At 68.7% G+C, this 55,011-nt stretch carries 60 protein-coding genes and 1 pseudogene (1 of these 61 only partly in view); 28 read left to right on the forward strand and 33 right to left on the reverse strand.

The features are described 5' to 3' along the window. Positions 1-253 precede the first annotated feature (253 nt). Complete coding sequence (locus V7D63_RS06665; RefSeq protein ID WP_333591484.1) at positions 254-1,018, forward strand: RNA methyltransferase; 765 nt, start codon at positions 254-256, stop codon at positions 1,016-1,018. On the opposite strand, the gene V7D63_RS06670 is transcribed toward V7D63_RS06665, so the two are convergent. From V7D63_RS06670 to V7D63_RS06680, 3 genes are read right to left on the reverse strand one after another with little or no spacing between them, the layout of a single operon-like run. Next, positions 1,015-2,079 (reverse strand): alpha/beta hydrolase, encoded by a 1,065-nt coding sequence (locus tag V7D63_RS06670; protein WP_333591485.1) that lies wholly within the window; start codon positions 2,077-2,079, stop codon positions 1,015-1,017. The genes V7D63_RS06665 and V7D63_RS06670 overlap by 4 nt on opposite strands. A gap of 11 nt (positions 2,080-2,090) precedes the next feature. Next, complete coding sequence (locus V7D63_RS06675) at positions 2,091-2,300, reverse strand: helix-turn-helix transcriptional regulator (protein ID WP_333591486.1); 210 nt, start codon at positions 2,298-2,300, stop codon at positions 2,091-2,093. Next, entirely contained in the window at positions 2,293-2,730 is a 438-nt protein-coding gene (locus V7D63_RS06680; protein ID WP_333591487.1) for a hypothetical protein, read from the reverse strand. Before V7D63_RS06680 ends, V7D63_RS06675 begins: the two co-directional genes overlap by 8 nt. Positions 2,731-3,041: 311 nt before the next feature. On the opposite strand from V7D63_RS06680, the gene V7D63_RS06685 reads away from it, so the two are divergent. Beyond that, positions 3,042-3,620: a manganese efflux pump MntP gene (locus tag V7D63_RS06685; protein WP_333591488.1), complete on the forward strand. Its 579-nt coding sequence runs from the start codon at positions 3,042-3,044 to the stop codon at positions 3,618-3,620. Here V7D63_RS06685 and V7D63_RS06690 read toward each other — a convergent pair. Further along, the gene (locus tag V7D63_RS06690) at positions 3,617-4,324 is read right to left on the reverse strand and encodes an NAD-dependent deacylase (protein WP_333591489.1); all 708 of its coding nucleotides are present in this window, start codon (positions 4,322-4,324) and stop codon (positions 3,617-3,619) included. The two genes, V7D63_RS06685 and V7D63_RS06690, sit on opposite strands and share 4 nt — an antisense overlap. Positions 4,325-4,349: 25 nt before the next feature. Further along, a complete protein-coding gene (locus V7D63_RS06695; RefSeq protein ID WP_333591490.1) occupies positions 4,350-4,829 on the reverse strand; it encodes an HdeD family acid-resistance protein in 480 nt (159 codons plus the stop codon). 267 nt (positions 4,830-5,096) lie between these two features. Between V7D63_RS06695 and V7D63_RS06700 the strand changes: the two genes are divergently transcribed. The 10 genes from V7D63_RS06700 to V7D63_RS06745 all read left to right on the forward strand — a co-directional run bounded on the left by V7D63_RS06700 (position 5,097) and on the right by V7D63_RS06745 (position 13,747). Beyond that, on the forward strand, positions 5,097-6,203 hold the full coding sequence (locus tag V7D63_RS06700; RefSeq protein WP_333591491.1) for an S-(hydroxymethyl)glutathione dehydrogenase/class III alcohol dehydrogenase: 1,107 nt from the start codon (positions 5,097-5,099) through the stop codon (positions 6,201-6,203). Positions 6,204-6,267: 64 nt separating this feature from the next. Continuing rightward, on the forward strand, positions 6,268-6,648 hold the full coding sequence (locus tag V7D63_RS06705) for a VOC family protein (RefSeq protein ID WP_333591492.1): 381 nt from the start codon (positions 6,268-6,270) through the stop codon (positions 6,646-6,648). Continuing rightward, on the forward strand, positions 6,645-7,430 hold the full coding sequence (locus V7D63_RS06710; RefSeq protein ID WP_333591493.1) for a hypothetical protein: 786 nt from the start codon (positions 6,645-6,647) through the stop codon (positions 7,428-7,430). The genes V7D63_RS06705 and V7D63_RS06710 overlap by 4 nt, the downstream gene beginning before the upstream one ends. 38 nt (positions 7,431-7,468) lie before the next feature. Further along, the gene (fghA, locus tag V7D63_RS06715; protein WP_333591494.1) at positions 7,469-8,311 is read left to right on the forward strand and encodes an S-formylglutathione hydrolase; all 843 of its coding nucleotides are present in this window, start codon (positions 7,469-7,471) and stop codon (positions 8,309-8,311) included. Next, positions 8,308-8,550, forward strand: coding sequence for a hypothetical protein (locus tag V7D63_RS06720; protein WP_333591495.1), 243 nt, complete (start codon positions 8,308-8,310; stop codon positions 8,548-8,550). Before fghA ends, V7D63_RS06720 begins: the two co-directional genes overlap by 4 nt. 248 nt (positions 8,551-8,798) lie before the next feature. Beyond that, on the forward strand, positions 8,799-9,413 hold the full coding sequence (locus V7D63_RS06725; protein ID WP_333591496.1) for a superoxide dismutase: 615 nt from the start codon (positions 8,799-8,801) through the stop codon (positions 9,411-9,413). A gap of 148 nt (positions 9,414-9,561) precedes the next feature. After that, the gene (gene rpsD, locus V7D63_RS06730) at positions 9,562-10,179 is read left to right on the forward strand and encodes a 30S ribosomal protein S4 (RefSeq protein WP_333591497.1); all 618 of its coding nucleotides are present in this window, start codon (positions 9,562-9,564) and stop codon (positions 10,177-10,179) included. Positions 10,180-10,362: 183 nt separating this feature from the next. After that, positions 10,363-12,717, forward strand: a complete 2,355-nt coding sequence (locus tag V7D63_RS06735; RefSeq protein WP_333591498.1) for a bifunctional diguanylate cyclase/phosphodiesterase — start codon at positions 10,363-10,365, stop codon at positions 12,715-12,717. A gap of 73 nt (positions 12,718-12,790) precedes the next feature. Next, complete coding sequence (locus V7D63_RS06740) at positions 12,791-13,165, forward strand: hypothetical protein (RefSeq protein WP_333591499.1); 375 nt, start codon at positions 12,791-12,793, stop codon at positions 13,163-13,165. A gap of 189 nt (positions 13,166-13,354) precedes the next feature. Further along, positions 13,355-13,747 carry a hypothetical protein gene (locus tag V7D63_RS06745; RefSeq protein WP_333591500.1) on the forward strand — a complete coding sequence of 131 codons (393 nt, stop codon included), beginning with the start codon at positions 13,355-13,357 and terminating at the stop codon, positions 13,745-13,747. Positions 13,748-13,801: 54 nt separating this feature from the next. Here the strand turns inward: V7D63_RS06745 and V7D63_RS06750 are convergent, their stop codons facing one another. The 11 genes from V7D63_RS06750 to V7D63_RS06800 form a co-directional block, all read right to left on the reverse strand. Continuing rightward, positions 13,802-14,227 carry an acyl-CoA thioesterase gene (locus V7D63_RS06750; protein WP_333591501.1) on the reverse strand — a complete coding sequence of 142 codons (426 nt, stop codon included), beginning with the start codon at positions 14,225-14,227 and terminating at the stop codon, positions 13,802-13,804. Continuing rightward, the gene (gene grxD / locus V7D63_RS06755) at positions 14,227-14,574 is read right to left on the reverse strand and encodes a Grx4 family monothiol glutaredoxin (RefSeq protein ID WP_333591502.1); all 348 of its coding nucleotides are present in this window, start codon (positions 14,572-14,574) and stop codon (positions 14,227-14,229) included. Before grxD ends, V7D63_RS06750 begins: the two co-directional genes overlap by 1 nt. A 69-nt stretch (positions 14,575-14,643) precedes the next feature. Next, the gene (locus V7D63_RS06760) at positions 14,644-15,558 is read right to left on the reverse strand and encodes an aldo/keto reductase (protein ID WP_333591503.1); all 915 of its coding nucleotides are present in this window, start codon (positions 15,556-15,558) and stop codon (positions 14,644-14,646) included. A gap of 3 nt (positions 15,559-15,561) precedes the next feature. Then, on the reverse strand, positions 15,562-15,801 hold the full coding sequence (locus V7D63_RS06765) for a BolA family protein (RefSeq protein ID WP_333591504.1): 240 nt from the start codon (positions 15,799-15,801) through the stop codon (positions 15,562-15,564). Positions 15,802-15,962: 161 nt separating this feature from the next. After that, a complete protein-coding gene (locus tag V7D63_RS06770) occupies positions 15,963-16,562 on the reverse strand; it encodes a hypothetical protein (protein ID WP_333591505.1) in 600 nt (199 codons plus the stop codon). Between the two features lie 22 nt (positions 16,563-16,584). Further along, positions 16,585-17,583, reverse strand: coding sequence for a N(4)-(beta-N-acetylglucosaminyl)-L-asparaginase (locus tag V7D63_RS06775; RefSeq protein WP_333591506.1), 999 nt, complete (start codon positions 17,581-17,583; stop codon positions 16,585-16,587). After that, positions 17,580-18,311: a RadC family protein gene (gene radC, locus V7D63_RS06780; RefSeq protein ID WP_333591507.1), complete on the reverse strand. Its 732-nt coding sequence runs from the start codon at positions 18,309-18,311 to the stop codon at positions 17,580-17,582. The genes V7D63_RS06775 and radC overlap by 4 nt, the downstream gene beginning before the upstream one ends. Positions 18,312-18,352: 41 nt before the next feature. Next, positions 18,353-19,171: a type I methionyl aminopeptidase gene (gene map, locus V7D63_RS06785; protein ID WP_333591508.1), complete on the reverse strand. Its 819-nt coding sequence runs from the start codon at positions 19,169-19,171 to the stop codon at positions 18,353-18,355. A gap of 88 nt (positions 19,172-19,259) precedes the next feature. After that, positions 19,260-20,714: a DEAD/DEAH box helicase gene (locus tag V7D63_RS06790; protein ID WP_333591540.1), complete on the reverse strand. Its 1,455-nt coding sequence runs from the start codon at positions 20,712-20,714 to the stop codon at positions 19,260-19,262. A 272-nt stretch (positions 20,715-20,986) separates the two neighbouring features. Beyond that, positions 20,987-21,631 (reverse strand): DUF1345 domain-containing protein, encoded by a 645-nt coding sequence (locus V7D63_RS06795; RefSeq protein ID WP_333591509.1) that lies wholly within the window; start codon positions 21,629-21,631, stop codon positions 20,987-20,989. Beyond that, positions 21,628-21,963 carry a DUF1491 family protein gene (locus tag V7D63_RS06800; RefSeq protein WP_333591510.1) on the reverse strand — a complete coding sequence of 112 codons (336 nt, stop codon included), beginning with the start codon at positions 21,961-21,963 and terminating at the stop codon, positions 21,628-21,630. The genes V7D63_RS06795 and V7D63_RS06800 overlap by 4 nt, the downstream gene beginning before the upstream one ends. 56 nt (positions 21,964-22,019) lie before the next feature. Between V7D63_RS06800 and V7D63_RS06805 the strand changes: the two genes are divergently transcribed. Further along, complete coding sequence (locus V7D63_RS06805) at positions 22,020-22,868, forward strand: hypothetical protein (RefSeq protein WP_333591511.1); 849 nt, start codon at positions 22,020-22,022, stop codon at positions 22,866-22,868. On the opposite strand, the gene V7D63_RS06810 is transcribed toward V7D63_RS06805, so the two are convergent. Beyond that, positions 22,865-24,541 (reverse strand): sensor histidine kinase, encoded by a 1,677-nt coding sequence (locus V7D63_RS06810; protein ID WP_333591512.1) that lies wholly within the window; start codon positions 24,539-24,541, stop codon positions 22,865-22,867. The genes V7D63_RS06805 and V7D63_RS06810 overlap by 4 nt on opposite strands. 168 nt (positions 24,542-24,709) lie before the next feature. Between V7D63_RS06810 and V7D63_RS06815 the strand changes: the two genes are divergently transcribed. Continuing rightward, complete coding sequence (locus V7D63_RS06815; protein ID WP_333591513.1) at positions 24,710-25,132, forward strand: SufE family protein; 423 nt, start codon at positions 24,710-24,712, stop codon at positions 25,130-25,132. Between the two features lie 298 nt (positions 25,133-25,430). On the opposite strand, the gene V7D63_RS06820 is transcribed toward V7D63_RS06815, so the two are convergent. Together V7D63_RS06820 and V7D63_RS06825 are read right to left on the reverse strand one after the other, a co-directional pair. After that, complete coding sequence (locus tag V7D63_RS06820) at positions 25,431-26,141, reverse strand: DUF6456 domain-containing protein (RefSeq protein WP_333591514.1); 711 nt, start codon at positions 26,139-26,141, stop codon at positions 25,431-25,433. Then, the gene (locus V7D63_RS06825; RefSeq protein WP_333591515.1) at positions 26,123-26,479 is read right to left on the reverse strand and encodes a chromosomal replication initiator DnaA; all 357 of its coding nucleotides are present in this window, start codon (positions 26,477-26,479) and stop codon (positions 26,123-26,125) included. Before V7D63_RS06825 ends, V7D63_RS06820 begins: the two co-directional genes overlap by 19 nt. A gap of 350 nt (positions 26,480-26,829) precedes the next feature. Here V7D63_RS06825 and ctrA point away from each other — a divergent pair, with 350 nt between their 5' ends. Beyond that, entirely contained in the window at positions 26,830-27,531 is a 702-nt protein-coding gene (ctrA, locus tag V7D63_RS06830) for a response regulator transcription factor CtrA (protein WP_333591516.1), read from the forward strand. Between the two features lie 902 nt (positions 27,532-28,433). Here the strand turns inward: ctrA and V7D63_RS06835 are convergent. The 4 genes from V7D63_RS06835 to V7D63_RS06850 form a co-directional block, all read right to left on the reverse strand. Next, positions 28,434-29,468 (reverse strand): endo-1,4-beta-xylanase, encoded by a 1,035-nt coding sequence (locus V7D63_RS06835; protein WP_333591541.1) that lies wholly within the window; start codon positions 29,466-29,468, stop codon positions 28,434-28,436. Positions 29,469-29,634: 166 nt separating this feature from the next. Then, the gene (locus V7D63_RS06840) at positions 29,635-30,045 is read right to left on the reverse strand and encodes a flagellar export protein FliJ (RefSeq protein ID WP_333591517.1); all 411 of its coding nucleotides are present in this window, start codon (positions 30,043-30,045) and stop codon (positions 29,635-29,637) included. Positions 30,046-30,049: 4 nt separating this feature from the next. Further along, positions 30,050-31,393, reverse strand: coding sequence for a flagellar protein export ATPase FliI (gene fliI / locus V7D63_RS06845; protein ID WP_333591518.1), 1,344 nt, complete (start codon positions 31,391-31,393; stop codon positions 30,050-30,052). A 63-nt stretch (positions 31,394-31,456) separates the two neighbouring features. Next, complete coding sequence (locus V7D63_RS06850) at positions 31,457-32,383, reverse strand: DMT family transporter (protein WP_333591519.1); 927 nt, start codon at positions 32,381-32,383, stop codon at positions 31,457-31,459. Between the two features lie 84 nt (positions 32,384-32,467). Here V7D63_RS06850 and V7D63_RS06855 point away from each other — a divergent pair, with 84 nt between their 5' ends. From V7D63_RS06855 to V7D63_RS06875, 5 genes are all read left to right on the forward strand, one after another. Further along, a complete protein-coding gene (locus V7D63_RS06855; protein ID WP_333591520.1) occupies positions 32,468-32,956 on the forward strand; it encodes an Lrp/AsnC family transcriptional regulator in 489 nt (162 codons plus the stop codon). A gap of 84 nt (positions 32,957-33,040) precedes the next feature. Continuing rightward, positions 33,041-34,021, forward strand: a complete 981-nt coding sequence (gene cysK, locus V7D63_RS06860) for a cysteine synthase A (RefSeq protein ID WP_333591521.1) — start codon at positions 33,041-33,043, stop codon at positions 34,019-34,021. A gap of 76 nt (positions 34,022-34,097) precedes the next feature. Beyond that, positions 34,098-35,042 carry a copper chaperone PCu(A)C gene (locus V7D63_RS06865; protein WP_333591522.1) on the forward strand — a complete coding sequence of 315 codons (945 nt, stop codon included), beginning with the start codon at positions 34,098-34,100 and terminating at the stop codon, positions 35,040-35,042. Between the two features lie 62 nt (positions 35,043-35,104). Continuing rightward, positions 35,105-36,301 carry a DUF2336 domain-containing protein gene (locus V7D63_RS06870; protein ID WP_333591523.1) on the forward strand — a complete coding sequence of 399 codons (1,197 nt, stop codon included), beginning with the start codon at positions 35,105-35,107 and terminating at the stop codon, positions 36,299-36,301. Between the two features lie 162 nt (positions 36,302-36,463). After that, positions 36,464-36,892, forward strand: a complete 429-nt coding sequence (locus tag V7D63_RS06875; RefSeq protein ID WP_333591524.1) for a MucR family transcriptional regulator — start codon at positions 36,464-36,466, stop codon at positions 36,890-36,892. Between the two features lie 100 nt (positions 36,893-36,992). On the opposite strand, the gene V7D63_RS06880 is transcribed toward V7D63_RS06875, so the two are convergent. From V7D63_RS06880 to V7D63_RS06910, 7 genes are all read right to left on the reverse strand, one after another. Beyond that, the gene (locus V7D63_RS06880) at positions 36,993-38,099 is read right to left on the reverse strand and encodes a DUF2336 domain-containing protein (protein ID WP_333591525.1); all 1,107 of its coding nucleotides are present in this window, start codon (positions 38,097-38,099) and stop codon (positions 36,993-36,995) included. Further along, the gene (locus V7D63_RS06885) at positions 38,096-38,875 is read right to left on the reverse strand and encodes a hypothetical protein (RefSeq protein WP_333591526.1); all 780 of its coding nucleotides are present in this window, start codon (positions 38,873-38,875) and stop codon (positions 38,096-38,098) included. The genes V7D63_RS06880 and V7D63_RS06885 overlap by 4 nt, the downstream gene beginning before the upstream one ends. Before the next feature lie 36 nt (positions 38,876-38,911). Continuing rightward, positions 38,912-39,691 (reverse strand): ABC transporter permease, encoded by a 780-nt coding sequence (locus V7D63_RS06890; RefSeq protein ID WP_442882119.1) that lies wholly within the window; start codon positions 39,689-39,691, stop codon positions 38,912-38,914. Then, positions 39,688-40,443 (reverse strand): ABC transporter ATP-binding protein, encoded by a 756-nt coding sequence (locus tag V7D63_RS06895; protein WP_333591527.1) that lies wholly within the window; start codon positions 40,441-40,443, stop codon positions 39,688-39,690. The genes V7D63_RS06890 and V7D63_RS06895 overlap by 4 nt, the downstream gene beginning before the upstream one ends. Continuing rightward, positions 40,436-41,464, reverse strand: a complete 1,029-nt coding sequence (locus V7D63_RS06900) for an ABC transporter substrate-binding protein (RefSeq protein WP_333591528.1) — start codon at positions 41,462-41,464, stop codon at positions 40,436-40,438. The genes V7D63_RS06895 and V7D63_RS06900 overlap by 8 nt, the downstream gene beginning before the upstream one ends. 654 nt (positions 41,465-42,118) lie before the next feature. Beyond that, positions 42,119-44,104 (reverse strand): ABC-F family ATP-binding cassette domain-containing protein, encoded by a 1,986-nt coding sequence (locus tag V7D63_RS06905; protein ID WP_333591529.1) that lies wholly within the window; start codon positions 44,102-44,104, stop codon positions 42,119-42,121. Between the two features lie 183 nt (positions 44,105-44,287). Beyond that, the gene (locus V7D63_RS06910) at positions 44,288-44,602 is read right to left on the reverse strand and encodes an endonuclease domain-containing protein (protein WP_333591530.1); all 315 of its coding nucleotides are present in this window, start codon (positions 44,600-44,602) and stop codon (positions 44,288-44,290) included. A 75-nt stretch (positions 44,603-44,677) separates the two neighbouring features. Here V7D63_RS06910 and V7D63_RS06915 point away from each other — a divergent pair, with 75 nt between their 5' ends. From V7D63_RS06915 to V7D63_RS06955, 8 genes and pseudogenes are all read left to right on the forward strand, one after another. Then, positions 44,678-45,130, forward strand: coding sequence for a YcgN family cysteine cluster protein (locus V7D63_RS06915; RefSeq protein ID WP_333591531.1), 453 nt, complete (start codon positions 44,678-44,680; stop codon positions 45,128-45,130). A gap of 116 nt (positions 45,131-45,246) precedes the next feature. Then, positions 45,247-45,684, forward strand: coding sequence for a hypothetical protein (locus V7D63_RS06920; RefSeq protein WP_333591532.1), 438 nt, complete (start codon positions 45,247-45,249; stop codon positions 45,682-45,684). Beyond that, positions 45,623-46,177 (forward strand): annotated as a pseudogene (locus tag V7D63_RS06925) (terminase large subunit domain-containing protein); the annotation flags it as partial. The gene V7D63_RS06920 and the pseudogene V7D63_RS06925, both read left to right, overlap by 62 nt. A 247-nt stretch (positions 46,178-46,424) precedes the next feature. Then, the gene (locus V7D63_RS06935) at positions 46,425-48,305 is read left to right on the forward strand and encodes a GTA baseplate fiber-binding domain-containing protein (RefSeq protein WP_442882120.1); all 1,881 of its coding nucleotides are present in this window, start codon (positions 46,425-46,427) and stop codon (positions 48,303-48,305) included. Between the two features lie 70 nt (positions 48,306-48,375). After that, on the forward strand, positions 48,376-49,275 hold the full coding sequence (locus V7D63_RS06940) for a J domain-containing protein (protein WP_333591533.1): 900 nt from the start codon (positions 48,376-48,378) through the stop codon (positions 49,273-49,275). Continuing rightward, positions 49,272-50,423 carry a phosphoserine transaminase gene (locus V7D63_RS06945; protein ID WP_333591534.1) on the forward strand — a complete coding sequence of 384 codons (1,152 nt, stop codon included), beginning with the start codon at positions 49,272-49,274 and terminating at the stop codon, positions 50,421-50,423. The genes V7D63_RS06940 and V7D63_RS06945 overlap by 4 nt, the downstream gene beginning before the upstream one ends. Positions 50,424-50,496: 73 nt before the next feature. Next, positions 50,497-51,798 carry an adenylosuccinate synthase gene (locus tag V7D63_RS06950; protein WP_333591535.1) on the forward strand — a complete coding sequence of 434 codons (1,302 nt, stop codon included), beginning with the start codon at positions 50,497-50,499 and terminating at the stop codon, positions 51,796-51,798. A 67-nt stretch (positions 51,799-51,865) separates the two neighbouring features. Beyond that, positions 51,866-52,672, forward strand: coding sequence for a response regulator (locus V7D63_RS06955; RefSeq protein WP_333591536.1), 807 nt, complete (start codon positions 51,866-51,868; stop codon positions 52,670-52,672). A 45-nt stretch (positions 52,673-52,717) separates the two neighbouring features. Here V7D63_RS06955 and rpoH read toward each other — a convergent pair whose 3' ends face one another. The 3 genes from rpoH to fba all read right to left on the reverse strand — a co-directional run. Next, positions 52,718-53,605, reverse strand: coding sequence for an RNA polymerase sigma factor RpoH (gene rpoH, locus V7D63_RS06960; protein ID WP_333591537.1), 888 nt, complete (start codon positions 53,603-53,605; stop codon positions 52,718-52,720). Positions 53,606-53,803: 198 nt separating this feature from the next. Continuing rightward, positions 53,804-54,817, reverse strand: a complete 1,014-nt coding sequence (locus tag V7D63_RS06965) for an RluA family pseudouridine synthase (RefSeq protein WP_442882121.1) — start codon at positions 54,815-54,817, stop codon at positions 53,804-53,806. 42 nt (positions 54,818-54,859) lie between these two features. Further along, a protein-coding gene (gene fba / locus V7D63_RS06970; protein ID WP_333591538.1) for a class II fructose-bisphosphate aldolase crosses the window boundary here: on the reverse strand, positions 54,860-55,011 show its final stretch. It continues 934 nt past the right edge of the window; 152 of the gene's 1,086 nt are visible here — the last part of the coding sequence; its start codon lies off the right edge, out of view — the gene reads right to left on this strand; it ends in the stop codon at positions 54,860-54,862.

Below are 55,011 nucleotides of genomic sequence, written 5' to 3' on the forward strand. Positions count from 1 at the left end.
GGCTGGCCGGCGGTCAAGGTGGCCGAGGTCGAGGCCGGAACCGCCGATCCGTGGATGGCCATGGTCGGCGAGGACTGAGACGGCATGCCTTCTCCCCTCCAGGGGAGAAGGCGGCTCGCGGAGCGAGACGGATGAGGGGGCTGCCAGCCTCATGCCCATCGTCCGCCATCCTGCCCGCTGAACCTCACCCCTCATCCGAGCGGCTATCGCCGCCCACCTTCTCCCTCAAGGGGAGAAGGGTTAGAGAGCGCCTATGACTCCCCCCGCCGTCATCCTCGACCGGTCGCAACTGGCCGACAACATCGGCGCCGTGGCGCGGGTGATGGCCAATTTCGGCCTGGAAGACCTGCGTCTGGTCAGTCCGCGCGACGGCTGGCCCCAGGATCGCGCCTGGGCCACGGCCTCGGGCGCCGACTGGGTGCTGGAGGGCGTGCGGGTGTTCGACAGCGTGGCCGAGGCCGTCGCCGATCTGAACACCGTCTTTTCGACCACCGCCCGCCCGCGCGAGACCCGTCTGCCGGTGCGCACGCCGCGAGAATCGGCGCGCATCCTGTGGGACGACACGGCGTCCGGCCTGAAGACCGGCCTGTTGTTCGGCGGCGAGCGGGCCGGGCTGGAGACGACCGACATCGCCCTGACCCAGGGCATCACCACCATTCCCATCGACCCGCGCCACCATTCGCTGAACCTGGCCCAGGCGGTGGCGATCAACGCCTATGAGTGGCGCACCCTGGTGCTGGACGCCCCGCCGCCGAAATTCCGCGAGGGCGACCCGCCCGCCTCGAACGACCTCTTGGTCGGCATGTACGAGCATCTGGAGCGCGAACTGGACGAGGGCGGCTTCTTCCATCCGCCCGAGAAGAAGCGGTCGATGAGCCAGAACCTGCGCGTCATGCTGGGCCGGGCCGCCTTCACCGAGCAGGAGGTGGCCACCTTCCGCGGCGTGATCCACGCCCTGGCCAAGGGGCGCGGCCGGGTCCTGGCCAAGCTGGCGGCGAAGACCCGGGCCACGGACTAGGGTGCGGCGTCGGCGTCGTTCAGAAACGCGCGGATGGCGGCCTGATAGACGGTCGGCTGGTCCCACCAGATGATGTGGCCGGCGCGCGGGACATAGCGATACCGGGCGTTCGGGAAGGTGGCGGCGTATTCATAGGCGTCGCCATAGGCGATGAAGTCGCACTGCCCCTGAAGCACCAGCACCGGCGCCGTCATGCGCCGCATGGCCGGGCGGCGATCCTTGAAGTCGTCGGGATAGAAGTTGGAGCCGGCGCGCGAATAGGCCCCCGCGCCGCCTTCCTCGGGTTTCACATGGGCCGGGTCGCAGACCATGGTGCGGGTGAAGCCGGACGCCAGGGTGTTGATGGCGGCGTCCATCTCTCGATCCGGGGCGAATTTCACATTGAACAGTTGGGCCAGCAGGAACGAGGCCTGGGCGCGCACCGGCATCCGCTCGGCCCCGGTCGCCTCGACATAGCCGTCCGGCGGAGTGAATTTCAGCTCGGCCGGGATCGGATAGAGCCGCTCGGTCGCGGGCCTGCCGTCGGCGTCATAGCTCGCTGGTTCCAAGGCGCCCGGCGCGCTGAGCACCAGGCGGTCGATATGGTCGGGGTGGTCGGCGGCGTACAGCGCGGCCAGCAGGCCGCCGAAGCTGTGGCCGATCACGGCGATGCGTTCGACGCCGAGCTTGACGCGGATCGCCTCCAGATCGGCCAGGTGGCCGGCGATGGTGGTGTCCTTGGGCCGGGCGCGGCGATCCGACAGGCCCGTGCCGGACTGGTCGTACAGATAGACGTCGCGCCCGTCGGCGGCCAAGGGCGCCAGGGTGCGGATGATGGCCGAATGGACATAGCCGCCCGGCCCGCCGTGCAGGAAGATCACCGGCGGCTTGCGGACCTGGCCCTGGGCCGGAATGCGCGTATAGGCGATGCGATAGCCGCCGGGCATGGTCCAGTACCGCGTGCTGTCTCGCGGCTGGATCGGGTCCACGGTCTGGGGGACCGGCTTCAGCAGCAGAAAGGCGGCCAGCGCCAGGACGCAGAAGATCGTCACGCCGACGGCGCGTGCGAAAATCTTGAACATGGGGAAGGTCCTCAGTCCGTATCGATGAAGAACAGGGCGTCCATCGGCCGACCCAGCACCTGAGCCATCCGCAGCGCCAGCAGGGTGGAGGGGACGAAGATCCCGTTCTCCACGGTGTTGATGGTCTTGCGCGTCACGCCGGTGCGTTCGGCCAGTTCGGCCTGGGTCAGGCCCATGGCCGCGCGCGCTTCTTTCAGTCGATTGCCCAGCCGCTCAGCCATCGCGGATCGCCCTCAGTTCCAGAAGGCCGAAGCGGATCAGGGCCGGCGTGGCCGCGAAGGTGATGATGAACCGACAGGCGTCGCGCGCCGTGATCGGCTCATAGAAGCTGGCCCAATAGGCCAGGAAGGCGGCGATGACGGCGCCCCAGAAGCCCATGCCCAGGGCGCGGTTGCGGTTCTCCACCGTCGTCTCGTCGTTCGCCAGCCGTGCGATCCGGCCGCGGAACAGACCCGCCCCCCACACCAGAAAGACCGCGAAGGCGGCGGCCCAGACGAACCAGGCCAACAGATGGATGACATTGGACGACCCCCAGACGGGATCGCCCAGGCTGAGCGTCTGGGCGATCGGAAAGGCCAGGCCCAGCCCGACGGCCGACCCGGCGCGCAGCCGGGACAGGCGTTCTGCTTTCTCGGCTTCGGTTCGCGCCATCTGCGCCTCGTGTCACCCTAGAGTGACTTTTTGTCACCTTTTCGTTACTCGATGTCAAGCGGCCCGTCAAAAGGCGTTCGGGGCGGCGGCGTCCGTCAGGATTGATCTGGGCCGCGCCAGCCGCTAGACGCGGCCGCGTTGGGGAGTAGCTTCCGGCGCCTGTCATGCCGGGACCGTGTCAACACACTCGCGGCCTCGCGGCCCGTGGTGCGGTCGGCGGTTCATCCGCTTAGCGAGACCAGCGTGCTTCGCGACCCTTCACCGGCGGGGTCGTGGAGGCGCGGTCTCATGTGCCCGGCGGATCGTTTTTCATGACCCCTCTGTCGATCGCCGTCCTGTCGCTCAGCATGTCGACTGACGCCTTCGCCGCCGCCGTGGGGCGCGGCGCGGCCCATCGCCCGGTGTTCGCGACGGCCGTGCGCAACGGCCTGGTGTTCGGCGTCATCGAGGCGATCACGCCCCTGATCGGCTGGGGCCTGGGTCTGATGGCGGCGGGGTTCGTGGAGCAGATCGACCACTGGATCGCCTTCGGCCTGCTGGGCGCGGTCGGCGCCAAGATGCTGTGGGAGGCCTTTCAGCCGGTGGACGCCGAGGATGAGGGCGCGCCTGGCCGTGCGGCGCGCAACGGCGCCCTGGCCCTGGTCGCCACCGCCGTAGGCACCTCGATCGATGCGGCGGCCGTGGGCGTGGGCCTGGCCTTCATCGGCGCCAACATCTGGATCATCGCCCTGTCGATCGGCGTCTCGACCTTCGTGCTGACGACCCTCGGCATGATGATCGGCAAGGCGGTGGGCGTCCGCTTCGGCAAGGTCGCCGAATTCCTGGGCGGCGTCGCCCTGATCCTGATCGGCCTGTCGATCCTGGCCGATCACATGGGCTGGATGGGCTAAAGCGTCGCCAGAAAGGCCGGGACGGTCTGGGTCGCCGGGCCGTATAGGCCCTCGTCGAACTGGGCGGCGCCCAGGCTGGGTTCCAGGTTGATCTCCACCGTGCGCGCGCCCGCCGCCCGCGCCAGGCGCACGAAACCGGCGGCGGGATAGACGGCGCCCGAGGTGCCGACGGACAGGAACAGATCGCACGCGGCCAGCGCCTGCTCGATCCGCTCCATCTCCAGCGGCGTCTCGCCGAACCAGACGATGTGGGGCCGCAGCCGTCCGTCGGGGCTGAAGGGGCTGGGGTGATGCGGATCGAGATCGTCCGGCCAGTCGCACACCCGGCCGGTGGCGGTGCAGGCCGCCTTCAACAACTCGCCGTGCATGTGGATCAGTTCAAAGCCGGGACCGGGCGGCGTCGCGTCATGGGCGCGGTCGTGCAGGTCGTCGACGTTCTGGGTCGCCAGCGTCAATCGGCCGGGCCAGCGTGCGGCCAGCTCGGCGATGGCGCGGTGGGCGGCGTTGGGGTGAACCTGGGGCAACTGGCGGCGGCGCCGGTTGTAGAAGTCCTGGACCAGGGCCGGGTCGCGGGCGAAGGCCTGGGGCGTCGCCACATCCTCGATCCTGTGGCCCAGCCACAGGCCGTCGTCGGCGCGGAAGGTCGGCACGCCGGATTCGGCCGAGACGCCCGCGCCGGTCAGGATGACGAGATTGGAATGCATCCCGACCGACGCGGCGCCCTTACCGCTATCCGAGTGCGCGTCGGCCCATCATGCCGGCGATCAGCAGGCTGAAACCGGCCACCAGGAAGTCGATGCCGACGATGGTGCCCAGCGTCAGCCCGGCCATCTCCATCAGTTTGAACAACACGATGCAGCCCAGCACGAGGCTGAGCAGGCCGCCCAGGCCCAGCCATAGGCGCGCCTGGCCGAAGCTGCTGTCGAAGGCCAGCAGCATGCCGGTCACGCCGCGCGCCACCAGCACGGCGCCCAGCAACATCGTCAGGGACACGGCCCCGACGCCCGGCTTCATGACCATCCAGATCCCCAGCGCCAGCGCCAGGACGGCCCAAAGGGCGTTCACCAGGATCGCCCAGCCCTTGCGCTCGGTGAAGGACGCGAACAGGCCCACCAGACCACCGGCGATCAGGGCGAAGCCGACCACCATGACAGTGGCCAAGGTCGATATCACCGGCGCCGCCAGCGCCGCGATCCCGAACAGGATCATCAGAATTCCGTAAAGCGCACTGACGACCCTAAGGCCGCGACCGAGGTCCGAGATGGGGTTGGATGTCATGACAAGCCTCCCTGCATTGTTGACGCGCGAAAGATACGCCTGTGCGTGGTGATCGCCAATCACCGTTCCGTGGGCGGCGATCGGCGGCACGTTGCGGAATCTCCCCGACTTTCGCACGCGTCGGGGTTGAAAGCCGCCGCCGCCGATGCGACCCCTCGGGCGTCCGCCAGACGAGCAGGAAAGCAGAGGAGCCGATCCATGAAGACCCGCGCCGCCGTCGCCTTCGAGGCCAAACGTCCGCTGGAGATCGTCGAGGTCGATCTGGAGGGGCCGCGCGCCGGAGAGGTGCTGGTCGAGATCAAGGCGACCGGCATCTGCCACACCGACGCCTATACGCTGGACGGGCTGGATTCCGAGGGGATCTTCCCGTCGATCCTGGGTCATGAGGGGGCGGGCGTGGTGGTCGAGGTCGGGCCGGGGGTGACCTCCGTCGCGGTCGGCGACCATGTGATCCCGCTGTACACGCCCGAGTGCCGCCAGTGTAAATCCTGCCTCAGCCGCAAGACCAATCTGTGCACCGCCATCCGCGCCACCCAAGGCAAGGGCGTCATGCCCGACGGGACCAGCCGGTTCAGCTACAAGGGCCAAGCCATCGCCCACTACATGGGCTGTTCGACCTTCTCGAACTACACGGTGCTGCCTGAGATCGCGGTGGCCAAGATCCGCAAGGACGCGCCGTTCGACAAGGCCTGCTATGTCGGTTGCGGCGTGACCACCGGCGTCGGCGCGGTGGTCAATACGGCCAAGGTCGAGCCGGGCGCCAACTGCGTGGTGTTCGGCCTGGGCGGCATCGGTCTGAACGTCATTCAGGGGCTGAAGATGGTCGGGGCCGACATGATCGTCGGCGTTGACATCAATCCGGCGAAAGAGGAATGGGGCCGCCGCTTCGGCATGACCCATTTCGTGAACCCGAAGGCTGTGTCCGACGTGGTGGCGCATCTGGTCGAGCTGACCGGCGGCGGGGCCGACTACACCTTCGACTGCACCGGCAATACGGTAGTGATGCGCCAGGCCCTGGAGGCCTGCCATCGCGGCTGGGGCGAGAGCGTCATCATCGGCGTGGCCGAGGCGGGCAAGGAGATCGCCACTCGCCCGTTCCAACTGGTCACCGGCCGCGTCTGGCGCGGTTCGGCCTTCGGCGGCGCGCGCGGCCGCACCGACACGCCCAAGGTCGTGGACTGGTACATGGACGGCAAGATCGAGATCGACCCGATGATCACCCACACCCTGCCGCTGGAGCGCATCAACGAGGCCTTCGACCTGATGCACGCAGGCGAGAGCATCCGCAGCGTGGTGGTGTTCTAATTGTCCGTTGCATAAAGCAACTGACTTGGGCTAGGCTTCCGTCGAACGGTCGCAGGAGCAAACCATGTTCACCCACGTTGTCCTGGGCGCCAATGACGTCGAGGCGTCGCGCCGGTTCTATGACGCCGCCCTGGGCGCGCTGGGGCTGGGCGCCGCCGCGGGACCGGATCCCAAGGGGCGCTATTGGTGGCGCACCGATCGCGGCGCCTTCGCCATCGGCAAGCCGATCGACGGCGAACCGGCCTGCCACGCCAACGGCGGCACCCTGGGCTTCTTCGCCGCGACGCCGGAGATGGTGTCCGCCTTCCAGGCGGCGGGCGTCGCCGCCGGAGGCCGCGCCATCGAAGACCCGCCGGGCGAACGCAACGGCCCGTTCGGCAAGCTGGTCCTGGCCTATCTACGCGATCCCGACGGCAATAAGATCTGCGCCCTGCATCGCCCGTGACGGGCTTTGAAGAGGTCGGGCTGACGCTGACGGCCCGGACCTCGGATCATGTCGACAGGGCCGAACTGGCGGCCGGAGCGGCGGCGCTGTTCGACCTGTTCCTGGCCCGCGAGCCTGAGTTCGGCTTCAACCCGGACATCGTGGTCGACTATCCCGATCTGACGGGGGCGGCTCCGTTCCTGGCTGACGCCCTGGCCCATGTCGCGGACCGGATCGCGGCGTTGGAGCGGACGGGGGCGCCGATCGGCCGCGTGGTGATCCTGACCACCTATGCAGAGGTGGTCGGCGCGCCGTTGTCGGCCGCCGGATGGCGCGGCGAGCGTATCGACATGCCCGCGGGACCGGACGGGACCTGGACCTATCGACTGGACCTCTCCGAGGCCCCGCGCACCCTCTATCTGGAGGCGGTCGATGAGGCTGATCCCAAGATCCGGCCCGACTTCCTGTTGGAGCTGCATGACGGCCAGGGTCGGCTGCGCGGCGGCGCCTGGGGTTCGATCCATCAGCGCGACGGTCGACGATACGCCTATATCGCCACCATGACGCTGGACGTCGGCCTGCCGGCCGGCGTCGGCACGCGGCTGGGCCAGGCGCTTGAGGCTACGTTGCGCGACGCGGGCGTCGTCGCGGCCCACCTGGGCACCCAGACGGCGGGACCCTTTTATGAGCGGCTGGGTTTTCGCATCACCCATCGCGTCCTGCCCGAACTGCGGGTCCGCGACGGCGACGACGGCGCGCGGACCACCACCGACCTGGTGATGATGGAACGTCGGCTGGACTGACGGTTGACGGCGGCGGCGCGGGGCCTGAGGAACGGGGCATGGAAACCCTGAAGACCCACGTCGTGCACGGCGGCGTGCTCCGATACCTGAAGCATGACAGCGCCGTCACCGGCACGCCGATGACGCTGTCGGTGTTCACCCCGCCGGGCCAGGGACCGTTTCCGGTGGTGATCTGGCTGTCGGGCCTGACCTGCACCGAGGACAATTTCACCACCAAGGCCGGAGCCTATCGGGCGGCGGCCGAGCAGGGGGTGATCATCGTCGCGCCCGACACCTCGCCGCGCGGTCAGGGCGTGGCGGATGATCAGGCCTATGATCTGGGCCAGGGGGCGGGCTTCTATGTCGATGCGGTCCAGGCGCCCTGGGCGCCGCATTTCCGCATGGAGACCTATGTCGTCGACGAACTGACCGCCCTGATCGACCAGGCGTTCCCGACGACGCGGACGCGGTCGATCATGGGCCATTCCATGGGCGGGCACGGCGCCCTGACCCTGGCCTTGCGTCATCCCGACCGGTTCCGCAGCGTCTCGGCCTTCGCGCCCATCTGTTCGCCGACGCGCTGTCCGTGGGGCGACAAGGCGTTCAGCGCCTATCTGGGCCAGGATCGCCAGGCGTGGGTTCGCCACGATGCGGCCCGGCTGATCGAGGCGGGCGCGGCCACCGGCGTGTATGACGACATCCTGGTGGACCAGGGCGACGCCGATCCCTTCCTGGCCGAACAGTTGAAACCGGAACTGCTGGTCCAGGCGGCGCGGGCGGCGGGGCAGGCGCTGACCCTGCGGATGCAGCCGGGCTATGACCACAGCTATTTTTTCATGGCCAGTTTCATCGCTGACCATATCGCTTTCCATGCGACGCGACTGAAGGGACCGGTGCAATGAGCTATGATCAGGATCTGCACGACCGGCTGGGTCCGATGTTCAGCGCCCTGTGCGTCGAACTGGGCTTCTGTCTGCACGACAAGGGTCAGCGGCGGGTGATCGAGGCCCTGCCCCAGGGGCTGGACGCCGCGGTGAAGGCCGTGTTCCAGGCCGACGGCATGGACCTGATCTCGGCGTCCGGCGATCTGAAACGGGCCGTGCGCGACTGCATCAAGACCCACGCCAAGGGCGTCGGCTAGGCTCGGGCCTTGAATCGAGGCCGGACCCTGGGGCGCTCCGCGTCCGCATCCGGCGCAGACCCGCGCTAGGGTGCGGCCCATGCTGTTCAGCGAAGGGACCAACGAAATAGACTCGATAGACTCGATAGACGCGCTTTTTTGTCGGGTCTGAACCCTGACGGGACAATCCGGCACGGCCAAGCTTGGGTTCGGCGAACGGCTTCCTAGATGGAGGTCCTTCCCCGACGCCGTTTGATAAGGAGCCTGTCATGGCCTTCACCCTTCCCCCGCTGCCCTACGCCTATGACGCGCTGGAACCGGCGATCGACAAGGAGACGATGGCCTTCCATCACGACAAGCACCACCAGGCCTATGTCGACAATCTGAACAAGGCGGTGGACGCCGATCCCGCCCTGCAGGGCCAGAGCCTGGAAGCGATGTTCGCGGGCATGTCCAAACTGCCCAAGGCCGTGCGCAACAACGGCGGCGGCCACTGGAACCACAGCCTGTTCTGGGAGCTGATGGCGCCCCAGGGCCAGACCGGCGAACCGTCGGCCGAACTGGCCGCCGCCATCGACCGCGACCTGGGCGGCTTCGAGAAGTTTCAGGCCGACTTCAACGCCGCGGGCGCCGGTCAGTTCGGCTCGGGCTGGGCTTGGCTGATTGTTCAAGACGGCAGGCTGAAGATCACCTCCACCCCCAATCAGGACAATCCGCTGATGGATGTGGCCGAGGAGAGGGGCGCGGTGGTGCTGGGCGCTGATGTCTGGGAGCACGCCTATTATCTGCGGTACCAGAATCGCCGCGCCGACTATCTGAAGGCCTTCTGGTCGGTGGTGAACTGGAACAAGGCCAACGCCCTGTTCGCGGCCGCGACCGCTTGACTCCGGCGGGCGGGGCGTCGATAAGCCCCGCCTTCACGCCCCGGCCGCAAGCCTGGGGCGCGAACCATTACGGACGATGCGTGGACCGCCGTTGAGATCGCCCTTCCAATCGTGGAGGGGCCGGGCCGCATCCGCATAGAGAGCGAATATGTCGAAGCGCCACAGCGCCAAGTACAAGATCGACCGCGCCATGGGTGAAAACCTGTGGGGTCGTTCCAAATCCCCGGTCAACAAGCGTTCGTACGGTCCCGGCCAGCACGGCCAGCGCCGCAAGTCCAAGGTTTCCGACTTCGGTCTTCAACTGAAGGCCAAGCAGAAGCTGAAGGGCTACTACGGCAACATGACCGAGAAGCAGTTCCGCAAGACCTATGACGAGGCCGCGCGCCGCAAGGGCAACACGCCCGAGAACCTGATCGGCCTGCTGGAAGCCCGTCTGGACGCCGTGGTCTATCGCGCCAAATTCGTGCCGACCGTCTGGGCCGCCCGCCAGTTCGTCAACCACGGCCACGTCACCGTCAACGGCAAGAAGGTGAACATCGCCTCCTACCGCGTCTCGGTCGGCGACGTCGTCGAGGTGAAGGAGAAGTCGCGCAACATGGCCCTGGTGCTGGAAGCCCAGCAGTCGTCGGAACGCGACGTGCCGGATTATCTGGAACTGGGTGATCGCGGCTTCTCGGTTCGCGTGGCCCGTACGCCCGAACTGGCCGACGTGCCCTATCCGGTGAAGATGGAGCCGAACCTGGTGGTCGAATACTACTCGTCCTAAGGACGGGCGGTTTCCCCCAAAGGAAACAGGGGCCTCGGAGCGATCCGAGGCCCTTTTTTCATGGCCGAGGCGAGATGTCGGCGCGCGGCCGTTCGCTAACGGCGGTTAACCGTAGCCCTTGCCGTCATCGTTAACGGCTGTCGGCTATGTGAAGAGGTTCAATTTTCGGAATCTTCTTCTTCGATGCGTCTGATCTCCTGCCTTGTCGACCAGCACGACTATGTCCTGACGCTGCTCGCCGCCGTCATCTGCCTGGCGGGTTCGGCGGTGACGGCCAATATGTACCGTCGTGTCCGCGCCGCGCCCGTGGCGGGACGAGACGTCTGGATCTTCCTGGGCGGCATCGCTGGGGGCGCGACCATCTGGTGCACCCATTTCGTGGCCATGATGGCCTATCGGCCGGGCGTCGAGGTGGCCTATGCGCCGCTGCTGACGGCCTTGTCCCTGATCCTGGCGGCGGTCGGCTGCATGTCCGCCATGGCCGTGGGCGCCAGGCCGGGCCGACGGGCGCCCGCGATCGGCGGCGCGGTGTTCGGCGTGTCGGTGGCCGCGATGCACTATACCGGCATGGCCGCCTTCACGGCCGAGGCCTTTGTCTATTGGTCGCCGGCCTATGTCGTGGCGTCGGTCGCGGCGGCCCTGGCGGGCGGCGCGGTGGCCTTCGACGTGACGGCGCGCAGGCTGCCGGGCCTGAAGCGTCATGTCGGCGCTGTTCTGCTGGTGCTGACCATCGTGGCGCTGCACTTCACCGGCATGGCGGCCATGGAGGTGCTGCCGCTGGCGCCGTCGGCGGGTGCGCTGACCGGCGAGGCGGCGCAGGGGTTGCTGGCCCTGGGCGTGGCGACCGTGGGTTTCCTGATCCTGGGCATCGCCGTGGCCGCCCATGTGCTGGACGAGCGGGCGCGGGGCCAGTCCCTGGCGCGCCTGAAACATCTGATCGAAGGCAGCGTGGACGGCATGCTGGTGGAAGGCGAGAGCGGCGTCGTCCTGGCCAACGCCGCCTTCGCCGACCTGTGCGGCGTGGCCGTTGAGGACCTGCTGGGACGTCGTGTCTCCAACTGGATCGACGACGCCGACGCCATGGACGGAGGCGTCCTGGTTCAGAGCGAACTGCGTTTCGGCGAATCGCCGGCCATCCCGGTCGAGGTGGCCGTGCGCCGCCAGGCCGGCGGCGAGGGCGAAGGCCAGTTCCGCATCTTCGCCGTGCGCGACCTGCGCGCGCGCCTGGCCCAGGAGCGTCGCATCGCCCATCTGGCCCGCAACGACAGCCTGACGGACCTGCCGAACCGCGCCTCGTTCCTGGACAAGCTGGCGCGTCAGGCGGCCCTGGCCGGAGAGGACGACATGTTCGCCCTGTTCGCCATCGACCTGAACCGCTTCAAGGAAGTCAACGACATCTACGGCCACGGCGTGGGCGACCAGTTGCTGGTCCATGTCGCCGATCAGTTGCGCCAGGCGATGCGGCCGGGCGAGTTCCTGGCGCGCCTGGGCGGCGATGAGTTCGTCGCCATCGCGCCGGTGACCGAGCGTGAAGAGGCCCTGGCGGTCGCCGAACGCTTCCGCGTGGCCATCGCCACGCCCATGGGGGTGGAACACGCCGAGGTGGCGTCGGGCGCCAGCATCGGCGTCGCCTTCTGGCCGCATGACGCCGAGGAGACCTCGGTCCTGATCAACAACGCCGACCTGGCCATGTACCGGGCCAAGGCGTCCCTGACGGCCGACGTCTGTTTCTATGAAAGCGACATGGACCAGGCGGTGCGCGAACGCCGCCGCATGACCCTGGCCCTGCGCGAGGCCTTGGACGCCGGGCGGTTCCAGGTGCACTATCAGGTCCAGGCCTCGGTCGAGACCGGGGCGGTGACCGGCTATGAGGCCCTGCTGCGCTGGCCCCAGGCCGATGGAAGCTATATCTCGCCCGAGCGGTTCATCCCGCTGGCCGAGGAGACCGGCCTGATCCTGCCGATCGGCGAATGGGTGCTGCGCGCCGCCTGCGCCGAGGCCGCGACCTGGGACGAGCCGCACAAGATCGCGGTCAATCTGTCGCCGATCCAGTTGTCGCATGTCGATCTGCCGCGCCTGGTGCACGTCATCCTGTTGGAGACGGGTCTGCCGCCCAGCCGACTGGAGCTGGAGATCACCGAGACGGCCATGATCAGCGACCTGGAGCGCACCACCCATGTGCTGCGCCAGCTGAAGGCCCTGGGCGTGACCATCGCCATGGATGATTTCGGCACCGGCTATTCGTCGCTGTCGACGCTGCGCGCCTTCCCGTTCGACAAGATCAAGCTGGACCGGTCCTTCATGTCCGAACTGGACGGCAGCCCCCAGGCCCGCGCCATCATCCGCGCCGTCCTGGCCCTGGGCGAGAGCCTGGACATCCCGGTTCTGGCCGAGGGTGTCGAGACGGCCGGCCAACTGGACTTCCTGCGCGAGCAGGGCTGCGACGAGGTTCAGGGCTATCTGTTGGGCCGCCCTGGCCTGCGCGGCCAGTCAACGCCCGCCGAGGCGGTCGAGGTTCGGGACAGCCGCGTGGCCTGAACGGGCCGTTCCCTTTCGGCGCGAAAACGGGCATTCTAGGCGAAGGATGCGGCCGAGACCGGAGGGTGGAGCGGTGAAGAGGATCGTCGTGATCGGCCTGGCCGTCGCGCCGCTGTTGGGGGGCTGCGCCCACTGGCCGTGGAGCCGCGCCGAGACCGTTCAGGCGGCCATGCCGGGCCAGTTGGAACCGCTGCACGCCGCCGCCTTCGGCAGCGACAGGGCGGTGTTCTGGGTGACGTCGAACGGCTGCACCGACAAGACCAGCCTGAAACCCATCGTCAGCCGCCAGGGCGGCGAAGCGGTGATCACCCTGCGGCGCGTGTTCGAGGACCGCTGTGATCACCCGTCGGCCGACGGCGTCGAGGTGACCTGGTCGTTCGAGGAACTGGGCCTGAACCCCGGCGACCGGGTCTCGGTCAACAATCCGCTGCAACTGCCCCAGACCTGAGCGGACGTTCATCTTCGGTTCAGGTGCGGCCGGTTCTTCTGAACAGGCAAGCTTGACCATAAGGGGAAAAACCATGCTGCGCCTCGTTCTCGCCGTCGCCATCGCCGCTCCGCTGCTGTCGGGCTGCATCATCATCGCCACCGACAAGCCGACCACTCGGGTCGTGCATCAGGCCCCGGCGCAAGCCCAGTGAGGGGCCTGCGCATCCTTTTGGCGGGGGCGGTTCTGCCGCCCCTGCTGTCGGCCTGCGTCGTCCATGTCACGGATGACGGACCCCGCGTTCTGGAGAGGGGCGCGCGCGTCTCGATCCAGACCGCTCGGTTGGAGCCGGTCCGCTCGGCGCGGATCACCGACGGCCGCCTGTATGTCCGCGTCGATTCCAACGGTTGCACTCAGGCCGAGGATTTCGCTGTCCATGTCGACGTCTCGGACGACGGCGCGGTCGGCCTGGGCGTCGAGCGTGAAGACCCGGACCTGTGCAAGGCCCTGGTCCCGGACGGCGTGGAGCTGAGCTGGTCGCTGCAAGACCTGGACGTCACCGCGTCCGGCCCGTTCCGGCTGTTGAACCCGCTGAAGCTCTGACGCCTGTCGATGGGTCCTTTCCCGGTTCACGGGGAAGGATCGTCGAGCGGACGACTAGCGCTGGAACGCCGGCAGGATGTCGGCGGGGATGCGGTGGGGGCGCATGGTCGCGGCGTCCACCAGAACCCATTCGGTGACGCCCTGGGCGCACAGGCGGCCCTCGCCGTCCTCGATGCGGACATAGCGGTTGAAGCGCGGTCCCTGCGGCTCGCCGACCCAGGTGCGGGCCTTCACCCCCGTCGCATTGGGCGCGATGGGGCGGAAATAGTCGATCTCGTGCCGGGTTCCGACCCAGGACCAGCGGCCGCGCGTGTCGGCGTCGAAACGGGCGTTCCAGTGGGCCGTGCCCGCGTCTTGCAGCCAGCCGACATAGACGACGTTGTTGACGTGACCGTTCTCGTCGATGTGTTCCGGCCGCACGTCCAGCGCCAGCTCGAAGACCTCTCGGTCGGGCCGCGGTTCGAGATGCGGCCGGGCCATCAGGCCTCGCCCAGGGCGACGCCCTTTTCGGTCAGCAAGGCCTGAAGCTCGCCCGCGCCGAACATTTCGCGCACGATGTCCGAACCGCCCACGAACTCGCCCTTCACATAGAGCTGGGGGATGGTCGGCCAGTCGGTGAAGGACTTGATGCCTTCGCGCAGGCTTTCGTCCTGCAACACGTCGACGCCGACGAAGGGCGCGCCGACATGATCCAGGATCTGGACGGTCAGGGCCGAGAAGCCGCAACGCGGGGCGTCGGGCGTGCCCTTCATGAACAGCACCACCGGATGTTCGGCGACGGTCTGGGCGATGAAGGCGTGGGCGGGGTCGGCGGCGGCGTCGGTCACGGGGAACCTCTTGAAAGACTGCTCGTCAGCTAGGCGCCCAAGGGGGCGCGGTCAAGGCGACGTGCGGTCTCAGGCGGCCTTGGCGCTGACGCGGGCCATTTCGATCTGGGCGGCCAGGCCGGGCGGCATGTCGCGCTCGGTGATGTCGGCCAGGACGGCCAGCCGCTGGGGGTCGTCGGCGCGCACCACGACGCTGGAGATCGACGGTTCGGTCAGGGTATAGGCCAGGCAGATGCTCTCGGCGTCCCAATGGGGCGTCTGGTGCAGGAAGGCGAAGGTCCCGGCGCCCGCCAGCGGGCCTTCCTTCTTCTTGCCGCCGAAACCGAACCAGCCGCGTTTCTGTTCCTGATCGGAGGCCGCCGCCTTCTTGGCCGTGTTCAGGGCGTCGGGGAAATAGTCATAGGCGAAGATCGCCATGTCGTGTTCGCGCGCGGTGCGGATGCGGTTGCGGACCTTCCATTCGGAATTGACGTGATAGGGGGTGGCCAGCACGTCGAAGGCGCCGGTCGAGACATAGGCGTCCATCACCTCGCCGTCGCCGGCGACGCCCAACAGCCGGACCCGACCGGTCGACCGCAAGGCCTTCAGCGCGTTCAGCGACGCCTGGGGCAGTTCGTCCTCTCCCGGCTCTTCCAACAGGGCCAGATCGATCCAGCCCAGGCCCGAGACGTGCAGCGCCCGATCGATGGCGCCGGTCATGCCCTCGGCGGTGAAGTCGCGTTCGTGGCCCCGGCGGCCGTCGCCGCGCCCCATGGCCAGGCTGACGCAGACCAGTTTGCGGTCAATGTGCGACAGGGCCTGGCCGACCACCTCGGCCAGCACCGGATCGGCCGTCTCCAGCCGATAGGCGTTGATGCCCGCCTCCAGCGCCGAATAGATCAGCTCCTTGACCTCGGCCGGGCCGCGCGACAGGGCGTCGAACCCCAGCGACAGGGTCAGGTTGGAGATAGCGGCGCCGGAACGTCCGAAGGGGCGGTAACGCATCGGTCAACCTCCTGTCGGCGCCGAGGTTTCGAGGGCCAGGGCATGCAGCTCGCCGCCCATCCGGCCCTTGAGGGCGGCATAGACCATCTGATGCTGTTTCACGCGCGGCGCGCCCGCGAAGGCGGCCGAGACGATGCGCGCGCGATAGTGGTCGCCGTCGCCGGCCAGATCGATGATCTCGATCTCGGCGTCGGGAAAGGCCTCGACCAGATGGGCGCGAAGCGCTTCGGCGGACATGGGCATGGGCGGGGCCTAGCTTGGATTCGCCGGAAAGGATGGGCTGTAAACCTTAACGGGGGGCTACATCCGGTCGCGATGGAGGAAGCCATTGATGGGGAATGAGACCCCAGACGCGAAAACGGCGCCTGATTGCACAGGCGCCGTCTCGCATTGCTGTCTTTGGATCAGTCCTCAGCCTCGTCGGGCTTGGGCGGCTCCGTTAAGGTCCAGCAGTCTTGCAACTGCCGATCAGCCCAACGCACCCATTCATCGATAAGGCCGTTGGCGCCCGAGAGGGTCATGAACATCGGGCCGCCGTCCGCTTGCGTGGCGTGGCCCCATACCGACACGAGGCTGCCATGCAGGGGGAACCCAACTGAAGGCGGACTGGATCTCGGGATCGGCTCCGCCAAAGCGGGGACGCGGAAAAGCGGCGGCGATAGCCGTTCGAAGGCGGCCAGAACTGAGTAGAGGCCCGGACAACTGCGTCCGTCCGCCCATTGCGCCTCTCCCTGACCATCGGGCGTCTCGCGTGCTCGACGCGCTATGGGAACAACGGCGCTGAAGGGCGAACGTCTCGAATAGTGGTAAAATTCAATGACGTTTCGCTCAGTGCCGCCTGGTGTCGCGAAGCCGCCGATGAAGATTGCTCCAGGAGGTTGGTGTTCCAGCCCTTGAAGCTCGCGAGGTTGAACAGCCTGACCCAGTTCTCGATGCGCCTGCAGGGTCGGTGACTGTGCGAGGAACATCACCAGGGAGACGGAAATCGCGGAGGTCAGGGACATGACAAACTCTGAGTTGCTGCGTTCAACCGCCCTGGAACAAACTATCCGCCCTAAGGATGCGGGTGGCGCCGTCGGCCGTGGTGACGGCGTAGGTGAAGCCGGGCTGGAGGGCGAAGCCGCCCGCGCGGCCTTGGCGGTCCAGGGCCAGGAAGGCGACCTGGGACCGCGCGATCTTGTCGCCGCGCAGCCGGGCCAGGCGTTCGATCACCCGGCGGCAGGCCGTGGTCGGGTCCAGGCCCGCGCGCAGGCCCTCGACCACCGAATGCGATCCGACGACGCGGACCACGTCTTCGCCGACGCCGGTGGCGGTGGCGGCGCCGACCTCGTCATCGACATACAGGCCCGCGCCGATGATGGGGCTGTCGCCGACGCGGCCGCGCATCTTGAAGGCCAGGCCCGAGGTGGTGCAGGCGCCGGCCATGCGGCCGTCCGCGCCGATGGCCAGAAGGCCGATGGTGTCGTGATTGCCCGGCCCGCCGGGCGTGGCGCGCCAGTCCGTGTTCTCGCGGTTGATGCGTGGGGCGTAGTCGGCGGTTTTCAGCCATTCGCGCCAGGCCGCCTCGGCCTGGGGCGTCGGCATGACGGCGGTCTGGAACCCCTGGTCCAGGGCGAAGCGGCGCGCGCCTTCGCCCACCAGCATGGTGTGGGGGGTCTTCTCCATCACCGCGCGGGCCACCGAGACGGCGTGATTGACGTCTTCCAGCGCGCAGACCGCGCCGACGTCTCCGGCCCAGGTCATGACGCAGGCGTCCAGCGTCACCTTGCCGTCGCGGTCGGGCCAGCCGCCCAGGCCCACGGAGGTGTTTGTGGGGTCGGCCTCGGCCACACGCCCGCCGGCCTCGACCATGTCTAGGGCCGAGCCGCCCGCGAGGCGCCGCTCCCAGCCCGCCTGATTGGCGATGCGGCCGAAATCCCAGGTCGAGACCATGACGGCGGGCGCCGTTTCCTCGGCCTGTGCGGCGGTCGCGGCGGCCAGCGCGGCCGCCAGGCCCAGGGTGGTTCTGCGGGACAGGTCGGTCACATCAACCCCAATTGCTTGAAACTGGCCACGCCGTCGCGGCCGACGATCAGATGGTCGTGCACCTCGACGTGCAGGGCGCGGCCCGCCTCGATCACCTGGCGGGTCATGTCGATGTCGGCGCGGCTGGGCGTCGGATCGCCCGAAGGATGATTGTGCACCAGGATCAGGGCGCTGGACGACAGCTCCAGCGCGCGCCGCACCACCTCGCGCGGATAGACCGGGGCGTGATCGACCGTGCCCCGGTTCTGGACTTCGTCGAGGATCAACTGGTTCTTCTTGTCGAGATAGAGGACGCGGAACTGTTCCCTCGGCTCGTGCTGCAAGGCGATGCGGACATAGGCCAGAAGGGCGGTCCAGGACGAGATCACCGGCCGCTTGGCCGCCGGCTCCTTGGCCACGCGCTGGGCCACCGCGAAGATCAAGCGCAGGTCCAGGGCCGCGGCGCGCGACGCCTTGCCCCGCGCATAGCCCATGGATTTGGCGATCTGATCCTCGACCGCTTCATGGGTGGCGGCGCCGATGCCTTCCAGTCCGCCGAACCGGGCCAGCAGGTCCTTGGCCAAGGGCTTGGTGTCCTTGTAGGGGATGCTGCGGAACAGCAGCATCTCCAGCAGCTCATAGTCGGGCAGGGCCTCGATCCCGCCCAGGGCCGCGCGTTCGCGCAGCCGGTCGCGGTGGCCGGAATGACGCGGCTTGGCTTTCGCGGGCGTGTCGGCGTCGTCGGTCACGCCCCGGACGGTAGCGTCTGGGGCGCGCCGATCAAGCGGCTTCAGTTCGGGCGGAACAGGCCCGCCGGACTGGCCGAGAATATCTCGACGCCGGTCTCGGTGACGCCGACCGTGTGCTCGCACTGGGCCGACAGGGACTTGTCGCGGGTCACGGCGGTCCAGCCGTCGGACAGCACCTTCACCGGCGCCTTGCCCAGGTTCACCATCGGCTCGACGGTGAAGAACATGCCCGGCTTCAGCACCGCGCCCTCGCCGCGACGGCCGTAGTGCAGGACATTGGGGCTGTCGTGGAACACGCGGCCGATGCCATGGCCGCAGAAGTCGCGGACCACCGACATGCGCTGGGCCTCGACGTATTTCTGGATGGCGTAACCGATGTCGCCGAAGGTGTTGCCCGGCTTCACCTGCTCCAGCCCCAGACGCAGGGCCTCATAGGTGACGTCGACCAGCTTCTTGGCGCGCGGATTGATCTCTCCGACCGCATACATGCGGCTGGAGTCGCCGTGCCAGCCCTCGACGATGACCGTGTGGTCGATGTTGACGATGTCGCCTTCCTTCAGCACCCGGTCGCCCGGGATGCCGTGACAGACGACATGGTTGATCGAGGTGCAGATGGTCTTGGTGTAGCCCTTGTAGCCCAGGCAGGCGGGCAGACCGCCGTTGTCGAGCGTGAACTCGCGCACCAGGTCGTCCAGTTCGCCGGTGGTCACGCCCGGAACGACATGGGGGGCGATCATGTCCAGCGCCTCGGCCACCAGGCGTCCGGCCTTGCGCATGCCCTCGAAATCTTCGGCGTCGTGCACGCGGATTTCGGCTGAGCGGATGAAGCTTTCGGTGTCCAGGTCCTGGGTCTCGTACATGGGGGTCTCGGGATCGAATGAAGACTTATAGCACAACGCACCGGGGGCGGACGGGGCGCCCGCCCTCGGTTCAGGTTCAGGTTCGGATTCAGGCCTTGGCGTAGCCCTGGCCGCCGTTGGACGGGCGACGACGGCGACGCTTCAGCTTGTCGACCGGCTTGGGTTCGACGCGCGGATCGTTGTTGACGGGGCGCGGCCGTTCGCCGGCCATCGGATCATAGGCGCGAGCCGGGGGCGCGGCGCGGGCGGCGTCTGTGCGATTGCCCTTGCGCTGGCGATGGGGCTGGCCGCCGCCTTCGGGACGGACGCCGTCGCGATGCGGGTTGCGGCGGCGCGGCTGGTTCTGGCGGTCGCCGCCCTCACGCTCGGGCAAGGTGGCCTTCTTGCCGACGCCCGAGGCCATGATCGAGGCGTCCAGCGCCTGGAGCGCGCGATCGTTGCGGCGGTCCTGGGTCGGGATCTTCTGGCGGGTGACCTTCTCGATGTCCTTCAACAGCTTCATCTCGTCGCCGGCGACGAAGCTGATGGCCGTGCCGTCGGCGCCCGCGCGGGCCGTGCGGCCGATGCGGTGGACATAGGCTTCCGGCACATAGGGCAGTTCAAAATTGACGACGTGGGTCACGCCGTCGACGTCGATGCCGCGCGCGGCGATGTCGGTGGCGACCAGGACGCGCAGCTTGCCCTTCTTGAAGGCTTCCAGAGTGCGTTCACGTTGGGGCTGGCTCTTGTTGCCGTGGATGGCGCCGGCCTCGACGCCGCCCGCCTCCAGATAGGCCGCGACCTTGTCGGCGCCGTGCTTGGTCTTGGTGAAGACCAGGCAGCGGGTATAGCCCGGATCGCTGAACATCTCGGTCAACAGGGCGCGCTTGCGGCCCTGTTCGACCCAGACGACCGACTGTTTGATGCGCTCGACCGTCGTGGCCTGGGGCGTGACCTGGACCTTGACCGGGTCTTTCAGCAGTTCGCCCGCCAGCTTGCCGATCTCGCTGGGCATGGTGGCCGAGAAGAACAGGTTCTGGCGCTTGGCCGGGATGCGGCTGACGATCTGGCGGATCGGCTTGATGAAGCCCAGGTCCAGCATCTGGTCGGCTTCGTCCAGCACGAAGATCTCGCAGGTCGAGAGGTCCAGGGTCTTTTGCTGGATGTGGTCCAGCAGGCGGCCCGGCGCGGCGACCAGGATGTCCAGCCCCTGTTGCAGGGCGCGTTCCTGGGCGCCGTATTTGACGCCGCCGAAGATGACGGCGACGCGGAAGCCCAGGTGTTTGCCATAGGCCTTGAAGCTCTCGCCGATCTGGGTGGCCAGTTCGCGCGTCGGCGACAGGACCAGGCAGCGGGTCGTGCGGGGGCGCGGCGCGATGCGATTGGCCGCCAGGCGATGCAGGATCGGCAGGGCGAAGGCCGCGGTCTTGCCGGTGCCGGTCTGGGCGATGCCCAGCAGGTCCTTGCCGGACATGACGTCGGGAATGGCCTGTTGCTGGATCGGGGTGGGGGTCGCGTAGCCTTCCGACTGGAGGGCCTGCAACAGGGCCGGGTTCAGGCCCATGGATTCAAAAGTGGTCTTGCTCACGTTCGTCTTTCGATATGCGACGACGTGCGCGGCCGGGCTTCGCCGGGATGACGCGCGTCGCCGGCCCCGGAGGCGGGGCGGGAAACGGGCGTCGCCCCGCGTGATGCGGCGACGTATGATCTCGAGGAGCCGGGCGCTTCTACAGACAGGTCCGGGGTCGGACCCTCACGCGCTGGAGCACGCCGGTCATCGCATGGTGCGATGCAGCATCAGATGGGCTGTGAATAAGGCGGCGTCAAGGCGAAGGCTCAAAACAGGCTGACGGCCAGGTTCACCGCCATGGCCACGATCACCGTGTTGAAGACGAAGGCGGTCAGGCTGTGCAGGGTCGCGACATGGCGCTGGGTGCGGCTGGTGATCTGGATGTCGGCGGTCTGGGCGGCGACGCCGATGACGATCGCGAAATGGATGAAGTCCCAATAGTCCGGGGTCGTTTCGCCGGGAAACAACAGGCCGCGCCGGTCATGGCCCTTGTCGTTCGGGGCGTAGAATTCATGCGCGTAATGGAAGGCGAACAGGGCCTGCACGAAGCTCCACGACAGGGCGAGGGTCAGGATCGTCAGGCCGGTCATGGCCGCAGAGGGCCGCCCCTGGCCGCCCGCGCCCTCCAGCGCGACGGCGCCCAAGGCGAAACCGGCCGCCAAGATGCTGAGCGGCAGGATCCAGCGACCGCCCTGGTCCAGGGCCTGGGAGCGGCGGCGGATGGCGTCGATGTCGCGAACCCGTGTCGCCCGCGCGGCCGCCAGGATCAGGAAGACAGCGCAGGTCGCGTCCCAACCGATCACGGCGCGCCACGCGGCGTCCCGCCCGGTCAGGGTCAGAGCCAGGGCGACCGCAGCGCCCACGGCCAGGGACGCCAAAAGGGGCGTGTACAGACGCAGCGCGCGGATCATGTCGGCTCTTGAACCTTTTCAGTGATGAAGTGGCGGCCCTGGCGGTCCTCGACCTCGACCACCCAGAGATCGGGATCATAGCGGCGCTGGCGCTCGACATAGGCGTCCAGCTCGCTCTCGAACTCGCTCTGGACGGGCTGGATCCACAGTCGTTCGCCGTCAGGACCGAAGGCCTCGGTATAGAGCCGCGCCTGGCGCGTGGAGGTGTCATAGGCCTTGACGATCACCGTTCCGGCGCGGTCGTCGCCGCGCTTGACGACCGTCGCATTGGCCCCGGCGACCTCGGCCCGGCGGATCAAGGCGGCGACCCAGACGTCTGACGAAAGAAGCAAATCGCTAACCCTGCTCGGAAACCAGACCGGAACCCGTATGGGCCTAGGGTCACGGCATGAGGATAGGCCGAAACGCCCGCCGCGCCAGCCTGATCGCCGCCATCGTCGCCATGGCCGCGCCGGTTCACGCCTGGGCGGACGCCGCCTCCACCTATTACGAGCGCAGCTTCGTGCTGGCCGCGAACCAGCGCTGCGGCCTGTTCGCGCGGCCGGTGGCGGCGGCGCTGGACGCGGCGACCTGGCAGGCGCGGGGGGCGGCCCTGCGCGGCGGGGTCGGCGAGGTCGATCTGGCGGCGCGGGCGGCGCGGGCGCGGTCGCGCGCGGCGGCCACGCCTTGCAGTCATGCCGAACTGGCGACGGTGAAACAGAGGGTCGATCAGGCCTTCATGGGCTGGTCGCGTTTGGCGCGGATGAATTTCGACGCCGGGAGCGCGGGCTGGGCGGCCGACCGCTACGCCTTCACGCGGCCCGGCTGGCGACTGGTGCAGGCGACGCGCACGGGCGCCTCTCCGGTGCGGTTCGGCTATGCGGGCGAAAGCGTGGGGACGGACCTGAGCGCGGTGGTCTCTTTCGTCGGGCGGCCCCGACCCTATGCGGCGCGCGTGGTGCTGAGGGATGCGCGGATCGGCTCGCGGCCCTGGCCCGGCGGCCTGCCGCCCGAGAGCCAGCGGATGACGGTCTGGTCGTCCGGTTCCGCCGCGGCGGCCCCCGGCTTGGTCGCGCCCAAGGGACAGGGCGAGGTCTGGACGTTCCGGGCCGACCTGGCTGACGCCCTGGCGCGGCTGGACCCGCGTGAGCGGTTCACGGTCGAGTTCGTGTTCCGCGACGACAGCGTGGCGACCGCGACCTTCGAGGCGGGCGACTTCGCCGCCGGTCGGGCCTTCCTGGCCATGGGTCCGGTCTAGACCTCGGTCCTGATCGGGATCACATCGGCGCCGCCCTCGGGCGGGGCGGGGCGTTGCAGCACGACGACCGGCAGACGCACGGTCACGGCGGTGCCTTCGCCCAGGGTCGATTCCACGCTCATCCGCCCGCCGTGCAGTTCGGCCAGGGCGCGCACCAGCGACAGGCCCAGACCCGTGCCCTGGGCGCGCTGTTCGGACCCGCCGGCCTGTTCAAACGGACGGCCCAGGCGGGCGATGTCCTCGGCCGCGATGCCGACGCCGGTGTCCGAGACCACGACCTCAAGATAGGGACCGACGGCGTCGGCCGTGACGGTCACCGAACCGGTCGAGGGCGTGAATTTGATGGCGTTGGACAAGAGGTTCAGGGCGATCTGCTTCAACGCTCGCCGGTCGGCTGTGACCGGGATCGGCTCGCCCGGCAGGACGGCCGCCAGCTCTACGTTTCGATCTGAGGCCTGGACGCGCACCAGGGCCACGGCGGCCGACAGAACCTCGCGCGCGTCGAACCGCTCCAGCGCCAGTTCGTAGCGTTCGGCCTCGATCTTGGAGACGTCCAGAACGTCGTTGATCAGATCCAGCAGATGCCCGCCCGCCTCATGGATGGAGGCGGCGTATTCGGCGTATTTCGGCGTCAGCGGGCCGAACAGGCCCTGGCGCATCATGTCCGAGAAGCCGAGCACGGCGTTCAGGGGCGTGCGCAGTTCGTGGCTCATATTGGCCAGGAAGCGGGTCTTGCCCGCGCTTTGGGCCTCGGCCTCGGCGCGGGCGGTCTCCAAGGCGACCTCTTGGGCGTACTGGCCGGTGTCGTCGAAGGCCAGGGCGATGACGCGCCGTGCGCCGCCGGGGTCCGTCAAGGGGCGCAAGGCCATGACCACCCGGCGGTCCAGCGCCAGGCGCGGCGCGAAACGGGCCTGGGCCGCCTGTCCGGCCAGGGCCTTGTCCAGGGCCGACAAGACGGCGGGCCGATCCGGTGCGTGGATGGCGGCGATCAGGCCCTGATCGAACAGGGGGTCGATCGGCAGGGCGGGCGGCGCGACGCCATAGGCCGCCAGCACCCGGCCCGAAGGCTCCAGCACCAGGCTCAGGCCCGGCAGGCCCGACAACAGGCCCTCGACCCGCGCCACCGTCTCTTCGGCGGTCTCCAGCCGGGCCGCATGGTCCTGGGCCGTCAGCCGCAGGGCGGCGAACAGGGCGGTCAGCGTCAGCAGTCCCGCCACGGCCGCTGTCAAGGGCGCCGCCGCGTCCGGTTCCGTCAGCCAGGTCGCGACCAGACCGGCCAGGACGGCGACGCCCGCGCCCACGGCCCCGGCCGCGACCAGGCGCGCCCGGTCCAGCATGACGCCCGCGGCCAGGGGCATGATGGTCATGGCCGCCGCCGAGCCGGACAGGCCGCCGGTCAAGCTGGCGGTCGCCGTCGCCGCCAAGATCCAGGCCGCCAGCACCAGGGCGCGCGATCCCGGCCCATCGCGCCACAACAGGGCCAGTCCGGCCAGCCCCGGCAGCACCATGACCAGCAGGCCGACCGATCCCGCGTCGCCCAAACCCGGCGCGCCCAGCAGCCGCCCGACCAGCGCCAGTATGGCGACCGCCGCGGCCCAACCCACGTGCCATGCGGCCAGGGCCGGGCGTCCGCCCGACGAGGCCTTGGCGGGAGGGGAGGGGGGGTGGCTCAAGCAGGAGGGTCCGAGCGGTGGAAAGGCCGCGCGAGCCTAGCTTTCCTGGCGAGTCGTCTAAAGACCGCTCCCGCGACAGGCGAGGAGCGGTCTGGGCCTGAACCGCGTTCATCTGGGGATGGAGCGGGCGATTGTCCTTAACGGCCGGACGGCCTATCTGGCGGCGCGATGGACACGCCCCCGCCCCCCGAAGACGCTCTGGCCGAACTGGTCGAGGAGTTCGACCTGCTGGGCGACTGGGAGGGACGGATCGAATACGTCATCGACCTGGGCAAGGGTCTGGCGCCGTTGCCCGACGCCGACCGCACCGAAGTCCATAAGGTGCCGGGCTGCGCCGCCCAGGTGTGGCTGGCGTCCGAGACGAGGGACGGGCGGCTGTGGTTCCGGGCGGATTCCGACAGCGCCCTGTCCAAGGGCAATGTCGCCCTGTTGCTGAAACTCTATTCCGGCCGCACGCCGGATCAGATCCTGGCGTTCGACGCCCGTGCGGCTCTGGACCGTCTGGGCCTGCCCCAGGCCCTGACCCGCCAACGCGCCAACGGCCTGAACAACATGGTCGGCCGGATCAGGGAAGCGGCGCTGGCGGCCTAGGTTCGTGAAGCCGCAAACCTCCGTCACCCTCGGGCTTGTCCCGAGGGGCCATGGGGGCTGCGGGCCAGACCGAGGCTATTGTGACCGCTGGTCAGGACCCTCCGCGTTCGAGGACGCCGCCGAGATAGGCCCTCGGGACAAGCCCGAGGGTGACGGAGCTTTGAAGGCCTTGGCGAAACGCAGAGCCGATCATGGGGTCTTCATCTAGGGGGCAGGCCCGAAAAAAAGCGCGTCTATCGAGTCTATCTAGTCGATCGAGTCTAGATTCGACGGCCCTGCGCTGAATGGCGTTCGGACCCTAGCGGCGTTCGATCCCGTAGTGGCGGACCAGGGCGTCCAGTCCCGCGCACAGCGCCGCCCGGCCTTCACGGCGTCTCAATCCCAGCCCCTCTTCGGCCAGGCGCAGCGACGAGCCGCGCACGCAGATGCGGTCCAGCATCGGGCGCAGGCGCGGCCCGGCGGCGGTCAAGGCGGCTTCGACGCGGCGTGCGGCGGCCAGGGCGCGGTCGGTCGGTTCGATCCGCGCCGAGGTTCCCGCGCCCGAACGGGGCAGGGCGTCCCAACGCATGGTCAGCGACGGTCCCGCCAGGGCGATTTCGGCGTCCGCGCGCAGCCGTTCGCCCGCCGCCGCCTGGGCCGGGGTCAAATATCCCCGCCGCGCCAGCCACAGGACGGGGCTTTCGCCCAGATTGGCGCGGCGCGAGGTCAGACGGCCGTCGGTCTCCATCAGCGGGCGCTCACCGTCCTCCACGCCGGGACGGCCCGACCGGTCAGGCGCGGTCTCGCCCTCGGGCCGCAGGCGCCAGCCGCCGCCATCGCGCGGCCGCAGGCCCGGCCGGGCGATCAGGGCGCGCAGGCCGGTCTCGTCCAGGGTGGTGACCACCCGCGAGCGCCGGTCGGGTCCCAGCCGGACGGCGTAGGCGGCGCCTTGCGCCTCCAACCAGGCGCCGGGTCGGGCCAGCAGGGTTCGGGCGCGATCCGGCGAGGCGGTCAACGCGGCAGATCGCACAGCGGCGCCTCGAACAGGGTGGAGATCAGGGTCTCCAGACGGTCCAGCATGGCGTCCAGCTCGGGCCGGTCGCGCTCGTCCTCGACCCAACGACAGGCATTGCCCGCCGTGGCGCGGTTGACGCCGAAGACATGGCCGACCCGCTCCAACGGCCAGCCGAAGGCGATGTGGCTCAGATACATGGCCAGCCAGCGCGCGCGGCAATGGCCGTCGCGCAGCCGGTCGCGCGAGGCGATGCGCCGGGCCGACAGGCCGGTGGCGGTGGCGACCAGATGAATGGCCAGGCCGGCCTTGGACCGGTCGGTCTCCATGACGGGCACGCGGTACGGTTCGGACACTCCAGACTCCCCTGATTGAACGTCGTCCGCATTCTGGCGGACGTGGCGACTATGATAGGAATATAGTCTTATTCAACGTCAAAACCGGTCGCATCGCCCGCCGCGACGGGCGGCGTCGCACGACAACCATGCGTGGTCGGGCGGCTGAGCGCGCGCGTGGCGCGTGGCTGACGGAAAAGTGAGTCCGCTTGACTCGGGACTCTCGACGCCGATTCGCAAATCAGCCTACGATTCGCCTCAATGGGGCGGCGTTAACGTTTCTTAAGGCTTCGGCCGATTAACGTCCGAACAAGGTTACCCGTTCGTCTTGAAACGGGTGTGACGGTCAAGCTTCGCCTGGAGGGGCATGAATGCGCGTTCTGCTGATTGAAGACGATCACGCCACGGCGCAAAGCATCGAGCTGATGCTGAAGTCCGAAGGCTTCAACGTCTACACGACCGACCTGGGTGAAGAAGGCATCGATCTGGGCAAGATCTATGACTACGATCTGATCTTGCTGGACCTGAACCTGCCGGACATGAGCGGTCTGGAAGTTCTGCGCCAACTGCGTGTCGGCAAGATCAACACCCCGGTGATGATCCTGTCGGGCACCCACGAGATCGAGACCAAGGTGAAGACCTTCGGCGGCGGCGCCGACGACTATATGACCAAGCCGTTCCACAAGGACGAGCTGATCGCCCGCGTCCACGCCGTGGTCCGTCGCTCCAAGGGGCACGCCCAGGCCATCATCCACACTGGCGAGATCGCCGTGAACCTGGACGCCAAGACGGTCGAGGTGAACAGCCACCGCGTGCACCTGACCGGCAAGGAATATCAGATGCTGGAGCTGCTCTCCCTGCGCAAGGGCACGACCCTGACCAAGGAGATGTTCCTGAACCACCTGTACGGCGGCATGGACGAGCCGGAGCTGAAGATCATCGACGTCTTCATCTGCAAGCTGCGCAAGAAGCTGGCGACGGCGGCGGGCGGCAAACACTATATCGAGACCGTCTGGGGCCGCGGCTATGTGCTGCGCGATCCGCAGGAAGGGTCGCAGACCGTCGCCGCCTGATCCGGCGTCACAGACTGAACATCGAAGCGCCCGCCGGGATGACCGGCGGGCGTTTTGCAATTGGGCGACTGTCGGCTGGGGATCGCGAACGTCAGCTATGGGTGGGAAGTAGACTTTGCACGATAGGCTCAGGGGGACATAGTTCCCCCATGAAGTCCGTCCGAAACCGCGCATCGAGACCTTCAATCAGCGCGGCTAGCGCCTCAGTGGTTGCAGCCATAGCGTTAAATGCATGCGATCGAACGAACGAGCCGATACCACCTACGGTAAGTCAGACGGAAGCCTGTGAGATTACCCTGCTCGCGTTGATGGCGAACACTTCCAACGACAGGCCCTGGCGTCTTTGGACGCATGAGCCTGTCTCCAAGAATCAGCACTGGCGAAGTGAGGACATCTTATTGCAGGCCCAGTGGCATGCAATCGATCCCGCGTCCGGCCACGCGATTACGGTCCGGGGACCCTCGTCTGTCACCGCGCACGCGGTAGTCAACACTCCTCCCGCAACGGGCATTAGCTGCCCGAGTGTGAGAAGTGCTGCATCGGAAGCGGACAATCGATTTGTTCACGTCCGAACGACGAAAACGACCGACGATGACAGTGATTTCGCCAAGGTGGAGGTGATGATCGAACGCGCCGTCGTGTCTCCGAATGGCCGAGAGGCCATTGTATATCTGGGGCGGGAAGAATCGCCGTTGTCAGGCCTTGGCGAGTTGATACTGTTCCGAAAGTCCCCGACCGGGCAGTGGTCCGAGGCTGCTCGAGCGGGCGTTTGGGTATCTTGACCGTAGCCGTCATGAGGAAGCTTAGCGTCTTTTCGATATATCCCCTGGCGTCCGCAACGAGTCGACTGCCGTCACAATCCAGCCCGCTGATCGCGGACGTACGGGTTCTTGGATCACCCTCTACCTGCTGAACGCCCCCGCCACCGCGTCGAACATCGGCGTCGGCGCGCCTGAGGCGTCGAACAGCAGCGGGCTGTCCTTGCCGTCGTCCTTGTCGCCGCGCCGCAGCCAACTGTCGGTGTCGCGCACGCCCCAGACGGTGAAGGCGTATCGCTGGGCCGGGGGCAGGGCCATGAAGGCCTCGGTCAGTTCGGCGACGCGGGCGGTCTGCTGATCGCGCTTCTGTTTCGGCGTGCGCGGATCGAAGGCGCCGTCGCGCCGCAGCGAGGCGTCCAGCTCAGACACATGGATCGGCAGGCCGAACTGGGCGGCCTCGCGGATGAAGGCGGCCGTCTGACCGGCGGGGATTTCGATGTCGAGGTGCGACTGGGTCCCGATGCCGCCGACGGGCGCGCCGGCCTTCAGCAGCCGCTCGACCAGCCGCAGGAAGGTCGCGCCCTTCCTCGGATTGTTTTCCAGATTGTAGTCGTTGAGGAACAGCACGGCCTGGGGATCGGCGGCCCTGGCTTGCTCAAAGGCGCGGATCATGTAGCCGTCCTGGCCCAGCGCCCGGCTGTAGAGGCAATCGCGCAGACCGTCGCCGTCCTCGGCCACCGGCTCGTTGACCACGTCCCAGCCCGCCGCCTGGCCGGCGTAGCGCCCGGCGGCGTCGGCGATCCAGCGATCATATTCGCGGCCGAACCGCTCGCCGGTCAGGCTTTTGAACCAGGGATGGTCCTGAGCGTACCAGATCAGGGTGGTGGCGTGCAGCCGCAGGCCGTGGCCGCGGGCGAAGGCGGCGATGCGGTCGGGCGCGTCCCAGCGGCGGCGGCCGTCGGCCAGGAGGATGTACTCCATCTTCATCTCCCACTCGGGCGTGAGCTGGGAGAAGTGACGGGTCGCCAGTTCGAGCCACTGGGGATCGTCGAACTGGCCGGTCATGGCGCAGGTTCCGACCGGAAAGGCGGCGAGGGACTTGAGCGGGGGGGCGACGCGCGGTGCAGACTGGGCGGCGGCGTTCCGGTCGCAGGCGGCCAGGGCCAGGGTGGAAGCCAGGAAGAGGCGGCGTGAAACATCCTCCCCCGGGGAGCGTAGCGGAACGGGGGAGGGGGACCGCGAAGCGGTGGAGGGGGCGAAAGCCACGGCCGGTGTCTGGGGTCGCCCCCTCCACCATGCGGGGCATGGTCCCCCTCCCCCGATGCTCGGGGGAGGATCTGACGGCTCAGACGGCACGCCGTCTCAGGCCCAGTTCGTCGAAGGCCGCGGTTTCGCGCCGGCCGGCCGCGAGAATGGCGTTCAGACGGGTGGTCTCGGCCACATGCTCGAACTTCTTCAACTCCTCGAACGCGCCGGTCAGGGCGTCGCGGGCGCCCTCCTCCTCCAGGTCGAGGTCGTGCAGATCGGTTTCGGCCGCGCCTTTGCGGGCCTTCCAGCCCATCAGATAGGCTTGCAGCAGCAGGCCGGACTCGGTGTCGTGGCGGGCGCGTTCGCGCTCGACCTCGGCCTCGGCGTCCAGCACGGCCAGGCGCATTTCGGCCGAGGCGCGGCGGGCGGTGATCTCCGCCAGACGTTTCTGCAACGTCTCGACCTCATAGTTGGAGATGCGGATCAGCGATTGTGCCCAGGCGGTCATCGCGTCACTCCTTGATCATGCCGACGTTCAGGATGCCTTCCAGTCGGTTAAAGGAATCCGAAAGGCGGGTGGCGTCGTCCGGCGACTGGGTCAGAAAACTCTCCAGCGCCGGGTTCAGGGTGATGGCGCGATCAACCACGGGGTCGGCGCCGGACCGATAGGCGCCGATGCGGATCAACTCTTCCATGTTGGAATAGGCGCTCAGGCACTGGCGGGCGCGACGGTTCAACTCGCGCTCCTCGAGCGTCTGACAGGCGGGCATGGTGCGGCTGATGGACTTCAGCACGTCGATGGCGGGAAAGCGGCCGCGCTCGGCGATCTTGCGGTCCATGACGATGTGGCCGTCCAGAATGCCGCGCACGGCGTCGGCGATCGGCTCGTCATGGTCGCCGCCGTCGACCAGCACGGTGAACAGGGCGGTGATCGGTCCCGCCGTCGTGCCGTCGGGCCGGATCGGGCCGGGACCGGCGCGCTCCAGGAGCTTGGGCAGTTCGGTGAAGACGGTGGGGGTGTAGCCCTTGGTCGTCGGCGGCTCGCCCGCGGCCAGGCCGATCTCGCGCTGGGCCATGGCGAAGCGGGTGACCGAGTCCATCAGGCACAGGACCTCCAGATCCTGATCGCGCAGGAACTCGGCGCAGGCCATGGTCATATAGGCGGCCTGCCGGCGCTTCAGGGCCGGTTCGTCGCTGGTGGCGACCACGACGATGGCGCGCTTCAGCCCCTCTTCGCCCAGGGTCTCCTCGATGAATTCGCGCACCTCGCGGCCGCGTTCGCCGATCAGGCCGACGACCACGGCGTCACAGGTCGCCTGGCGCGCCAGCATCGACAGCAGCACCGACTTGCCGACGCCCGAACCGGCGAAGATGCCCAGACGCTGGCCCCGGCAGGTGGTGGTGAAGACGTCCATGGCGCGCACGCCCAGGTCCAGACGCGCGCCGACCCGGCCGCGCGAATGGGCCGGGGGCGGGGGCGCGCGCAGGGGATAGGCGGCGGGGCCTTGCGGCAAGGGTCCCTTGCCGTCGATGGGATTGCCGAAGGCGTCGATGATCCGGCCCAGCCAAGCGGTGGTCGGGCGCACGGCGGCGGCGGCGTCGATGATGCGGATGTCGGCGCCGGGGGCCACGCCCTCGACCGGGCCGAACGGCATCAGCAGGGCCTTGGCGTCGCGGAAGCCGACCACTTCAGCCGGCAGGGCGGGCAGGCCGCGCCGTCCGATCTCGGCCCGGGCGCCGACGGCCAGACGCGACAGGCCGCCCCGGGATTCGATCAGCAGGCCGCTGACCCCGGCGACCTTGCCGGTCACGATCAACGGATCGATCGCTTCGACGGCGGCGACGAGATTGCGCAAATGGAACGCCCCAGGACAGGCGTTAACCTTTGGGCCGTCATGGTTAACCAGGGGTGAAGACGGCTAGGCCGGGAGTTGGTCGACGCTGTCCGGGGCGGTCGTCGCGGCGGTCTCCTGGCGCGTGGTCAGGATGGCTCCGGCCGAGGCGGCCATGATGGCGGCGATGGCGGCCCATTGCTGGAGCGTCAGCAGTTCGTGCAGGAACAGCACCCCGGCCACGGCGCCGATGGCGGGTTCGACGCTCAGCAGGACGCCGAAGGTGCGTTTGGGCATGCCGCGCATGGCCACCATGTCCAGCGAATAGGGCAGGGCGCTGGAGGCGACGGCGACCAGCAGGGCCGTGGTCAGGACGGCGGGCGCCAGCAGGCCGATCCCCGCCTCGGCCACGCCGAAGGGCAGGATGACCAGGGCGGCGACGGTCATGCCGATGGCGACCGAAGGACCGGCGGGAACGCCGCCCAGCCGCTTGCCGAAGATGATGTACAGCGCCCAGCAGACGGCGGCGATCAGGGCGAAGCCGACCCCGACCGGGTCCAACGCCCCGGCGCCCTGGCGCAACGGCAGCAGCATCAGCAGGCCCGCCGCGGCCAGGCCGATGCAGGCGAAATGCACCGGTCGCCGCGCATGAACCAGGGCCAGGACCAGGGGACCGGTGAACTCGATCGCCAAGGCCAGACCCAGGGGAATGGTCTTCAGCGACATGTAGAAGGTCAGGTTCAACAGACCCATGGCCCCGCCGAAAGCCAACAGACGGCCGACGTCGGCCTTGGTCAGACGGACCCGCCACGGCCGAAAGATCGCCGTCAGCATCACGGCCGCCAACCCGACCCGCAGCGCGGCGGTCCCCTGGGCGCCGACCAGGGGGAACAGTTGTTTGGCGAAGGAGGTGCCGAAGGCCAGCGAGGTCATGGCCGTGAACAGGGCCAGATAGGGCACGAACGGCGCCCAGCGGGCGCGGACGGCGGCGGGGGAGAGGGTCAGGGCGGTCATGCCCGGAGCCTAGGCCAGGACGGCTTGTGTTTCTCGGCGATTTCAGGCGTGAATGCACCTGTTTTCGTCTTCAATGGTCATCAAATGACGAATTTCATCGATCTGGATGCATTCGACCATCGGCTGCTGGCGCGGGTCCGGCGCAACAATCTGGAGCCGGCGCGGGTGACGGCCGAGGCGGTGGGCCTGTCGGAATCCGCCGTGTTGCGCCGCCTCAGACGGTTGAGGGCCGAGGGGGTCATCAAGGCCGATGTGGCCATCGTCGATCCCGCCCGCGTCGAACCGCGCATCGTGCTGCATGTGCTGGTCGAGATGACGACCCAGGAGCGTCCGGCGATGGAGGCGTTCAAACGCGCCCTGGCCGCCAGTCCTGAGGTCCAGGGCGCCTGGGACGTGACGGGCGAGACCGACTATCTGGTCACGGTCGCGGTGCGGTCCATGGCCGAATATGAGGCCTTCTGCCTGCGTGAACTGACCGTCGAGGCCAACGTCCGAAGCTTCAAGAGCATGATCGTGATCCGCGAGGTGGTCGGCTTCGATCCCGCGCGGGCGCATCTGGCGGGCGGTTCCTGAAGGCGGCGATGCGGCCAGACGCCACTTTTGCCGAAGGGCGGGGCCGACTATGTGGAGGGCCTCAGCCGATTGGAGATCTCCCCCATGTCCGACGCCGCCTATGACGCCTCGCGCCACCTGAAGACCGGTCGGGGCAAGGTCTACGCCTCGATCCTGGACACCATCGGCGACACCCCCCTGGTCGAACTGCCGCGTCTCTCGGCCGAGCTGAAGCCCAAGGCGCGGGTTCTGGCCAAGTTGGAGTTCTTCAATCCGATCGCCTCGGTGAAGGATCGGATCGGCGTGGCCATGATCGAGGCGCTGGAGCAGGCGGGCAAGATCGGTCCCGGCTCGGTCCTGATCGAACCGACCAGCGGCAACACCGGCATCGCCCTGGCCTTCGTGGCGGCGGCCAAGGGTTACAAACTGGTTCTGGTCATGCCCGAGAGCATGTCGGTCGAACGGCGCAAGATGCTGAAGCTGCTGGGCGCCGAACTGGTGCTGACGCCCGCCGAGAAAGGCATGAAGGGCGCCATCGCCATGGCCGAAGAACTGTTGGAGCGCACGCCCGGCGCGGTCAGCCCGGCCCAGTTCGACAACCCCGCCAACCCCGCCATCCACCGCGCCACCACGGCCGAAGAGATCTGGAACGACACGGCGGGCGCCGTCGACATCGTCGTGGCCGGCGTCGGCACCGGCGGCACGGTCACCGGCGTCGGTCAGGTGCTGAAGGCCAGGAAACCCTCGGTGCGCATGATCGCCGTGGAGCCGACCGACAGTCCGGTGCTGTCCGGCGGCCAGCCCGGCCCGCACAAGATCCAGGGCATCGGCGCCGGCTTCGTGCCCACCGTGGTCGACCGCGCCGTGATCGACGGCGTCGAGACCGTCTCGAACGATGACGCCTTCGACATGGCCCGCCGCGCCGCCCGCAGCGAAGGCATTCCCGTCGGCATCAGCTCCGGGGCCGCCCTGACCGCCGCCTTCCGCCTGGCCGCGCTGGACGAGAATGCGGGCAAGACGATCGTGGCGATCATCCCCAGCTTCGCCGAACGCTATCTGTCGACGGCCCTGTTTGAAGGGCTTTGACTTTTTGAGTCGCGGCCGCGCGTGATGAGGCATGACGAAGGGGACGAGCGGCCCTGAGATCGTCCGAGGAGGGACCATGCGATCGACCTTGGCGTTCGCCGCCTGCGCCGCGGCGTTGACCTTTACGACGGCGGCCTTTCCGGCCTCGGCCCAGGAGACGTCGGCCTATGACGCGCGCGCCGCCTTCGCGCCCTTCGCGCCGCTGATCGGCAAGATCTGGCGTGGTCGCGGCGTGGGACCGGACGGGGCGAGTGTCGAGGACGTGCAACGCTGGGACTGGGCGGTCGGCGGCCATGCCCTGCGCGTCAGCCATGCGGTCAACGGCGGCGTCTACGGAGGCGAGACCCTGATCGCGCGAGAAGGCGACGTCTACGTCTTTCACTATTTCACCACCGGCGGCTTCCACACGACGGGAACCATCACACCCTCGGCGCCGGGCGTCTTCACCATCGACGAGACGGTGCACGGCGCTTCGAGCGTCCAGCGGTTGCGGGCCACGGGCGAAATAGGGGCGGACGGCGTTTACCGCGTGCGCTCTTCGACCCAGAAGGACGGCGCCTGGGTCGAGGTCGGCGGCTTCGACTATCGCCAGGACCCGACGGCGCGAGTGCGCTTGCCCGTGGTGGGCGACACAGATCAGGTCGAACATGGAGCCTTGCGGCTGAGCCGGATGATCCTGGCGACCAATGGGGAGCCGGGCGACGCGGCCGGTTATCTCAGGATCGCCAATGACGGGACCGAGGCCGACCAGTTGATCGGCGCGTCCTGCGATTGCGCCGCGCGCATCGAGATCCACCGAATCCGCGAGGATCGATCCGGCATGGACACGGTGGAGGCGCTGGACGCGCCGGCGGGCGGGACCCTGGACATCCGGCCCGGCAGCCGGCTGCATCTGATGCTGATCGGCCACGACCCGCGACGGACGGCGCGGCTGCGGCTGACGTTCCGCGACGCGGGCGAAGTCGAGCTGCCGTTCAAATCGACGGCGACGAGCCGCGCCGCTTGGGACGCCTTCGATTGAGCGACACGCCCGGTTAACCGTGTGCGGCTAGGCTGGGCGGCATGAATGAGGCGGTTCCGGCGATGACGGACGGCGCCCCCAAGGGGGCGTTCAAGGCGCGGCACGCGCTGTTGAAGCGCCTGGCCGACGTCGTTTCGCTGCCCGCCAGTCGGATCAACGCCTTCGAGCGCGCGGTCACGGGCGATCTGCTGGTCGAGATGCTGCGTCTGGCGGCGCCCGAGGAACGGCGGCGGGTGACGGCGCGCCTGGCGCCGTTGTCCGAACTGCCCAACAGCCTGGCGCGGCTGTTGTTGCGCGACGAACCGTCGATCGCGGGGCTGTTGATCGAACAGTGCGCGTCCCTGAACGACGCGGACTTGGTGGGGTGCGTCCGCGATACGGGACCGGAACATCGGCTCTTGATGGCCGGTCGGCGCGGCCTGTCGGAGGTGGTGACCGAGAGCCTGGTCGGCTTTGGCGAAGCGGTGGTGATCGAGGCGGTGCTGAAGAACCCCACGGCGCGCCTGTCGCAAGGCGCCGTCGAGATGGTGGTGGCGGCCAGCCGTACGACGAACGCCCTGTGCCACCTGTTGCTGAAGCGGCCTGAGCTGCGGCCGTCGGGCGCCTATGCGATGTTCTGGTGGTGCGATGCGGAGGACCGCAGGACCATCCTGCAACGCTTCGCCGTATCGCGTGAGGTGATGCAGGAGGTCGTCGACGACGTCTTCCCCATGGCCGCGATAGAGAACTGGCAAGATCCGGTGTCGAGAAAGGCGCTGCAATTCATCGAGCGTCGACAACGCAATCGCGCCGCGATCGAGAAGAGTCCCTTTGGAAGTCTGGAGGAGGCGGTCCAGGCGGCCGGGGATCGGGGCCTGAGCCGCGAGGTCGCGGCCGAGATCGCCTATCTGGCGGGGGTCAAGCCGCTGACCGGCGCCAAGATCCTGGGCGATGTCGGCGGCGAGCCGGTGGCGATCCTGTGCAAGGCGACGGGCCTGGGCAAGAGCGACCTGCGCAACCTGTGGCGGTCGATGCGCCGCCCCGAGACGACGCAGGCGGGCCTGGTCGATCCGGCCTGGGTGCGGGTTCAGATCACCTTCGACATGCTGGCGGTCGATCGCGCCCAGACGGTATTGCGGTATTGGAACTGGTCGTTGTCCTCGGCGATGACTCCGGCCCTGATGCGCGCGATCAGGGATGGCGAAGACGGGGCCGTCGATGAATATTCGACGCCCGAGCGCACCGCGATGATGGCTCTGGCGCAGGACTTCGGCCGCTAGACCTGTTCGGCAATCATTCGGCTTTAAAACTGAATAGAGACGCGGTTCAGTTGAATTTAAGCGCACATTGCTTTTCGATCCGAAGCTCCGTATTGACAACCGTCGTTTCTGATCGATTCCGGTCAGATCAAAATTCATATGACGGAAGGTCGGGGCGTCCCAATGGAAGAAAAGCCTGAACTGCTGGAAATGACGGCGGACATCGTGTCGGCCTATGTCAGCAACAATACGGTCAACGCTGACGCCCTTCCGGGGCTGATCTCCAGCATTCACGCGATGCTGTCGCAGGTCGCCGGCGGCGGCGTCGAACCCGAGCCGGAACCGCAAGAACCGGCGGTGCCGGTTCGCAAGTCGATCAGCCCCGACTACCTGATCTGTCTGGAAGACGGCCGCAAGTTCAAGTCGTTGAAGCGCCACCTGCGCACCAAATACGACATGAGCCCCGAAGAATACCGCGCCAAATGGGGTCTGCCGAAAGACTATCCCATGGTCGCGCCGAACTACGCCAAGGCGCGTTCGGATCTGGCCAAGCAGATGGGCCTGGGCCAGGGCGGCCGCAAACCCGCGCGCGGCGGTCGCGCCAAGAAGTAAGCGGTCGATAGATCGAGATGCGGACGCCCGCCTCTGACAGGAGGCGGGCGTTTTGCTGTTTGAAGCCTGCCGCGTGAAGACCGGCGGCGGATGTGCAGGTTCAGGCCGCCTGCACGCCCCGGCGCATGCGCCAGAAACGCAGGGTGCGCATGGCCGCGTCGCGCGTCAGATCGGCGTACATGCGGGCATAGCCGTGCGCCTTGCCCATGGCGTCGCCCTCGCTGTTCAGCAGGACGACGGCGTAGGTCAGGAAGATGGCCCGGTCCAGGTCGGCGGCGCGGCAGATGACGGCCAGAGCGTCCAGTTCGCGCCGCTCGATGATCTGGGCGGCGGTGTGGAAGTCGACGTCGGACAGTTGGGCCAGGGCGATGACGAAGGACGTCCGCCCGCCCGAGCGCAGGAACCGCGCCAGCATCTGAGGGGTGAGCTGGCCGGCGGCCTTCAGCTCTTCCACATAGGCCAGGCTTTCGGCGTAGTCGGCGGGCAGGGCGCCGTCGTCGGCGGCGACCCGCGCGCGGCCGGCGGCCAGGGCGCTTTCCAGCAGCACCGGGTCCATGGCGGCGTTCTGTTCGAGGATGCGCTGACGCAGGCGGGCCTCGACGACGAAATACATCTCGTTCAGCAGGTCGGCGGGCAGGCCGCGACGGGCCACGGCCGCCTCATGCAGGGCCGGATTGGCCTTGGCGCGTTCGACGGCGGTCTCGGCCCCGGCGCGCGACAGGCGGGCGCCGTCGTTGCGCAATAGGCTGCCCAGGGCCGTGTCGTCGCCCTTTTCGACGATGGCGTCGGAGACGGCCTCGGACACCTCGGCGCGTTCGGTGACGGCCAGGATGTGATCCTGGCTGCGCGTGCGCACGACCTCGATCAACTCCGCCTCGCTGAGGACCGGCGAGGTCCGCAGCACGGCGCTGGCCACGGCGGCCTCGTCATTGGCCAGACGGCGGATCAGGGTCGGCGGCGCATTGGGCGCGGCCGCGAAACGGGCGGCCAGTTCGGCGCGCACGGCGCTCTCCATCTCGGCCGACAGGTCGGACAGGACGGCGTCGAACAGGGCCTGTTCGTTCGGCGAATGGGTCGGGGCGCCGAAGAAATGATCGGTCAGTTCGCGCAACAGGGCGCGGCGCGTCTCGCTGGACGGCTCTTGGGCCAGGGCGATCAGGTCCGGCAGTCGCGAGGGCGATGGGGCAGGTGCGGCGGAAGCGTTCATTGGATGTCGTCGGTGTTCGTCTGCGGAGCCGGACGCACCCGGCCGTTGTTGTCGCGCAGGACGGTAGGGGCGGCGGGCGGTTCGGCCAGATCCTCGGACTGGGGCGTGCGCTCCAACTCGACCGGCAGGGCGTCCAGATAGACGGGCGCGGGCATGGCGATGGCGTCGGGCTGACGGCCGTTCTGACGGTGCAGCGAATAGTAGCGCGCCTGAGAGCCGGAGATCGCGGCCGCCTGCCGCACTGGCTGTGGGGCGGCTTGCTCGGAGGCGACCGGAGCGGCGGCGGCGCCAAGGCGGAAGATGGGGGCGTCGCGGCGCGGAGCCATGGGATCGGCGGCGACGGCGGCCGCGGCGGCGGTCGCGGGCTGGACCCTGTCCGCCGGAATGGGAGCCGGGGCCGGGGCGGGCATGGGTGCGGGCGGGGGCGCCTGGACGTTGCGCTCAACGGGCGGCCGCATCCAGGCGTTGGCGGGGGTCAGGCCGCTTCGGGACACGACGGGCGCGGGAGCGGGCGCGGCGATGGAAGGCGCGCCGCCGTGGGGGATCACGCGCGGCGGCGCCGACCGGGCCGGGACCGGGCGTTGGGGCGAAACAGAGGGGACGGGCGCGGTGCGGTCGGGTGCGTCGGCCTGGGCCGCCTTGCCGGTCCAGGTCAGATACCGCAGACCGGCGGCCTGGCCGTCGGCGGGCGGGCGCGTCTGGGCCTGGGCGACGCCGGCGAGGGCGATCAGGGCGATCGACAGGATCAGGGTGTGGCGCACGGCGGCGGTTCCCACGGCAGCGTTCAGCCTCCTTCGTTAGAGGCGGAGCGATTAACCCCCGGCTAACGGGCGGCCGGAGCGGCGGGTGATGGCGCGTTCGACGGCGGCGATGATCGCGTTCAACACCAGACCCATGACGGTCAGCCAGACCAGGGCCGCCAAGAGGTCGGCGGTGCGCAGACGGTTGCCCGCCTCCAGCAGGCGCCAGGCCAGACCCTGGGCGGCGCCGGAGCCGGAGACGAACTCGGCCACCACGGCGCCGATGACCGCCAGGCCAGCGGCGACGCGCACCCCCTCCAGCACGAAGGGCAGGGCGCTGGGCAGGCGCAGGCGCCAGAGCCTTTGCCAGGGCGAGGCGCCGTAAAGGTCGAACAGGCGCTCCAGGTCGGGATCGGCGCTGTTCAGGCCGGTCAGGACGCCGGAGAACAGCGGGAAGACGGCGACGGCGGCGGCCAGGGCGACGACGGCGCGATCGGCATGGTCCAGGCCGAACCAGATCAGCACCAGGGGCGCGATGGCGACGACGGGCGTGACCTGAAGCGCCACGGCCAGGGGGCGCACGGCGGCCTCGGCCGGGCGGCTGAGCGAGACCAGCAGGGCCAGGCCGCCGCCGATGATGAAGGCGACGGCCAGGGCCTGAAGCGCCATGCCGAAGGTGACCGCCGCCGAAGCGGCTAGAATGGGCGCGGACGTCACCAGGGCGGCGGCGACCGCGCTGGGCGGCGGCAGGAAATAGGGCGGGATGTGCGCCATGCGGCAGGCGGCTTCCCAGACGCCGAGCAGCAGGGCGAGCAGCAGCCACGGCGCGGCGATGTCGATCAGGCGCTTCACGTGGCCGCCTCCATGGTCGCGGCCAGGGCGGCGGCGACGGTCTCGACGGCGGTGCGATAGGCGGGGTCGAGACGCCACTCGGCGGGGCGGGGCAGGACGCCCGGCGAGGCCACGGCGGCGGCGACGGCGCCGGTCGCGGCGTCAAGCACCACGGTGCGGGCGGCGAGATAGACGGCCTCGTCCACGTCGTGGGTGACGAAGACGACGGCGGGGCGGGGGGCGCCTTCGACCCACAGGCGGTGCAGATCCTCGATCAGGCGGCGACGGGTGACGGAGTCCAAGGCCGCGAAGGGTTCGTCGAGCAGCAGCAGGGCGGGACGGTCGACCAGGGCGCGGGCCAGGGCGACGCGCATGGCCATGCCGCCCGAGAGCTGATGCGGGCGGGCGTCGAGCCGGTCGCCCAGGCCGACGGCGGCCAGGGCGGCGGCGGCGCGGTCACGGGCCTGGACACGGGGAATGCGGGCCAGGTCCAGAGGCAGGGCGACGTTATCCAGCGCCGAGGCCCAGGGCATCAGGGTCGGCGCCTGGAAGACCAGGCCGGTGCGGCCGGGCGTGGTCAGGGCCTGACCCTGATCGGGCCGCTCAAGACCGGCGAGCAGGCGCAGGGCGGTGGACTTGCCCGCACCCGAGGCGCCGACGATGGCCAGGATGTCGCCGGGCTGGACGGTCAGGTCGATGGGACCGACGGATCGCGCGGGATAACGGACGACGGCGTCGGACAGGCGCGCGACGGGCGCGGGCTGGTCAGCCACGGCCCGGCAGATAATCGTCGGTGAAGGCCGAGCGCCAGTTCAGGCCGGGATCATAGACCCCCGCCTGGGACGTCACGTCGAAGAAGGCCTGCCAACGGTCGCTGGTCATGGCCCCCAGACCGTAGAGGGCCGCGTCGCCGCCGTCGACCATGCCGTTGGCGCGCAGCTTGTCCCGGGCCTGGTCCAGGATGTCCTGGGTCATGTCGGGGTTGGCCTTGCGGATCAGGGCGTCGGCGGCCTTGGCGTCGCCGCGAATATAGTCGCGCCAGCCCTCGGCCGAGGCGGCGATGAAGTGGCGCAGGGCCTGGGCGTTGTCGCGCGCAAAGGCGTTCGGAGCCAGGACCATGGCGGCATAGGAGGGGTAACCCTCGTCGGCCAGGAGGAAGACCTTGGGATCGAAACCGGCGACCTGGCGGATCGTATAGGGTTCGGAGGTCAGATAACCCTGCTGGACCGCGCGCGGATCGGCGAGGAAGGGCGCGGGGTTGAAGGTGTATTTGCGCACCTGATCGTCGGTGAAGCCGTATTTGGCCTTCAGCCAGACCCAGAAGGCGGTGACGGAGGCGTCGGCCAGAAGGAAGGGGCGGCCGCGCAGATCGGCGATGGTGCGCAGGGCCGGATCGGGGTGGGCGATCAGGACCTGGGGGTCCTTCTGGAAGAAGGCGGCGACGGCCTTCACCGGGGCGCCCTCGGCCACGAGGTTCAGGGGGATGAAGCTGTTGGACCCCATGCCCAGTTCGACGGCGCCCGAAGCCAGCAACTGGGGCACGTTCACGCCGGGACCGCCCTGGATGATCTGGACGTTCAGGCCGCGCCGTTCATAGGCGCCGGAAGCCAGGGCCTGATAGAAGCCGCCATGCTCGGCCTGGGCGCGCCAGTCGGTGGCGAAGCGCAGCCGCACCCGGCCCTGTTCGTCGACCGGCGCCTCGACGCGGCCGCACGCCGCCAACGGACCCGCGAGGGCGGCGAGACCGGCGGCGCCCAGCATGACGCGGCGACGGGAGGCGGAGGGGGCGCTCATGCGCCTTGGTTTAGGGCGGGTTGTCGGGGAAGGGAAGCGGAGCCGCCCTCGGGTGCGGACGGCGGGGTCGGCTGAGCTGACCGCCGGTGACGGCCGCCGGAATTGAGCGAGGGGACGCCAGCCCGGTCGAACCGTTGCTTGCGTCCCCTCGCCAAGTCCGGGTTGGACTTGGCCATTGAGGGCCTGGACCTTGGCCTGGGCGCCGGCGGGGCGAACCCGTCCGCGGTCGGCTGTATCCTGACGGCTCCTGGTCTTTGGCGTTCCGCGCGGCCTTCGCCGTGCGCCGTCCATCGATCCCGGCCCGGTTCTCCGTGAACGTCCTGGGGCCGAAGCCTTCGTCGTTCGGGAGCCTAGGCCCTGCCGCGTCGTCCGTTCGGGTCCGAAGACCGCGCCCGGAGGCCGGGTCAGAGAGCCGGACCGGTTCGCTTTGATCCCCGGATCGCTCCGGTTTTCCGCGCCGCCGTGTCCCTCGGCCCGTTGACGTTCCGACGAAACCCGCTATGAGGCAAGCGCCTCAAATCCATCGTCTGTGGGCGAAATTGGGGATGGATTGTGCGTCAGTGGTGAACGGCTAGCCTCTCGACGCAAGATTGTTGTTCTGGCTGCGCGACTTGCGCGCCGTCCACAGCGGGGCGGAACGTCGTTGAAAACGCGTCAGCCGGCGAGGTTTTCGCGCTTTTCCTCAAGCTCCAGCCATTCCAGTTCGGCGGACTCCAGGTCAGAACGGGCCTTGGCGGCGGCGGTCATGGCGCGGTCGAAGGCTTTGGGATCGCGGGCGTAGAGGTCGGGATCGGCCAGGGCGGCGTCGTGTTTGGCGATGGCGTCCGGCAGGGAGGCCAGCAGACCTTCGAGTTCCTCAAGACGACGGGCGTCCTTGTAGGAGAGTTTGGACGGCTTCTTGGGCGGCGAAGTGCGCGCGGCAGCCCCCTCCACCGTCTTCGACGGTCCCGTCGTCCGACCGCCTCCGGCGCTCGTTCCTCCACCCCCAAGGGGGGAGGATTGGGGAGGGGAAAGGAAGCCTGGGTTCTGACGCAGGAAGTCGGTCCAGCCGCCGGGGGTTTCGACGATGTCGCCGCGGCCGTTCATGGCGATGGTCGAGGTGGCCAGGCGATCGACGAAGTCGCGGTCGTGGCTGACCAGGATCAGGGTGCCGTCGTATTGCTCCAACAGCTCTTCCAGCTTGTCGAGCGTGTCCATGTCCAGGTCGTTGGTCGGCTCGTCCAGGACCAGAAGATTGGCGGGTTTGGCCAGGGCGCGGGCCAGCAGCAGGCGATTGCGCTCGCCGCCCGAGAGGGTGGAGATGGGCTGCTTCAACTGGCTTTCCTGGAACAGGAAGTCCTTGGCGTAGGCGGCGACGTGCATGGAACGGCCGCGCACCAGGATGGAGTCGCCGCCCCCGGGCGTCAGGGCGTCCCACAGGGTCATGTCGGACTTCAGCCCCTCGCGGGACTGGTCCAGATAGACCGGCTCCAGATTGGCGCCGAGGCGGACGGTCCCGGTGTCGGGCGCCAGCTCGCCCAGCAGGATCTTGACCAGGGTGGTCTTGCCCGCGCCGTTTGGACCGACGATCGCCAGCCGGTCGCCGCGCAGGATGCGGGTGGTGAAGGGTTTGATGACCGTGCGCACCGATCCTCCCCCGTCTTTCACGGGGGAGGGGGACCGCGAAGCGGTGGAGGGGGCGAGTTCAAGCGCCGGTGTGTGAGGTTCGCCCCCTCCACCAGGCTGTGCCTGGTCCCCCTCCCCCGCTGCGCGGGGGAGGATCTGGGCGAAGCTCTTCGATATCCCCTTCACCTCGGCCACCAGCTTGCCGGACAGGGCGCCGGAATCGACGGCGAGGTTCAGCTCTTTCGGCAGGTCGCGGACCCGTTCGGCGCGGTCGGCGCGCATGGCTTGCAGGGCGCGGGCGCGGCCCTCGTTACGGGTGCGCTGGGCGGTGATGGACCGGTAGAAGGTGTAGGTCTCGGCCTCGATCTTCTTGGTCAGGCGGCGCAGGGACTCGGCTTCCTCCTCCATGACCTTGTCGGCCCAGTCGTCGAAGGCGTCGAAGCCCTTGTCGAGGGTGCGGACGCGGCGGCCCTCCAGCCAGTGGCAGGTGTCGGTGACGCGGTTCAGGAAGGCGCGGTCGTGGCTGACGACCAGGACGGAAAAGCGGGCCGAGAGGATTTCGTTTTCGAGCAGCTCGATGGCGAGGATGTCGAGGTGGTTTGTCGGTTCGTCGAGCAGCAGCAGGTCCGGTTCTTCGGCGAAGGCCTTGGCCAGGGCGGCGCGGCGGGTCTCGCCGCCGGACAGGTTCACGGCGGGCTTGTCGGGGTTCAGGCCGAAGGTGGTCAGCCAGGCCTCGGCGGTCCAGCGTTCGGCCGCGCCCGAGGCGGCGTAGTCGAGCAGGGTCTCGCCGATGATGACCGGCTCCTGCGGCACATAGGCGAAACGGGTGCCGGCCTGAATCGATCGGTCGCCGGCGTCGGGTTCGACCAGGCCCATGACGATCTTCATCAGGGTCGACTTGCCGGCCCCGTTGCGGCCCACCAGGGCCGCGCGGCTGCGCGGCTCGATGGCCATATCCACGCCCTCGAACAGGGGGCGGGGACCGTCTTGCAGACGGACGTCCTTGAGGGCGACGAGAGGGGGTCTGGCGGACATCGGAATACTCGATCCTCCCCTGCATAGCGGGGGAGGGGGACCACGCGTAAGCGTGGTGGAGGGGGCGGAAACGCGCGCTGATCTAAGGGAAGAGGGCTGGAGATTCCATAGGAAAGGGCGAGCGTGTCCCTCGCCCCCTCCACCGCTTCGCGGTCCCCCTCCCCCGCAAGCGGTGGAGGATCGTCAAAGCGATAGGATGAATTCAGCGGCGGCGTCTGGATCGCGCAGGATATCAGCGGCGGGAATACGGACGGTGCGGACGCCCTGTGCGAGCAGAAGCGCGTCTCGCGCCTGATCTTTCGCCAACTCGTGCTGCTGGCCGTCGATCTCGATGCAGAGGCGATCGCTGGCGCGATAGAAGTCGAGGATGAATGCGCCGAGCGGGTGTTGGCGACGAAAGCCGCGCCCCCAGATGCGGGTCCAAATCAAGACTTCCGGCAGAGACATGAGGCGACGAAGACTTTTCGCGCGTTTTTGCGTAAGGACCGGCGCTCGCATGGCCCAGATACTGCACCTTTCCGCCCCCTCCACCACTTCGTGGTCCCCCTCCCCCGCTATGCGGGGGAGGTTCTGATGTCGGCGTTCTGGGAAACCAAGCCTCTGGCGGAGATGTCGCCGCGGGAGTGGGAGAGCCTGTGCGACGGGTGCGGCCTGTGCTGCGTCATCCGGTTCGAGGACGAGGACACCGGCGAGGTCATCCCGACCAAGGTGCATTGCAAGCTGTTCGACACCACCGTCTGCCGGTGCTCGAACTATGAGAACCGGCGCCAATATGTGCCGGACTGCATCAAGCTGACGCCGCACAATATCGAGGCGCTGGAGTGGATGCCCAAGTCCTGCGCCTATCGCCGCATCCACGAAGGACGGCCGTTGGCGGCGTGGCATCCGCTGGTGTCGGGCGACCCGGAGACGGTGCACACGGCGGGCGTGTCGGTGCGCAACCAGACGATCTCGGAGCTGGAGCTGGAGAACGAGGAAGACGCGCTGGATCACGAGGCGCCGGAATGGGCGCTGGAGCGCGGCTGAAAACCGGGCGCCGCCATTGCGTGTGCGAGCCGCCGCAAGCGCTTGATCCAATTGGGATATAAGGTTCGCCAAAGCGTTCCGCGCGCCTAGGGGCGCTGGTCCCCTATAGTTCAGGCATGGGCGGAAAAAGGGGTGCGGCGCAGGACGGCCTGGCCGTTCTGATCGCCCTGACGGACGAGATGCTGAGACCGATCTCCGGCGCCGATCTGGACGATGCGGAGCGGCGGCTGAAGCTGGCGACCCTGAGCGTCAAGCTGAGGCAGGCGCTGGTCGAGGCGACGATCCGGGAAGCGCAGTTGAACGGGGAGGACGAGGCGCTTGACGCAGCCGGAGAGGAACGACTGCGCCAGGACCTCTATCATCGACTGGTGGCGCTGGCGCGAGCCATCGACGAGGAGGAAGCTGCTGGCGCCGATCGGGCAGGACCTGGAGCGGCTGATCGGGACGGACTGGCGGTTGTGGGGCCATCGGGCGCAGAGACCGCCCGACGGCATGTGGAGCAGTTGGCTGTTCCTGGGCGGGCGTGGCGCGGGAAAGACCCGCGCCGGGGCTGAATGGCTGACCGGACGAGCGAGACCGGGCGCGCACCTGGCCCTGGTCGGGCCGACCCTGCATGACGTGCGCGAGGTGATGATCGAGGGACCGTCGGGTCTGAAGGCCGTGGCCGCGCCGTGGCGCAGACCGGTCTATGAGGCGGGGCGGCGACGACTGACGTGGCCGAACGGAGCGACGGCCCACGCCTTTTCGGCCGAGGACGCCGACAGCCTGCGCGGGCCGCAATTCCATGCGGCCTGGTGCGACGAATTCTGCGCCTGGCGACGACCGAGCGAAGTGTTGGCCATGCTGCGGCTGGGCCTGAGGCTGGGCGACGATCCCCGGCTGGTGATCACGACCACGCCGCGGCCGATCGCGGCCCTGAAGACGCTGATGGCTGAACCGGGCACGGTGACGACGCGGGCGGCGACGGCGGCCAATCGGCGGAACCTGTCGGCCAATTTCCTGCGGGGCCTGGACAGTCTGTACGGCGGGACACGGCTGGCGGAACAGGAGCTGGAAGGCTGCGTCCTGTCGGACGACGGGACGCTGTGGACCGAGTCCATGCTGAACGCCTGTCAGGGACGGGCGCCGGAACGGTTCGAGCGGATCGTGGTCGGATTGGACCCGCCGGCGACAGCCGAGGGCGACGCCTGCGGCATCGTGGTGGTCGGGCGGTTCGAGGGGCGGGCCTATGTGCTGGCCGACCGCAGCGTGCGCGGCCTGAGACCCCAGGCCTGGGTGCGGGTGGTCGCCGGTGATGCAGGTGCGGCTGTTCCATCCGACCGACGACCACTACAGCTATTCGCCGCTGGAGGCGGGGGCCTTCGCTATCGACGCGCACAATGCTGCGGGCGAGTGGAACAAGGCGCTGTTGGACAATGCGGCGACGGCCTATGCGGGGCGGATGCTGGAGGCCGCCGACGCCTGGTGTTGGGACGCGCGGCCCTATCCGGCGTTTCCGGCCCGCAAGGACGTCTGGGCCGACGCCCCGGCGTGGCGAACCGGCCACTGGCTGAACGGGCGTCTGGTCGGGGATGTGGCGGCGATGATCGCGGCGGTGCTGAGGCGCGGCGACCTGGGCGAGGACGACTTCGTCATCGAGGGTGTGGACGGCGAGGTCACGGGATACGCCATCGACCGGCCGATGCGGACGCGAGATGCGCTGGAGCCGTTGTTGCGGGCGGTGGACGCGGTGATCGCCGAGCGGGACGGACGGGTGGCGATCCTGGGGCGCGAGGCCCTGGTCATGTCGATCGAGGCGGACGCCCTGGCCTTGCCGGACGAAGGCGCGGCCGTGCGCGGCGACCGGGTGCTGGAGGAGAGACCGTCCATCGCGCGGGTGCGTTATGTGGACGCCTTGGCCGATCACCAGACGGCGGCGGTCGTGTTGAGACGCGAAACGGAGGCGGGCGGCGGAAGCGTCGATCTGGATCTGCCGCTGGCGTGCAGTCCTGAACAGGCGCGGCTGGCGGCGGCCGTCGCATTGGACGGGGGCGCCGATGTCGAGAGCCGGACCTTGGCCCTGGGACCTCTGGCGGCCTTGAGGTTCGAGCCGGGTGACGCGGTCACGCCGCCGGGCGCGGACGGCGTCTGGCGCGTCGAGCGGGTCGTGTCGGACGAGACGCCGCATATGGTGGTGCGACCGCGCGTCATGCCGCAGTCGGGGGATCTGGGCGTCACCGAACCGCCCCTGTCGGAGACGCCAGAGCCGACGGGCGCGCCGTTCATGGCGATATTGGATCTGCCGCCCTTGCCGGGCCATGAAGTCGACGACCGGCCGCTGGCGGCCGTGGCGGCCGAGCCGTGGCGAACCATGGAGGTGCAGGCGGGGTCCGATCCTGACGCGCTGAGCCGGCGGGCGCGGGTGGAGGCGTCGGCGACGGTCGGGCGACTGACGGCCGCCTTGGCGCCCGGCATGATCGGGCGCTGGGACGGGGTGAGCAGACTGACGGTGAAGCTGGAAGGCCGGGCGCCGCAGAGCCGCGGGGCGGCGGCGGTTCTGGGCGGCGCGAACGTGCTGGCGATGCAGACCGAAGCGGGTTGGGAGTTGATCGCCTTTCGGCAGGCGACGGCGCTGGGCGACGGGGTCTGGCGCTTAAGCGGCCTGCTGCGCGGTTTGCAGGGCACGGAGACCGAGATGCGCGCGGGGGCCGAGGCGGGGGCGACCGTGGTGATGCTGGACGACGCTCTGACGCGACTGGATTTCCGACGCGACGAGCGGGGGCTTCCTCTGGTGTTCCGAGCGGGTCCGGCGGGCGCTCCGCCGGGCGGGGCGGGGGTGACCTCGCGGATGGTGACCTGTCGGGGCGTGCACGACCGACCCTGGCCGCCCGTGCACCTGAACCTGCGATCAAACGACGGGGACATCATGATCCGCTGGACGCCGCGCCGTCGATTGTACGGCGACGGCTGGGACGGGGATCGAAGCCTGGAGCCGGGGCTGCGGTTCCGTCTGCGTTTTCTGGACGGCGGGGTCGTGCGGCGCACCCTGGAGGTCGAAGGTCCCCAGGCCGTCTACACCCAAGCCGAACGAGCCGTCGACTTTCCGGGCGGACTGGGGACGGCCTCGGTCGAGGTCAGTCCGTGGGGCGAGGCCTGGGGCTGGGGGCCGGCGACGCGACTTTCGATGGCCGTATGACGCCGTGGGCCTTTCGGTCGGCGGGAGCATGGCTTAACTGACGCACGTAGCCTTGCGGAACGGAGCGACAGTGGCCGGCGACCCCTACAAGGAATTGGGCGTGGCGCGGAACGCCAGCGCGGACGAGGTCAAGAAGGCGTTCCGCAAGCTGGCCAAGGACCTGCACCCCGACAAGAATCCCGGCGACAAGGCCGCCGAGGAACGGTTCAAGCGGGTGACGGCGGCCTTTGACCTGTTAGGGGACAAGGACAAGCGAGCGAAGTTCGACCGCGGCGAGATCGACGCCGACGGACGCGAGCAGTTCCGGGGCTTCGGCGGCGGCGGGCCGGGCGGGTTCTCCGGCTTCGGCGGCGCGGGCGGTCCCGGCGGACGGGCGGGCTTCGAGAACATCGACCTGGACGAATTGTTCGGCATGTTCGGGGGCCAGGGGCGCCAGCGCGGCGCGCGCGATTTCACGCCCAAGGGACAGGACATCCGGGCGACGCTGGAGATCAGCCTGGAGGATTCGATCACCGGGGCGACGCGGCGGATTCAATTCTCGGACGGCCGGACCCTGGACGTGGCGATCCCCAAGGGGGCGGGCGACGGCCAAGTGATCCGGCTGCGCGGCCAGGGTGCGCCGGGACGGATGGGCGAGGCGGGCGATGCGCTGATCGAGCTGAAGATCGCCAAACACCCGCTGTACCGACGCGAGGGCGCCGATCTGGAGATGGATCTGCCGATCTCGGTTCCCGACGCAGTTCTGGGCGGCAAGGTGACCGTGCCCACGCCGGAAGGAAGGGTGTCGATGACCGTTCCGGCGGGGTCGAACTCGGGCAAGGTTCTGCGGTTGAAAGGGCGCGGCGGCCATGCGGGCGGCAAGCGAGGCGACCTGCTCGCGCGACTGGTGGTGACCCTGCCGGAGCCGCAGGACGAGGCCCTGACCAAATTCGCCGAGGAATGGCGAACCAAGCGGCCCTACAAACCATGAGCGCCAAGCCGAATGAACGGCCGCAGCGGCCCTGGTTCAGCTCGGGTCCGACGGCGAAACGGCCGGGATGGTCGTCGCAGGCCCTGCCGCACGACCTGTTGGGACGCGGCATCCGTGCGCCGGAAGTGGTGGCGCGGTTCGCCCATGGACTGAAGCTGACCCGCCAGGTGCTGGAGGTCCCGGACGACTGGGTGCTGGTCTATGTGCCCGGCTCGGACACCGGGGCGGTCGAGGCGGCGCTGTGGTCGATGTTGGGCGAACGGCCGGTGCAGGTCATGGCCTATGAGAATTTCGGCCTGCAATGGGCGACGGCGGTGCGCGATCACCTGAAGCTGGAGCCGGAGGTGCTGTCGGCGCCGTGGGGGAGCCTGCCGGACCTGGACCGGGTCGATCCCGATAAGGATCTGGTGTTTCCGTGGAACGGCACGACTTCGGGCGTGTGCGTGCCGAACGCCGACTTCATCGCGGCGGATCGCCGGGGGTTGGCGATCTGCGACGCCACCTCGGCCGCCTTCGCCATGCCGCTGGATTGGGCCAGGCTGGATGTGGCGACCTTCTCGTTCCAGAAGGCGCTGGGCGGGGAGGCGGGGCTGGGCGTCGCGGCCCTGTCGCCGCGCGCGGTCGAGCGGCTGGACCGGTACGAGCCGCCACGGCCCGTGCCCAAGGTTTTGAGGCTGCGTGACGGCAAGGGGTTCGATCGGGCGCTGGCGACCGGCTCGATGATCAACACCTTTTCGGTCTGGACCCTGGAGGACTGGATCGACGCCCTGGAGTGGGCCGAGCGCGTCGGCGGCCTGTCGGCCCTGATCGCGCGGACCCAGGCCAATGCGGCGGCGCTGAACGCCTGGGTCGAGCGGACGCCGTGGATCGACTGGCTGGCCCAGGACCCGGCGATGCGGTCGACGACCTCGGTCTGTCTGAAATTCGTCGATCCGCGCGTGGAGGCGATGGACGAGGCGGGGCGGCAGGCGCTGGTCAAACGGATGAAGGCCCTGCTGGAAGCCGAGGGGGCGGCCTTTGACGTGGAAAGCCATCGCAACGCCTCGGCGGGCCTGAGGGTCTGGTGCGGCGCGACCGTCGAAACGGCGGACATCGAGGCCCTGACGCCGTGGCTGGATTGGGCGTTCGCACAGGCTCTAGGCGAATAAATCCGACGACGACGCGACACCGGGCGATTCCCCCGCTATAGGCTGCGCCCCGCAATCAGCGGGAGCATGAACCTTGGCGAACGTGGCGGTGGTCGGCGCCCAATGGGGCGACGAGGGCAAGGGCAAGATCGTCGACTGGCTGTCGAACCGGGCCGACATGGTGGTACGGTTCCAGGGCGGCCATAACGCGGGCCACACGCTGGTCGTCGACGGCAAGGTCTATAAGCTGGCCCTACTGCCCAGCGGCGTGGTTCAGGGCAAGCCGTCGATCATCGGCAACGGCGTGGTGGTCGATCCCTGGCATCTGGTGCGCGAGATCGAGAGCATCGAGGCCCAGGGCGTGCGGATCGACCCCGATGTGCTGTCGGTCGCTGAGAACGCCTGTCTGATCCTGCCCATCCATCCGGCCCTGGACGTGGCGCGCGAGGCGGCGGCCAGCACGCCGGGCGCCAAGATCGGCACCACGGGACGCGGCATCGGCCCGGCCTATGAGGACAAGGTGGGGCGCCGCGCGATCCGGGTCTGCGATCTGGCCGACGCCGACGACCTGAAGCGCAAGATCGACCGGTTGCGGGCGCACCACGATCCGCTGCGCGCCGGTCTGGGGCTGGAGCCGATCGACCCGGAGGCCCTGTTGGCGCAACTTCTGGAGATCGCGCCGAAGATCCTGCCCTATGTGCAACCCGCCTGGCGGGTGCTGGACCGGGCGGTTCGCAACGGCAAGCGGGTGCTGTTCGAGGGTGCACAGGGCGCCTTCCTGGACGTCGATCACGGCACCTATCCCTATGTCACCAGCTCCAACACCGTGGCGGGCCAGGCGGCGGCGGGGTCGGGTCTGGGACCGCGCGGGGTCGGCTATGTGCTGGGCATCGTGAAGGCCTATACGACCCGCGTCGGCGAGGGACCGTTCGCCTGTGAACTGGATGACGAGGTCGGACGGCATCTGGCGACCGTGGGGCGCGAGGTCGGGGTCAACACCGGCCGGGCGCGCCGGTGCGGCTGGTTCGACGCGGTGCTGGTGCGTCAGTCGGTGGCGATCAACGGCATCGACGGCGTCGCTTTGACCAAGCTGGACGTGCTGGACGGGCTGGAGACGCTGAAGATCTGCGTCGGCTATCGCATCGATGGCGAGGTGTTGGACTATCTGCCGTCCAGTCTGAAGGCCCAGGCGGCGGCCGAACCGGTCTATGAAGAGATGGAAGGCTGGAGCGACAGCACGGCGGGCGCCCGCAGCTTCCGCGACCTGCCAGCCAACGCCGTGAAATACGTGCGGCGGGTCGAAGAGCTGATCGGCGCGCCGGTGGCCTTGTTGTCGACCAGCCCGGAGCGGGACGACACCATCCTGATGCGCGATCCGTTCCAGGGACACGGCTGAAACCGCCCGCGTTCAACGGGCCTTAACCGGCATGGCCTAGGAAAGCGGTTCAGAGGAGCCGCTTCGCTTGTTCACGCTGGATCAAAAGACTGTTCATCGGCTGGAGCCGGCCGTGCGTCGGGTGATCGTGGCCGATCCCAACGGCGCCTCGGCGCGGTTGTTGGGCGACATCGTCAAAAGCCTGGGCGGGCGCGATATCTTCTTCGAATCGGATGAGCAGCGCGTGATGGATCTGGCGCGCGAGGTCGAGCCGGGCCTGATCATCACCGAATGCACCGGGCCGCGGCTGGATGGGGCGGACCTGGCCAAGCGCATCCGACGCTCCACGCTGGCTTGTCGATATGCGCCGATCATCATGGTGACCGCCGACGCCACGGCCACAACCATCAAGGCTGCGCGCGACGCCGGGGTGCACGAGTTTCTGCGCAAGCCCTTCACGGCGGCCGATCTGTTCCGTCGCATCGAGAACGTGGCCTTGAAACCCCGCGACTGGGTCGAGGCGGTGGCCTATGTCGGACCCGACCGGCGCCGGTTCAACTCGGGCGAATATGCAGGTCCGCGCAAGCGCAAGGCCGACGCGCCCAAGACCGCTGCCCAGACGGTGGCGGCGGCCAAGGACCAAGCCCTGCGCATCCTGGCGGCCGCTCTGGCCCAGTTCGACAGCGACCCGGCCCAGGCGGTGCGCGCGGTGCGCCAGCAGGCTGAGACCCTGAAGAGCCTGGCCCTGAAAACCTCGGACGCACGGCTGGCCCTGGCCGCCGGGGCCTTGGAGACCTGCATGGCGTCCGGGCGCGCAGGCAAGGCCGATCTGGTCGGCCCGATCAACGCCCTGCTGGCCATCAGCGCGCCTGAACCCAAGACCCAGGCGGGCTGAGACGCTTCAGCCCGCCATCATCTCGCGGCGGCTTGAGCGCCGCGATCAGGCGTCGACGAGATTGCGTTCCTCGGCGGCGGCCCGCATCGCTTTTTGCAGCTTCTCGAAGGCGCGGACCTCGATCTGGCGGACACGTTCGCGGCTGACGCCGTATTGACCGGCGAGTTCTTCCAGGGTGACCGGGTCGTCCTTGAGGCGGCGCTCGGTCAGGATGTGTTTCTCGCGATCGGTCAGCTCTTCCATGGCCTCCTGAAGCAGGCCCATGCGCAGGGATTTCTCTTCGCTTTCGGCCAGGGCCGTCTCTTGCGACACGGCCGTGTCGTCGGCCAGCCAGTCCTGCCACTCGCTCTCGCCGTCGGCGCGCAGGGGCGCGTTCAGAGAGGCGTCGCCGCCCAGGCGGCGATTCATGTCGGTGACATCCTGTTCGGTCACGCCCAGCTTGGTGGCGATGGCCGACAGATGCTCGGGGTGCAGGTCGCCTTCCTCGAAGGCCGAGATCTGGCTCTTGGCCTTGCGCAGGTTGAAGAACAGCTTCTTCTGCGCGGCGGTGGTGCCCATCTTCACCAGCGACCAGCTACGCAGGATGTATTCCTGGATCGAGGCGCGAATCCACCACATGGCGTAGGTCGCCAGGCGGAAGCCCTTGTCGGGATCGAATTTCTTGACGGCCTGCATCAGGCCGACGTTGCCTTCCGAGATCACCTCGCCGATCGGCAGGCCGTAGCCGCGATAACCCATGGCGATCTTGGCCACGAGGCGAAGGTGGGACGTGACCAGTCGATGGGCGCTCTCGGCGTCCTGGTGTTCAGACCAGCGTTTCGCCAGCATGAACTCCTCATCCTTGGTCAGCATCGGAAATTTGCGGATTTCCGTCAGGTAACGCGACAGTCCCTGTTCAGGCGACATCACCGCGAGCGTGTTGTTGGCAGCCATAGTTCGTGGTCCCTCCGACCGATACCGAGCGAGTCCAACGGACCTAGCCACCGAATGTGCGCCGGGTCCTCAACCCCTCAACCGAAGACTTGGGGAACGGTTGCCTGCTTGGCCAGAGGCGGATCGTCACACCAAGATGAAAGCGTGGCGGGAAGGCCACGCCCATCGGTCGCAGTCTGTGTAGCGGATTGTCCGTATCTAATCAAGACTGACTAGATGCTCCTCAAGGCTTTTCATGTCCGGCGGGGGCGGGGTCTCGAACCGCAGCGCCTCGCCGGTCACGGGGTGGACGAAACCCAGAACAGCGGCGTGCAAGGCCTGGCGGGCCAGGCCCGCCTCGGCGACGGCGGCGCGTACAGGCGCCGCCGGGCTGCCGGAGCCGTAGGTCGGATCGCCCAGGATCGGCGCGCCTTTCGAGGCCAGATGGACCCGGATCTGATGGGTGCGGCCGGTGTGCAGGGTGCAGGCGACGCGGGCGGCCATGGGCGCGGCGCCCGGTTTGGCGGGAGCGCCGAAGATCCGTTCGACGACATAGTCGGTGATCGCCTCGCGCCCGCCGGACTTCAGCACGGCCATCTTCTTGCGGTCGGAGCTGGAGCGGCCGATCCGGGTCTCGATTCGGCCGCGAGCGGGCGAAGGCGCACCGCGAGTCAGGGCGATATAGGTGCGTTCGATGTCGTGTTTGGCGAACAGGGCGGACAGGCCCGCATGGGCGCGATCAGTCTTGGCGGCGACCATGACGCCCGAGGTGTCCTTGTCCAGCCGGTGGACGATGCCGGGCCGGGCCACGCCGCCGATGCCGGACAGGGATGCGCCGCAGTGGTGCAGCAGCGCGTTGACCAAGGTGCCGGTCTGGTTTCCGGGCGCCGGATGGGCGGCCATGCCCGCCGGCTTGTCGATGACGATCAGGTCCGCGTCCTCGAACAGGACGGTCAGGGGAATCGCTTCCGGTTGCGGATCGGCGGGCGTGACGGGCGGGATGGCGATGGCGTAGTCGCCGGGCAGGACTTTTGACTTGGCGTTGACCGGCGCGTCGGCGAACGACACGGCCCCGGCGTCGAGCAGGGCCTGTATCCGGGCGCGCGACAGGGACGGCGCGGCCTCGGCCAAGGCCTTGTCGAGGCGCAGAGCGCGCGCGGTCTCATGCAGCGAGACGATCAGGGTCTCGCCGTCCGCATCCTCGAAATCCTCGGAATCGATGTCGGGCGTCACGGGCGGCAGACTAGGCCCGCCCGTGTCTGGTCCCAACCCCGTTCAGGCCGCCTGGCTGGAGGCCTTGCCGAAATGCGGGTCCAGGTCGCCCGCCGCATAGCGTTTGGCCATCTGTGCGGTCGATAGCGGCTTGATCCGGTCGGCCATGCCCTCGCAGCCGAACTCCTGGAAGCGCTGCATGCAGACCTTGCGCA

It is taken from the genome of Brevundimonas sp., assembly GCF_036732845.1.
In the GTDB taxonomy this organism is placed as follows: Bacteria; Pseudomonadota; Alphaproteobacteria; order Caulobacterales; family Caulobacteraceae; genus Brevundimonas.

Excerpts from the sequence above, each read along its gene's own strand:
- V7D63_RS06665 (WP_333591484.1), top strand. The coding sequence starts at position 254 with ATGACTCCCCCCGCCGTCATCCTCGACCGGTCGCAACTGGCCGACAAC.
- V7D63_RS06670 (WP_333591485.1), bottom strand. The coding sequence starts at position 2,079 with ATGTTCAAGATTTTCGCACGCGCCGTCGGCGTGACGATCTTCTGCGTC.
- V7D63_RS06675 (WP_333591486.1), bottom strand. The coding sequence starts at position 2,300 with ATGGCTGAGCGGCTGGGCAATCGACTGAAAGAAGCGCGCGCGGCCATG.
- V7D63_RS06680 (WP_333591487.1), bottom strand. The coding sequence starts at position 2,730 with ATGGCGCGAACCGAAGCCGAGAAAGCAGAACGCCTGTCCCGGCTGCGC.
- V7D63_RS06685 (WP_333591488.1), top strand. The coding sequence starts at position 3,042 with ATGACCCCTCTGTCGATCGCCGTCCTGTCGCTCAGCATGTCGACTGAC.
- V7D63_RS06690 (WP_333591489.1), bottom strand. The coding sequence starts at position 4,324 with ATGCATTCCAATCTCGTCATCCTGACCGGCGCGGGCGTCTCGGCCGAA.
- V7D63_RS06695 (WP_333591490.1), bottom strand. The coding sequence starts at position 4,829 with ATGATCCTGTTCGGGATCGCGGCGCTGGCGGCGCCGGTGATATCGACC.
- V7D63_RS06700 (WP_333591491.1), top strand. The coding sequence starts at position 5,097 with ATGAAGACCCGCGCCGCCGTCGCCTTCGAGGCCAAACGTCCGCTGGAG.
- V7D63_RS06705 (WP_333591492.1), top strand. The coding sequence starts at position 6,268 with ATGTTCACCCACGTTGTCCTGGGCGCCAATGACGTCGAGGCGTCGCGC.
- fghA (WP_333591494.1), top strand. The coding sequence starts at position 7,469 with ATGGAAACCCTGAAGACCCACGTCGTGCACGGCGGCGTGCTCCGATAC.
- V7D63_RS06720 (WP_333591495.1), top strand. The coding sequence starts at position 8,308 with ATGAGCTATGATCAGGATCTGCACGACCGGCTGGGTCCGATGTTCAGC.
- V7D63_RS06725 (WP_333591496.1), top strand. The coding sequence starts at position 8,799 with ATGGCCTTCACCCTTCCCCCGCTGCCCTACGCCTATGACGCGCTGGAA.
- rpsD (WP_333591497.1), top strand. The coding sequence starts at position 9,562 with ATGTCGAAGCGCCACAGCGCCAAGTACAAGATCGACCGCGCCATGGGT.
- V7D63_RS06735 (WP_333591498.1), top strand. The coding sequence starts at position 10,363 with ATGCGTCTGATCTCCTGCCTTGTCGACCAGCACGACTATGTCCTGACG.
- V7D63_RS06750 (WP_333591501.1), bottom strand. The coding sequence starts at position 14,227 with ATGGCCCGGCCGCATCTCGAACCGCGGCCCGACCGAGAGGTCTTCGAG.
- V7D63_RS06760 (WP_333591503.1), bottom strand. The coding sequence starts at position 15,558 with ATGCGTTACCGCCCCTTCGGACGTTCCGGCGCCGCTATCTCCAACCTG.
- V7D63_RS06765 (WP_333591504.1), bottom strand. The coding sequence starts at position 15,801 with ATGCCCATGTCCGCCGAAGCGCTTCGCGCCCATCTGGTCGAGGCCTTT.
- V7D63_RS06770 (WP_333591505.1), bottom strand. The coding sequence starts at position 16,562 with ATGTCCCTGACCTCCGCGATTTCCGTCTCCCTGGTGATGTTCCTCGCA.
- map (WP_333591508.1), bottom strand. The coding sequence starts at position 19,171 with ATGTACGAGACCCAGGACCTGGACACCGAAAGCTTCATCCGCTCAGCC.
- V7D63_RS06790 (WP_333591540.1), bottom strand. The coding sequence starts at position 20,714 with ATGGGCCTGAACCCGGCCCTGTTGCAGGCCCTCCAGTCGGAAGGCTAC.
- V7D63_RS06795 (WP_333591509.1), bottom strand. The coding sequence starts at position 21,631 with ATGATCCGCGCGCTGCGTCTGTACACGCCCCTTTTGGCGTCCCTGGCC.
- V7D63_RS06805 (WP_333591511.1), top strand. The coding sequence starts at position 22,020 with ATGAGGATAGGCCGAAACGCCCGCCGCGCCAGCCTGATCGCCGCCATC.
- V7D63_RS06815 (WP_333591513.1), top strand. The coding sequence starts at position 24,710 with ATGGACACGCCCCCGCCCCCCGAAGACGCTCTGGCCGAACTGGTCGAG.
- ctrA (WP_333591516.1), top strand. The coding sequence starts at position 26,830 with ATGCGCGTTCTGCTGATTGAAGACGATCACGCCACGGCGCAAAGCATC.
- V7D63_RS06840 (WP_333591517.1), bottom strand. The coding sequence starts at position 30,045 with ATGACCGCCTGGGCACAATCGCTGATCCGCATCTCCAACTATGAGGTC.
- V7D63_RS06850 (WP_333591519.1), bottom strand. The coding sequence starts at position 32,383 with ATGACCGCCCTGACCCTCTCCCCCGCCGCCGTCCGCGCCCGCTGGGCG.
- V7D63_RS06855 (WP_333591520.1), top strand. The coding sequence starts at position 32,468 with ATGACGAATTTCATCGATCTGGATGCATTCGACCATCGGCTGCTGGCG.
- cysK (WP_333591521.1), top strand. The coding sequence starts at position 33,041 with ATGTCCGACGCCGCCTATGACGCCTCGCGCCACCTGAAGACCGGTCGG.
- V7D63_RS06865 (WP_333591522.1), top strand. The coding sequence starts at position 34,098 with ATGCGATCGACCTTGGCGTTCGCCGCCTGCGCCGCGGCGTTGACCTTT.
- V7D63_RS06870 (WP_333591523.1), top strand. The coding sequence starts at position 35,105 with ATGACGGACGGCGCCCCCAAGGGGGCGTTCAAGGCGCGGCACGCGCTG.
- V7D63_RS06875 (WP_333591524.1), top strand. The coding sequence starts at position 36,464 with ATGGAAGAAAAGCCTGAACTGCTGGAAATGACGGCGGACATCGTGTCG.
- V7D63_RS06880 (WP_333591525.1), bottom strand. The coding sequence starts at position 38,099 with ATGAACGCTTCCGCCGCACCTGCCCCATCGCCCTCGCGACTGCCGGAC.
- V7D63_RS06900 (WP_333591528.1), bottom strand. The coding sequence starts at position 41,464 with ATGAGCGCCCCCTCCGCCTCCCGTCGCCGCGTCATGCTGGGCGCCGCC.
- V7D63_RS06905 (WP_333591529.1), bottom strand. The coding sequence starts at position 44,104 with ATGTCCGCCAGACCCCCTCTCGTCGCCCTCAAGGACGTCCGTCTGCAA.
- V7D63_RS06910 (WP_333591530.1), bottom strand. The coding sequence starts at position 44,602 with ATGCGAGCGCCGGTCCTTACGCAAAAACGCGCGAAAAGTCTTCGTCGC.
- V7D63_RS06915 (WP_333591531.1), top strand. The coding sequence starts at position 44,678 with ATGTCGGCGTTCTGGGAAACCAAGCCTCTGGCGGAGATGTCGCCGCGG.
- V7D63_RS06920 (WP_333591532.1), top strand. The coding sequence starts at position 45,247 with ATGGGCGGAAAAAGGGGTGCGGCGCAGGACGGCCTGGCCGTTCTGATC.
- V7D63_RS06935 (WP_442882120.1), top strand. The coding sequence starts at position 46,425 with ATGCAGGTGCGGCTGTTCCATCCGACCGACGACCACTACAGCTATTCG.
- V7D63_RS06945 (WP_333591534.1), top strand. The coding sequence starts at position 49,272 with ATGAGCGCCAAGCCGAATGAACGGCCGCAGCGGCCCTGGTTCAGCTCG.
- rpoH (WP_333591537.1), bottom strand. The coding sequence starts at position 53,605 with ATGGCTGCCAACAACACGCTCGCGGTGATGTCGCCTGAACAGGGACTG.